The 55,323-nt window shown below is 72.4% G+C and carries 53 protein-coding genes and 1 tRNA gene (1 of these 54 running past the window's edge); 25 read left to right on the top strand and 29 right to left on the bottom strand.

Annotated features, from left to right (window positions below; genetic code table 11):
• Positions 1-79: 79 nt before the first annotated feature.
• Both ITJ64_RS17665 and ITJ64_RS17660 read right to left on the bottom strand, forming a co-directional pair.
• On the bottom strand, positions 80-772 hold the full coding sequence (locus ITJ64_RS17665) for a class F sortase (protein WP_194681976.1): 693 nt from the start codon (positions 770-772) through the stop codon (positions 80-82).
• Positions 773-795: 23 nt separating this feature from the next.
• Positions 796-1,641: a DUF4397 domain-containing protein gene (locus ITJ64_RS17660; protein ID WP_194681975.1), complete on the bottom strand. Its 846-nt coding sequence runs from the start codon at positions 1,639-1,641 to the stop codon at positions 796-798.
• Between the two features lie 155 nt (positions 1,642-1,796).
• Here ITJ64_RS17660 and ITJ64_RS17655 point away from each other — a divergent pair, with 155 nt between their 5' ends.
• Genes ITJ64_RS17655 through ITJ64_RS17645 form a run of 3 tightly spaced genes read left to right on the top strand, consistent with a single transcriptional unit; the run spans position 1,797 to position 8,732 of the window.
• Positions 1,797-3,353 carry a deoxyguanosinetriphosphate triphosphohydrolase family protein gene (locus tag ITJ64_RS17655; RefSeq protein WP_194681974.1) on the top strand — a complete coding sequence of 519 codons (1,557 nt, stop codon included), beginning with the start codon at positions 1,797-1,799 and terminating at the stop codon, positions 3,351-3,353.
• Between the two features lie 58 nt (positions 3,354-3,411).
• Positions 3,412-7,425, top strand: a complete 4,014-nt coding sequence (locus ITJ64_RS17650; protein ID WP_194681973.1) for a Pls/PosA family non-ribosomal peptide synthetase — start codon at positions 3,412-3,414, stop codon at positions 7,423-7,425.
• Positions 7,422-8,732: a M1 family metallopeptidase gene (locus ITJ64_RS17645; RefSeq protein WP_194681972.1), complete on the top strand. Its 1,311-nt coding sequence runs from the start codon at positions 7,422-7,424 to the stop codon at positions 8,730-8,732. Before ITJ64_RS17650 ends, ITJ64_RS17645 begins: the two co-directional genes overlap by 4 nt.
• Before the next feature lie 3 nt (positions 8,733-8,735).
• On the opposite strand, the gene ITJ64_RS17640 is transcribed toward ITJ64_RS17645, so the two are convergent.
• The 4 genes from ITJ64_RS17640 to ITJ64_RS17625 form a co-directional block, all read right to left on the bottom strand.
• Complete coding sequence (locus ITJ64_RS17640; RefSeq protein WP_194681971.1) at positions 8,736-9,512, bottom strand: 4'-phosphopantetheinyl transferase superfamily protein; 777 nt, start codon at positions 9,510-9,512, stop codon at positions 8,736-8,738.
• Positions 9,509-10,438 (bottom strand): polyphosphate kinase 2, encoded by a 930-nt coding sequence (gene ppk2 / locus ITJ64_RS17635; protein ID WP_228509227.1) that lies wholly within the window; start codon positions 10,436-10,438, stop codon positions 9,509-9,511. Before ppk2 ends, ITJ64_RS17640 begins: the two co-directional genes overlap by 4 nt.
• Before the next feature lie 62 nt (positions 10,439-10,500).
• Complete coding sequence (locus ITJ64_RS17630; protein ID WP_194681970.1) at positions 10,501-11,097, bottom strand: DUF1349 domain-containing protein; 597 nt, start codon at positions 11,095-11,097, stop codon at positions 10,501-10,503.
• A 32-nt stretch (positions 11,098-11,129) separates the two neighbouring features.
• Positions 11,130-11,567 (bottom strand): hypothetical protein, encoded by a 438-nt coding sequence (locus tag ITJ64_RS17625; RefSeq protein WP_194681969.1) that lies wholly within the window; start codon positions 11,565-11,567, stop codon positions 11,130-11,132.
• 91 nt (positions 11,568-11,658) lie between these two features.
• Between ITJ64_RS17625 and ITJ64_RS17620 the strand changes: the two genes are divergently transcribed.
• The 3 genes from ITJ64_RS17620 (at position 11,659) to ITJ64_RS17610 (ending at position 14,652) form a co-directional block, all read left to right on the top strand.
• Entirely contained in the window at positions 11,659-12,009 is a 351-nt protein-coding gene (locus ITJ64_RS17620) for an MmcQ/YjbR family DNA-binding protein (protein ID WP_194681968.1), read from the top strand.
• A gap of 235 nt (positions 12,010-12,244) precedes the next feature.
• Positions 12,245-13,618 (top strand): hemolysin family protein, encoded by a 1,374-nt coding sequence (locus ITJ64_RS17615; RefSeq protein ID WP_194681967.1) that lies wholly within the window; start codon positions 12,245-12,247, stop codon positions 13,616-13,618.
• Positions 13,615-14,652, top strand: coding sequence for a hemolysin family protein (locus ITJ64_RS17610; RefSeq protein WP_194681966.1), 1,038 nt, complete (start codon positions 13,615-13,617; stop codon positions 14,650-14,652). Before ITJ64_RS17615 ends, ITJ64_RS17610 begins: the two co-directional genes overlap by 4 nt.
• A gap of 62 nt (positions 14,653-14,714) precedes the next feature.
• On the opposite strand, the gene ITJ64_RS17605 is transcribed toward ITJ64_RS17610, so the two are convergent.
• The 12 genes from ITJ64_RS17605 to ITJ64_RS17550 form a co-directional block, all read right to left on the bottom strand.
• Positions 14,715-16,190: an MFS transporter gene (locus ITJ64_RS17605; RefSeq protein ID WP_194681965.1), complete on the bottom strand. Its 1,476-nt coding sequence runs from the start codon at positions 16,188-16,190 to the stop codon at positions 14,715-14,717.
• A 177-nt stretch (positions 16,191-16,367) separates the two neighbouring features.
• Positions 16,368-17,891 (bottom strand): amidohydrolase family protein, encoded by a 1,524-nt coding sequence (locus ITJ64_RS17600; RefSeq protein WP_194681964.1) that lies wholly within the window; start codon positions 17,889-17,891, stop codon positions 16,368-16,370.
• 23 nt (positions 17,892-17,914) lie between these two features.
• Positions 17,915-18,865, bottom strand: coding sequence for a nucleoside hydrolase (locus tag ITJ64_RS17595; RefSeq protein WP_370545251.1), 951 nt, complete (start codon positions 18,863-18,865; stop codon positions 17,915-17,917).
• A gap of 6 nt (positions 18,866-18,871) precedes the next feature.
• Positions 18,872-19,966 (bottom strand): BMP family protein, encoded by a 1,095-nt coding sequence (locus ITJ64_RS17590; RefSeq protein ID WP_194681963.1) that lies wholly within the window; start codon positions 19,964-19,966, stop codon positions 18,872-18,874.
• 55 nt (positions 19,967-20,021) lie between these two features.
• The gene (locus ITJ64_RS17585) at positions 20,022-20,723 is read right to left on the bottom strand and encodes a VOC family protein (RefSeq protein WP_194681962.1); all 702 of its coding nucleotides are present in this window, start codon (positions 20,721-20,723) and stop codon (positions 20,022-20,024) included.
• A 271-nt stretch (positions 20,724-20,994) separates the two neighbouring features.
• Positions 20,995-21,375: a hypothetical protein gene (locus tag ITJ64_RS17580; RefSeq protein WP_194681961.1), complete on the bottom strand. Its 381-nt coding sequence runs from the start codon at positions 21,373-21,375 to the stop codon at positions 20,995-20,997.
• A gap of 66 nt (positions 21,376-21,441) precedes the next feature.
• A complete protein-coding gene (locus tag ITJ64_RS17575) occupies positions 21,442-22,953 on the bottom strand; it encodes an alpha-N-arabinofuranosidase (protein ID WP_194681960.1) in 1,512 nt (503 codons plus the stop codon).
• A 48-nt stretch (positions 22,954-23,001) separates the two neighbouring features.
• Positions 23,002-23,898 carry a carbohydrate ABC transporter permease gene (locus ITJ64_RS17570; protein ID WP_194681959.1) on the bottom strand — a complete coding sequence of 299 codons (897 nt, stop codon included), beginning with the start codon at positions 23,896-23,898 and terminating at the stop codon, positions 23,002-23,004.
• Positions 23,895-24,812: a carbohydrate ABC transporter permease gene (locus tag ITJ64_RS17565; protein ID WP_173184174.1), complete on the bottom strand. Its 918-nt coding sequence runs from the start codon at positions 24,810-24,812 to the stop codon at positions 23,895-23,897. Before ITJ64_RS17565 ends, ITJ64_RS17570 begins: the two co-directional genes overlap by 4 nt.
• Positions 24,812-26,185: an ABC transporter substrate-binding protein gene (locus ITJ64_RS17560; protein WP_228508727.1), complete on the bottom strand. Its 1,374-nt coding sequence runs from the start codon at positions 26,183-26,185 to the stop codon at positions 24,812-24,814. Before ITJ64_RS17560 ends, ITJ64_RS17565 begins: the two co-directional genes overlap by 1 nt.
• A 127-nt stretch (positions 26,186-26,312) precedes the next feature.
• Entirely contained in the window at positions 26,313-27,329 is a 1,017-nt protein-coding gene (locus tag ITJ64_RS17555) for a LacI family DNA-binding transcriptional regulator (protein ID WP_194681958.1), read from the bottom strand.
• 29 nt (positions 27,330-27,358) lie between these two features.
• Positions 27,359-28,276, bottom strand: coding sequence for an oxygenase MpaB family protein (locus ITJ64_RS17550; RefSeq protein WP_194681957.1), 918 nt, complete (start codon positions 28,274-28,276; stop codon positions 27,359-27,361).
• Positions 28,277-28,372: 96 nt separating this feature from the next.
• Here ITJ64_RS17550 and ITJ64_RS17545 point away from each other — a divergent pair, with 96 nt between their 5' ends.
• Positions 28,373-29,140 (top strand): ABC transporter ATP-binding protein, encoded by a 768-nt coding sequence (locus tag ITJ64_RS17545; RefSeq protein ID WP_194681956.1) that lies wholly within the window; start codon positions 28,373-28,375, stop codon positions 29,138-29,140.
• Entirely contained in the window at positions 29,122-30,702 is a 1,581-nt protein-coding gene (locus tag ITJ64_RS17540) for a transporter (RefSeq protein ID WP_194681955.1), read from the top strand. Before ITJ64_RS17545 ends, ITJ64_RS17540 begins: the two co-directional genes overlap by 19 nt.
• Positions 30,703-30,975: 273 nt before the next feature.
• Here ITJ64_RS17540 and ITJ64_RS17535 read toward each other — a convergent pair whose 3' ends face one another.
• Positions 30,976-31,785: a DUF1206 domain-containing protein gene (locus ITJ64_RS17535; protein WP_194681954.1), complete on the bottom strand. Its 810-nt coding sequence runs from the start codon at positions 31,783-31,785 to the stop codon at positions 30,976-30,978.
• 55 nt (positions 31,786-31,840) lie between these two features.
• Positions 31,841-33,571, bottom strand: coding sequence for a LuxR C-terminal-related transcriptional regulator (locus ITJ64_RS17530; protein WP_194681953.1), 1,731 nt, complete (start codon positions 33,569-33,571; stop codon positions 31,841-31,843).
• Between the two features lie 114 nt (positions 33,572-33,685).
• Here ITJ64_RS17530 and gltX point away from each other — a divergent pair, with 114 nt between their 5' ends.
• From gltX to ITJ64_RS17510, 4 genes are all read left to right on the top strand, one after another.
• Positions 33,686-35,215, top strand: coding sequence for a glutamate--tRNA ligase (gene gltX / locus ITJ64_RS17525; RefSeq protein ID WP_194681952.1), 1,530 nt, complete (start codon positions 33,686-33,688; stop codon positions 35,213-35,215).
• Between the two features lie 89 nt (positions 35,216-35,304).
• Positions 35,305-36,240, top strand: a complete 936-nt coding sequence (locus ITJ64_RS17520) for an NAD(P)/FAD-dependent oxidoreductase (protein ID WP_194682228.1) — start codon at positions 35,305-35,307, stop codon at positions 36,238-36,240.
• Between the two features lie 208 nt (positions 36,241-36,448).
• Positions 36,449-37,204 carry a DedA family protein gene (locus ITJ64_RS17515; RefSeq protein WP_194681951.1) on the top strand — a complete coding sequence of 252 codons (756 nt, stop codon included), beginning with the start codon at positions 36,449-36,451 and terminating at the stop codon, positions 37,202-37,204.
• Between the two features lie 23 nt (positions 37,205-37,227).
• Positions 37,228-37,797, top strand: a complete 570-nt coding sequence (locus ITJ64_RS17510; protein ID WP_194681950.1) for a putative glycolipid-binding domain-containing protein — start codon at positions 37,228-37,230, stop codon at positions 37,795-37,797.
• On the opposite strand, the gene ITJ64_RS17505 is transcribed toward ITJ64_RS17510, so the two are convergent.
• The 4 genes from ITJ64_RS17505 to ITJ64_RS17490 form a co-directional block, all read right to left on the bottom strand.
• A complete protein-coding gene (locus ITJ64_RS17505; protein WP_194681949.1) occupies positions 37,778-38,458 on the bottom strand; it encodes a GrpB family protein in 681 nt (226 codons plus the stop codon). The two genes, ITJ64_RS17510 and ITJ64_RS17505, sit on opposite strands and share 20 nt — an antisense overlap.
• Positions 38,459-38,553: 95 nt before the next feature.
• The gene (locus tag ITJ64_RS17500; protein ID WP_194681948.1) at positions 38,554-39,390 is read right to left on the bottom strand and encodes an alpha/beta fold hydrolase; all 837 of its coding nucleotides are present in this window, start codon (positions 39,388-39,390) and stop codon (positions 38,554-38,556) included.
• 166 nt (positions 39,391-39,556) lie between these two features.
• Positions 39,557-39,937 carry a DUF1801 domain-containing protein gene (locus ITJ64_RS17495; protein ID WP_194681947.1) on the bottom strand — a complete coding sequence of 127 codons (381 nt, stop codon included), beginning with the start codon at positions 39,935-39,937 and terminating at the stop codon, positions 39,557-39,559.
• Positions 39,934-40,560: a phosphoribosylanthranilate isomerase gene (locus ITJ64_RS17490; protein WP_228508725.1), complete on the bottom strand. Its 627-nt coding sequence runs from the start codon at positions 40,558-40,560 to the stop codon at positions 39,934-39,936. The genes ITJ64_RS17495 and ITJ64_RS17490 overlap by 4 nt, the downstream gene beginning before the upstream one ends.
• Before the next feature lie 76 nt (positions 40,561-40,636).
• Here ITJ64_RS17490 and ITJ64_RS17485 point away from each other — a divergent pair, with 76 nt between their 5' ends.
• Positions 40,637-41,023, top strand: a complete 387-nt coding sequence (locus tag ITJ64_RS17485) for a sigma factor (RefSeq protein WP_194681946.1) — start codon at positions 40,637-40,639, stop codon at positions 41,021-41,023.
• 25 nt (positions 41,024-41,048) lie between these two features.
• On the opposite strand, the gene ITJ64_RS17480 is transcribed toward ITJ64_RS17485, so the two are convergent.
• Entirely contained in the window at positions 41,049-41,537 is a 489-nt protein-coding gene (locus tag ITJ64_RS17480; RefSeq protein WP_194681945.1) for a DUF2000 domain-containing protein, read from the bottom strand.
• Positions 41,538-41,663: 126 nt separating this feature from the next.
• Between ITJ64_RS17480 and ITJ64_RS17475 the strand changes: the two genes are divergently transcribed.
• Entirely contained in the window at positions 41,664-42,125 is a 462-nt protein-coding gene (locus tag ITJ64_RS17475) for an Lrp/AsnC family transcriptional regulator (protein ID WP_194681944.1), read from the top strand.
• A gap of 89 nt (positions 42,126-42,214) precedes the next feature.
• Positions 42,215-42,286, top strand: a tRNA-Gln gene (locus ITJ64_RS17470).
• A 35-nt stretch (positions 42,287-42,321) separates the two neighbouring features.
• On the opposite strand, the gene ITJ64_RS17465 is transcribed toward ITJ64_RS17470, so the two are convergent.
• Complete coding sequence (locus ITJ64_RS17465; protein WP_194681943.1) at positions 42,322-43,011, bottom strand: hypothetical protein; 690 nt, start codon at positions 43,009-43,011, stop codon at positions 42,322-42,324.
• Between the two features lie 286 nt (positions 43,012-43,297).
• Here ITJ64_RS17465 and ITJ64_RS17460 point away from each other — a divergent pair, with 286 nt between their 5' ends.
• A complete protein-coding gene (locus ITJ64_RS17460; RefSeq protein ID WP_194681942.1) occupies positions 43,298-44,611 on the top strand; it encodes an HNH endonuclease signature motif containing protein in 1,314 nt (437 codons plus the stop codon).
• 81 nt (positions 44,612-44,692) lie between these two features.
• On the opposite strand, the gene ITJ64_RS17455 is transcribed toward ITJ64_RS17460, so the two are convergent.
• Positions 44,693-44,989 carry a DUF2277 domain-containing protein gene (locus ITJ64_RS17455; protein WP_194681941.1) on the bottom strand — a complete coding sequence of 99 codons (297 nt, stop codon included), beginning with the start codon at positions 44,987-44,989 and terminating at the stop codon, positions 44,693-44,695.
• Between the two features lie 164 nt (positions 44,990-45,153).
• Between ITJ64_RS17455 and ITJ64_RS17450 the strand changes: the two genes are divergently transcribed.
• The 6 genes from ITJ64_RS17450 to ITJ64_RS17425 all read left to right on the top strand — a co-directional run bounded on the left by ITJ64_RS17450 (position 45,154) and on the right by ITJ64_RS17425 (position 49,218).
• Positions 45,154-45,774, top strand: a complete 621-nt coding sequence (locus ITJ64_RS17450) for an RNA polymerase sigma factor (protein WP_194681940.1) — start codon at positions 45,154-45,156, stop codon at positions 45,772-45,774.
• A gap of 310 nt (positions 45,775-46,084) precedes the next feature.
• Positions 46,085-47,242 carry a hypothetical protein gene (locus ITJ64_RS17445; protein ID WP_194681939.1) on the top strand — a complete coding sequence of 386 codons (1,158 nt, stop codon included), beginning with the start codon at positions 46,085-46,087 and terminating at the stop codon, positions 47,240-47,242.
• Positions 47,243-47,306: 64 nt separating this feature from the next.
• Positions 47,307-47,954, top strand: coding sequence for a M23 family metallopeptidase (locus tag ITJ64_RS17440; protein WP_194681938.1), 648 nt, complete (start codon positions 47,307-47,309; stop codon positions 47,952-47,954).
• Positions 47,955-48,025: 71 nt separating this feature from the next.
• A complete protein-coding gene (locus ITJ64_RS17435) occupies positions 48,026-48,466 on the top strand; it encodes a VOC family protein (protein WP_194681937.1) in 441 nt (146 codons plus the stop codon).
• 82 nt (positions 48,467-48,548) lie between these two features.
• On the top strand, positions 48,549-48,929 hold the full coding sequence (locus tag ITJ64_RS17430) for a bleomycin resistance protein (protein ID WP_194681936.1): 381 nt from the start codon (positions 48,549-48,551) through the stop codon (positions 48,927-48,929).
• A gap of 112 nt (positions 48,930-49,041) precedes the next feature.
• On the top strand, positions 49,042-49,218 hold the full coding sequence (locus ITJ64_RS17425; RefSeq protein WP_194681935.1) for a hypothetical protein: 177 nt from the start codon (positions 49,042-49,044) through the stop codon (positions 49,216-49,218).
• 104 nt (positions 49,219-49,322) lie between these two features.
• On the opposite strand, the gene ITJ64_RS17420 is transcribed toward ITJ64_RS17425, so the two are convergent.
• Positions 49,323-49,673 (bottom strand): VOC family protein, encoded by a 351-nt coding sequence (locus ITJ64_RS17420; protein ID WP_194681934.1) that lies wholly within the window; start codon positions 49,671-49,673, stop codon positions 49,323-49,325.
• A gap of 75 nt (positions 49,674-49,748) precedes the next feature.
• On the opposite strand from ITJ64_RS17420, the gene ITJ64_RS17415 reads away from it, so the two are divergent.
• From ITJ64_RS17415 to ITJ64_RS17405, 3 genes are all read left to right on the top strand, one after another.
• Positions 49,749-50,123, top strand: a complete 375-nt coding sequence (locus tag ITJ64_RS17415) for a hypothetical protein (RefSeq protein ID WP_194681933.1) — start codon at positions 49,749-49,751, stop codon at positions 50,121-50,123.
• Between the two features lie 225 nt (positions 50,124-50,348).
• Entirely contained in the window at positions 50,349-53,288 is a 2,940-nt protein-coding gene (locus ITJ64_RS17410) for a rhamnogalacturonan lyase (protein WP_370545250.1), read from the top strand.
• Positions 53,289-53,400: 112 nt separating this feature from the next.
• On the top strand, positions 53,401-55,176 hold the full coding sequence (locus tag ITJ64_RS17405) for an ABC transporter ATP-binding protein (protein WP_194681931.1): 1,776 nt from the start codon (positions 53,401-53,403) through the stop codon (positions 55,174-55,176).
• A gap of 103 nt (positions 55,177-55,279) precedes the next feature.
• Here the strand turns inward: ITJ64_RS17405 and ITJ64_RS17400 are convergent, their stop codons facing one another.
• Positions 55,280-55,323, bottom strand: the end of a protein-coding gene (locus tag ITJ64_RS17400; protein WP_194681930.1) for a LacI family DNA-binding transcriptional regulator. The gene runs 1,045 nt beyond the window's last position; the window shows 44 of its 1,089 coding nt (coding positions 1,046-1,089); its start codon lies beyond the right edge, outside the window; it ends in the stop codon at positions 55,280-55,282.

Raw genomic sequence — 55,323 nt, 5'->3', positions numbered from 1 at the left:
CGGCCGGGGGCCGCCCGTGCGGTGGAGGCACGGTGGGCGCGAGGGCCGTCGTGTGTCCGAGCATACTGTCGCCCCCGCCTCACGTGACCGGTGCCGCCGTGACGATGACGTTGCTGAGGTAGTGACCGGTGCTGTAGTCGAACTCGCCTCCGCAGGTGATCAGGGTCAGCCGGGGATCCCCGGTGCGGTCGAACACGGTGGCCCAGGGCACGCCGGTCTTGTCGGCGGTCTCGACCGAGACCACCGCGAACCGGGCGGTGGAGCCGTCGGCCGAGCTCACGACGACCTCGGTGCCGGGCGCGGCTCCGGCGAGCGACGCGAAGTCGCCGAGGCCGTACTGCAGCGAGTCGACGTGCGCCGCGATCACCGCCGAGCCGGCAGCCGCGAAGGGCGAAGGACCGAAGCGGTACCACGACGCCAGCCCCGGGTCCTCGGGCAGGGCCAGGGCTCCGGCGTCGTCGATGCCCTCGGGCAGCACCGACACGTCGATGCCGAGCGCCGGCACCTCGACCCGCGCCGGCTCGGGTACGGCAGGGGTCGAGGCGGGCAGTCCGGCGTCGGTCCGCGGCACCTCGGGCACGGCCGGAAGGGCAGTGGCAGAGGCAGCGCCAGCGGCGGGCGTGGGGGTCGGCGTCGGCGTGGGCGCCGCCGCCGAATCGAGGGAGGAGGTCGCCGGGGCGGTGACGGCTGTGGACGCCGGTGCAGAGCATCCGGTCACCACCCCGGCGACGAGGGCCGCGGCGAGGGCGAGGGGTGCACCCGCCCGCGCCACGGCCCGTCGGGTGCGCGACCGGGTCAGCGCGCGGCCTTCGCGACGCTGCGACGGCGCAGGGCCACTCCCGCGCCGGCGGCGAGCACCAGCAGGGCGGAGGCGCCGATCACCAGACCGGTCGGGTCGGCCGGGCGGTTGGTGGCCACGAGACCGGCCGATCCGGCGGGCACGCCGCTCGGGTTGGAGTGCAGTCCGTCGATGGTCTGCACCGCGAGGGCGAGGTTGCCGTCCTCCAGGCTGCCCCAGGCGTAGACGATCGTGTTGACGCCTTCGGCGGCGTTCACGTCGGCCGGGCCGATCACCGGGGTGGTGGTGCCGGTCGCCGCGACCGAGGCCGAGACGGTGCCGGCGGGGAGGTTCAGCACCTTCTCGTCGGGGTTCGACAGGTTGCTCACCACGGCGGCGCCGCCTGCGAGCACGTCGACCGCGGGGGCCGCGGCGTCGTGGCGCACGGTCAGCCGGCCCTCGCCCGCGGCGAGGGTGGAGGTGTCGTTGGTGTACAGCGTCGCCGTCGGCTCGCCGGCCGGGGTGAGGTGCGCGACGGCGGTGTAGTTGCCGCCGGCGGCCAGCTGCAGGTCGATCGGGCCGATGGCGGGGGCGGAGGCGTCGGCCGCATCCGCCGCCGCGATGGCCACCGAGTAGGTGCCGGCCGGCAGGTCGAGCGGGCCGGCGAGGCTGCCCGGGGTGAAGTCGTCGAGGGTCAGCGCGTTGTTGACGTAGACGTCGACGGTGAGGCCGGGAACCGCGTGCAGCACCGAGAGCTTCGCGTCTCCGTCGGCGGCCGAGGCCGGCAGCGCGCCGGCGACCGATCCGCCGAGGGCGATGAGAGCGCCGGCGGCGATGGCGGCGGGGATCTTCTTCTTGTGCATGAGTACCTCCTGGTCGAGCCCCGGGGAGGGGCCGAGAGAAAACTGCTTACGGAAGGCTCTTCCCGCGGTCGATGCGATTCGGATGCACCCGCCGACGATTTTTTTCGGGACGGCACGCGCGCGGTCCGCTCCGGGCCTCGCAATAGGCTGGGCGGATGGACGAGAACCGCCGCCGGCGACGCATCGCCGAACCCGTCGACCGCTTCGCCACGGGCGAGGAGTTCCCCGAGTACCGGGTCGATCTCGAGCGCATCCGCTTCTCGCCCTACTTCGCCCGGCTCTCGGCCGTGACCCAGGTGATCTCGCCGTCGGGCGTCGGCCAGGTCGTGCACAACCGGCTCACCCACTCGATCAAGGTCACCGCGGTCGCCCGCGCCATCGCGATGCAGCTGACGACGACGGATGCCGCCCAGCGGGAGCTCGTCGACCGGCTCGGCGGCTGCGACCCGGTCGTGGTGCAGGCCGCCGCCAGCGCCCACGACCTCGGCCACCCGCCGTTCGGGCACCTCGGCGAGCAGGTGCTCGACCGGCTCGCCCGCGACCGCCTGGGGCTCGCCGAGGGCTTCGAGGGCAACGCGCAGTCGTTCCGCATCCTCTCGGTGCTCGACGTCTGCGAGACCGTGGAGGAGGGCCTGAACCTCACCGCGGCCTCCCGCGCCGCCGTGCTGAAGTACCCGTGGGGCCGCACCCTCTGCCGCCCCGAGATCGACTCCGACGACCCCACCCGCCTGCCCCGCGGCTCCACCGCCAGCCGCTGGGAGACCGCCCCGCCGAAGTTCTCGGCCTACAGCCTCGACCTCGCCGACCTGCTCGACGCGCGCCGCGGCTTCGACGCGATCGCCCCCTGGCAGCAGACCGTCGAGTGCTCGGTGATGGACGTCGCCGACGACATCGCCTACTCCCTGCACGACCTCGACGACTTCTACCGCGCGGGCGTGCTGCAGCAGGCGGCCGTCGCGGTCGAGTTCCGCACCTTCCTGCGCGAGCAGACGGCGCTCGCCGCGCTCGACGCCGAGGAGCTGTGGAACCGGATGCCCGGGCACTCCCTCGAGCTGCTGCGCCGTCGGATCGTCTCCCGCGACCCGTGGATCGCCAGCGACGAGATCTTCCGCGCCTCGGTGCAGCGGGTCGCGACCGAGCTCGTGGAGGGCCTGCTCGCCGTGCCCTTCGACGGCTCGAGCCAGACCGAGCGGGCGATCGAGTCGTTCGTGTCGTCGTGGATCGGCCGCCTGCAGCGCTCGGTGCTCGTGCTCGCCGACCCGAACGTGCGCTCGGGCCACGTGTCGCTGCTGCCCGACGCCTGGCACGACGTGACCGTGCTGAAGTTCGTGCACACCCGCTTCGTGATCGACCGCCCCGACTTCGCCACCTACCAGCGCGGCCAGGCGCGGGTGCTCGACACCCTCGTCACCGAGCTCGACTCCTGGCTCGACGACCCGCGCGACGGCGCCCGGGCGCCGCAGAAGCTGCTCGACTTCGTCGAGCTCGCCACCGACGGGTACTTCCGGCTGCGGGCGGATGCGCCCGAGTGGCTGCCCGAGGACGCCGACGCCCCGGGCTCCGGCCGCCCGACCACCGACCCGGTCGCGCTGGCACGCTTCGGCCGGGCCCGCGGCATCCTGGACTACGTCGCCTCGCTCACCGACGAGCAGGCGACCGCCCTCGCCTCGCGCCTCCGCGGCGACCGCGAACCCTGGGCCTTCGGCAGCTGACGGTGGCCCGTTCACCGTTCGTCTCCTGCTGTTCACCTGAGATCGCCACCATGGGCGCATGACCACCGCGCAGCCCACGCTCGACCGGAGCGCGCTGGCCGCTCCGGCCCGCACGCTCGTCGACATCCTGCGGGAGACCGTCGCCGCGCATCCGGAGGCCTCGGCCCTCGACGATGGCGACGGCGCGCTGAGCTACCGCGAGCTGATGGCCCGGGTGATCGCCGTCGCGGCCGAGCTGCACGCCGCCGGTGTGCGCCGGGGCGACCGGGTGGGCGTGCGGATGGCCTCGGGTCACCGCGAGCTGTACGTCGGCATCCTCGCGGTGCTCGCGGCCGGGGCGGCCTACGTGCCGGTCGACGTCGACGACCCCGAGGAGCGCGCCGAGCTCGTCTTCGGCGAGGCCGACGTGGTGGGCGTGCTCACCGGCGCCCTGCGCTACCGCCCCCGAACGGCGCCGGCCGCCGAGGTGCTGCTGGTCGACGCGGATGCCCGGGACCCCCACCCGAGCACGGCGGGCCTGCCCGTGCTCTCGCCGCCCACGCCGGCCGACGACGCCTGGATCATCTTCACCTCGGGATCGACCGGCACCCCGAAGGGCGTCGCCGTCAGCCACCGCTCGGCCGCCGCCTTCGTCGACGCCGAGTCGCGCCTGTTCGTCGTCGACGAGCCGCTCGGCCCCGGCGACCGCGTGCTGGCCGGCCTGTCCGTGGCCTTCGACGCCTCGTGCGAGGAGATGTGGCTCGCCTGGGCGCACGGCGCCTGCCTCGTGCCCGCCCCGCGCTCGCTCGTGAGGAGCGGCATGGACCTCGGGCCCTGGCTCACCGCTCGCGGCATCTCGGTCGTCTCGACCGTGCCCACGCTCGCCGCGCTCTGGCCCGCCGAGTCGCTCGAGAACGTGCGCCTGCTGATCTTCGGCGGCGAGGCGGTGCCGGCCGAGCTCGGCCAGCGGCTCGCCACCCCGGGCCGCGAGGTCTGGAACACCTACGGCCCCACCGAGGCGACCGTCGTCGCCTGCGCCGCCCCGCTCGGCGGCGACGGCCCCGTGCGTATCGGGCTGCCGCTGGACGGCTGGGAGCTGGCGGTGGTCGACGAGAACGGCGAGCCGGTGGCGCCCGGAGCATCCGGAGAGCTGATCATCGGGGGAGTGGGGCTCGCCCGCTACCTCGACCCCGCGAAGGACGCCGAGAAGTACGCGCCGATGCCGTCACTCGGCTGGGAGCGCGCCTACCGCTCAGGCGACCTCGTGCGCTACGACCCCGAGGGGCTCGTCTTCCAGGGCCGGGCCGACGACCAGGTGAAGGTCGGCGGCCGGCGGATCGAGCTCGGCGAGATCGAGGCCGCGCTGCAGGCGCTGCCGGGCGTCGCGGGCGCCGCCGTCACCGTGCAGCAGACCGCGGCGGGCACCGCGATGCTGGTCGGCTACGTCGTGGCGCCCGGATTCGACCGCGAGGCCGCCGTCGCGCGCCTGCGCGAGGAGCTGCCCGCCGCGCTCGTGCCGCTGATCGCCGTGCTCGACGAGCTGCCCGTGCGGGTCTCGGGCAAGGTCGACAAGAAGGCGCTGCCGTGGCCGCTTCCGGGCGCGGCGCCGATCGGCGACGGCGACGCCCCCGCGATCGACGACCCCTTCACCGCGCGGCTCGCCGCCCTCTGGACGGGGGTGCTCGGCGCCTCCGTCACCGACGACCGCTCGAACTTCTTCGACCTCGGCGGCGGCTCGCTCGCGGCCGCCCAGCTCGTCGCGGGCGTGCGCGAGATCGACCCCGAGTTCACCGTCGCCGACGTCTACGCGCACCCGCGGCTCGGCGCGATGGCCGACGAGCTGCGCTCCCGCTCCGACGAAGCGGATGCCGCGGGCACCCCGGCCGGGCCGGGCCGGGAGCCGGTCGCGCCCACCCCGCGGCGCATGCAGGTGCTGCAGACGGTGCTCGGCATCCCGCTGTTCGTGCTCGCCGGGCTGCGCTGGCTGGTCTACCTGTTCACGGCCTCCGCGATCCTCGTGCCGTTCGGCGGCTTCGACTGGCTGCCGACCGTGCCGCTCTGGCTGCTGATCGTCGGGCTGCTGCTGTTCGCCACGCCGTTCGGCCGGATGGGCATCTCGGTGCTGGCGTCGCGGCTGCTGCTGCGCGGGCTGGAGCCGGGCGATCATCCCCGCGGCGGCTCGTGGCACCTGCGGCTCTGGCTCGCGGAGCAGATCGCGCACCAGGTGGGGGCCGTCAGCCTCGCGGGGGCGCCCTGGATCGCGCTCTACGCCCGCGCGCTCGGCGCCCGGATCGCCGACGACGTCGATCTGCACGCGCTGCCGCCCGTGACCGGCTTCCTGACGATCGGCCGGGGCGCCGCCGTGGAGCCCGAGGTCGACCTCTCGGGCTACTGGGTCGACGGCGACGTGCTGCGGGTCGGCGCGGTGCGCATCGGGGCGGGCTCCAGCATCGGCGCGCGCAGCACGCTGCTGCCCGGCACCCGGATCGGCAAGCGCGCCGAGATCGACCCGGGCTCCTCGGTGTTCGGGCGGGTGCCGTCGGGTCAGCGCTGGGCCGGCTCGCCCGCCGCCCGCGTCGGCAAGGCCCGCGGCTGGTGGCCCGAGGAGCGCCCGGCCCGCCGCCCCGCCTGGCTGATCGCCTACGGGCTGTCGTCGATCGTGCTCGCGCTGGTGCCCGTCGTCGCGCTCGCGGCCGGAGCGCTCGTGGTGCTGGCGGCCGCCCGCGGAGCCGCCGACCTCGGCGACGCGGCCGTGCGGAGCCTTGCTGCGGTGGTGCCCGGCACGCTCGTCGCCGGTGTCGTGCTGGCCGTGCTCGTCGTGGCGCTCACGCGCCTGCTCGGCCTCGGGGTCACCGAGGGCGTGCACGCGGTGCGGGGGCGGGTCGGCTGGCAGATCTGGTCGACCGAGCGGCTGCTCGACCAGGCCCGCACGCTGCTGTTCCCGCTCTACTCGGGGCTGTTCACGCCGGTCTGGCTGCGGCTGCTCGGTGCCCGCATCGGGCGCGACGTCGAGGCGTCGACGGTGCTGCTCATCCCGGCCATGACGACGGTGCGCGACGGGGCCTTCCTCGCCGACGACACCCTCGTGGCCTCCTACGAGCTCGGCGGGGGCTGGATGCACGTGGCCCGCGCCGAGATCGGCGAACGCGCCTTCCTCGGCAACTCCGGCATGGCGGCGCCGGGCCACCGGGTGCCGCGCGACGGCCTCGTCGCCGTGCTCTCGTCGGCGCCCCGGAAGGCCAAGAACGGCTCGTCGTGGCTCGGCTCGCCGCCGGTGCGGCTGCGCCGCACGGCCGCGGAGGGCGACCTCAGCCGCACTTTCTCGCCGCCCGCGCGGCTGCGGGTCGCGCGCATCCTGTGGGAGCTGCTGCGCGTGATCCCCGTGATCGTCACCTGCGCGATCGGCCTGGGGGTCGTGTTCGCGCTCGCGGCGCTCGCCTCCGTGGGGCTGTGGCTCGCGGTGGTGCTGAGCGGGGTCGTGCTGCTGGTCGCCGGAGCGGTGGCCGCGGGGGTCAGCACGGTGGCGAAGTGGGTGCTGATCGGGCGGATCCGGCGGGGCGAGCATCCGCTCTGGTCGAGCTTCGTCTGGCGGAGCGAAGTCGCCGACACCTTCACCGAGATGGTCGCCGCGCCCTGGTTCGCGCAGGCCGCGACCGGCACCCCGGCGCTCGTCTGGTGGCTGCGCAGCCTCGGCGCGAAGATCGGCACGGGCGTCTGGTGCGAGACGTACTGGCTGCCCGAGGCCGACCTCGTCACCCTCGCCGACGCGTCGACGGTGAACCGGGGATGTGTGGTTCAGACGCATCTGTTCCATGATCGGATCATGAGTCTCGACACCGTTGACCTCGACCGGGGGGCGACCCTCGGCCCGCACAGCGTCATCCTGCCCGCCGCGCGGATCGCCGCCGACGGCACGGTGGGCCCCGCCTCGCTCGTGATGCGGGGCGACACGGTGCCCGCGGGCAGCCGCTGGAGCGGCAACCCGATCGGGCCCTGGCGCGAGGTGCGCACGGCCGAGTACCGGTGGGCGGCGCTGGGGGGCCGGAACGCCGCGCCGGCGCCGGACGCCCTGGCCGCTCGGGACGGCTCGTGACCGGGCGCGGCGTCGCCTTCTCGGGCGACCCCTACACGCCGGGCGTCGGCACCTGGTCGTACCGGGTCGAGCACTACGACCTCGACCTCGACTACCGGGTCGAGACGAACCGGCTCGACGGGGTCGCCGTGATCACGGCGGTGGCGGTGGTCGACCTCGACCGCATCGACCTCGGGCTCTCCAAGCTCAAGGCCTCGAAGGTGAAGGTCGACGGCGCCCGGCCGGCGCGGGTCTCGCAGGGCTCGCACGTGCTGTCGGTGCGGCCGGCCTCGCCGATCCCGGCCGGGCAGCGCTTCACGGTGCGGGTCGAGTACGGCGGGCGGCCGGGCCCCCGGCGCAGCACCTGGGGGCCGCTGGGGTGGGAGGAGCTCACCGACGGCGTGCTCACGGCGTCGCAGCCGATCGGCTCGTCGACCTGGTTCCCGTGCAACGACCGGCCCGAGGACAAGGCGGCCTACCGCCTCCGCGTCACCGTCGAGGAGGGCTACACCGTGGCCGCGAGCGGGCGGCTCGTCGAGCGCACGGGCCGCAGCGGGCGCAGCAGCTGGCTCTACGAACAGGATGCTCCGACCTCGGCGTACCTCGCGACCGTGCAGATCGGGCGCTACACGGTGCGGTCGAGCCGGGGTGCCGTGCCCGTCGACCGCTACTACCCGGCCGAGCTGCAGGCGCGGGTCGACACGGACCTCGCGCAGCTGCCGGAGATGATCGGCTTCTTCTCCCGGGTCTTCGGGCCGTACCCGTTCTCCCGCTACGCCGTGGTCGTGACCGAGGACGAGCTCGAGATCCCGCTCGAGGCGCAGGCGATGGCCATCTTCGGGGCGAATCACGTCGACGGACGGCACGGCAGCGACCGGCTGATCGCGCACGAGCTCGCGCACCAGTGGTTCGGCAACAGCGTGGGCGTGAAGGCCTGGCGCGACATCTGGCTGAACGAGGGCTTCGCCTGCTACGCCGAGTGGTTGTGGTCGGAGGAGCGGGGCGGGCCACCGGCGGATGCGCTGGCGCGCGAGCACCATCGGATGCTGGCCGCCGCCCCGCAGGACCTCGTGGTCGCCGACCCCGGACCGGTGGCGATGTTCGACGACCGCGTGTACAAGCGCGGAGCGCTCACGCTGCACGCGCTGCGCCTGACGATCGGCGACGCGACGTTCTTCGAGCTGCTGCGCACCTGGACGGCGGAGCACCGCCATGGCAGCGCCGACACCCCGGCGTTCGTGGCGCTCGCGCACTCGGTCTCGGCCCGTCCCGTGGCGCCCCTGTTCGCGGCGTGGCTGCACGCCACGCCCCTCCCGCCCCTGCCCTGACGCCTAGACCGGGGAGGGGGCGACGAGGTCGAGCGGCCGCCAGGTGACCACGGGCACGGTCGGCTTGGCCGAGGGCTTCCGCGGCAGCACGGCGACGGATGCCCGTACCGCGTCGTCCAGGCGCAGGTCGGCCACGGCGTAGACCGGCTCCGCCTCGCCCTCGGGCCGCGGGGGATCGCCCGCGATCGTGGCGGTGAGGGCTCCCGCGTCGCGGCGGAGGAGCACGGCCGAGGGGTCGACGCGGAGGGCGCGGCCGTCGGCCTTCAGCACGGCCTCGATGCGCGTCCAGTGCTGCACCGGGTCCCAGGAGCGGCCGGACGGCCGGGCGGCCGGGGGCACGAGCGCGGCGATCGCGGCCATCGCCTCGACCGGGGTGTCGGCGAGCTCCACGTCGATGCCGACGGTGCCCGACCAGCTCGCCGCGACCACTACGCCGGCGGCGCAGTGCGCGATGCTGACGCTGAGCGGCCGGCCCTTGGGCTTCCGCACGTCGACGTGGGGGCGTCCGTGCGGTCCGCCGCAGTCGGGGCAGAGCGCCCAGACGGTGACCTCGTCCGGCGTCGGTGCCTCGGCGCCCGGGGCGGGGCGGGCGAGCTCGGCCGCGAGGTGCCGCACGGCGATGCGCCCGAGCACGAATCGCGCCGCGACGTGGGGGTCGGGGGTGGTGACGGCGCGCATCCGCTCTTCGTCGCTGAGCAGGGGGAGCAGGGCCTCGACGTCGGGCGCCCCGTCGCCTGATGCGGGCAGCGGCACCCAGCGCACGTGCACCTGCGGGGTCACCGGGGCACCCCGCCCGGCGCCTGGGCCTCGTTCTCGCCACGCTCGTACACGTCGGCGGCCGAGCCCACGATCAGCGGATCGGGCCGGCCGACGATCGAGTCGTCCTTGCCGTCGTAGTCGTAGAGGCTCAGCACGTGGCGCATCGCCTCGAGGCGGGCGCGCTTCTTGTCGTTGCTCTTGACCACGGTCCAGGGGGCGTCGGCGGTGTCGGTCGCCGCGAACATCGCCTCCTTCGCGTCGGTGTAGCGCTGCCACTTGTCGAGCGACTCGAGGTCCATCGGCGAGAGCTTCCACTGCCGCACCGGGTCGACCATGCGGATGGCGAAGCGGGTGCGCTGCTCGTCGGCCGAGACCGAGAACCAGAGCTTCACGAGGTCGATGCCGTCACCCGTGAGCATGCTCTCGAACAGCGGGGCCTGGCGCATGAACTCGTCGTACTGCTCGTCGGTGCAGAAGCCCATCACGCGCTCGACGCCCGCGCGGTTGTACCAGGAGCGGTCGAACAGCACCATCTCGCCCGCGGCCGGCAGGTGCGGCACGTAGCGCTGGAAGTACCACTGCCCCGACTCGCGCTCGGTCGGCTTCTCGAGCGCCACGACCCGGGCGCCCCGGGGGTTCAGGTGCTCGGTGAAGCGCTTGATCGTGCCGCCCTTGCCGGCGGCGTCGCGGCCCTCGAACACGATCACGAGGCGGCGGCCGTGCAGCTTGATCCAGTTCTGCAGCTTCAGCAGCTCGATCTGCAGCAGGCGCTTGCCCGCCTCGTAGTCGGCGCGGTCGAGGCGCTCGTCGTAGGGATAGCCCTCGCGCCAGGTGTCGACGGGCGCGCCGTCGGTGCCGAGCAGCACCGGGTCGTCGTCATCGTCGTCGAGCACCGAGTGCTTGAGCAGGTCGTCGAGGTCGGCGGGAACGGCCCAGCCGTTGAACAGCGTCACGTCGGCACCGTAGCGGGCGTCGGCGAACAGCGGATGAACGGCGGGGGTCGTGGCCGCTACGACCCGTCGCGCAGCTCGCCGAGCGTGCCGGGCACGAGCGCGATCTCGTCGAACACCGCCGTGCAGCTCTCGCCCAGCGGCGCCTGGGCCAGGAAGCCGACGTGTACCGGCCCCGCGCCCGCCAGCCGGAAGACCCGCACGAAGCGCCACTCGACACCGTCGGCCGAGGAGTGGAACGCCCACGCCGGCCCGACCCGCGACACCCGGAGGTACACGGCGTCGCCGTGGACGTCGGTGGAGTTCACGTCGTCGGAGAAGTCGTTCGTGACGACGCTGACGACCATCGCCGTGCCCTGCGGCGACCACTCGAAGCAGATCTTCGCCCAGTGCGTCTCGTCGACCCAGATCGCGAGCACGCCGGCGTCGAAGGTGCTGCGCGCGCCCTCGACGCGGACGCGGGCCGAGAGGCGGAAGTCGCCCTCGGGAACGAAACCGAGGCTCGTGGCGCGGTGCTGGGGCTCGGCGCCGCCGGCGTCGTTGGTCCAGTCGGTGCCGGCCGCGGCGGTCAGCGTGAGGGTGCCGCCGTCGACGGCCGCCTCACCCTCCCCGCGGCTCCACTCGAGATCGGTCAGGGCGGGCATCGTCGTCGACATGCCCCCATCCAACCGCATCGGCGGCGTCGGCCCTACTTCGGGCGGCTCCAGAGGCCGTCGACGACCTCGGTCCAGCCCTCGTCGTCGGGCATCCGGGGGGAGAGGGAGTACTCGTTCGGGCCGGGGCCCGAGACGGTGACGGGCAGGCGGCTGCCGCAGCCCGCCATCGGCTGCGACGAGACGAGCACGAGGCAGGCGCCGCTGCCGTCCATGGTGGGGTCGCCCGCGGCCGGCTTCGCGGCGTAGATCGTCGTGCCGTCGACCTCCGCGAGGAGGCGCGTCGACGACGGGTCGACCGCGTCGAGCACGGATCCGTCGACGTCGGCCGGCACGAGGTCGGCGTCGGTCTGCTCGCGCTGGTACGCCTCGAGGGCGTCGATCGAGTCGACCGCCGGTGTGCATCCGGTCAGCACCGCGGCCGCGGCGACGAGGGTGAGCCCGACGAGCAGGCGGCTGGGCGGACTCGGCACGGCGGCCTCCTTCGGTCGTGGGCCCATCCTTGCACAGCTGTCGAATTGCCGGGCGGATGCTCGTGTCGGGGGTTCGCGCTAGCGTGCCCTCATGGTCATCACCCGCCGCGCCGACGTGCTCGAGGCCTGCGCCGCCCTGCCCGCGACCACCGACGAGCGCCCGTTCGGGCCCGAGACCGCGGTGGCGAAGGTCGTGGGCAAGGTCTTCGCCCTCACCCCGCTCGACTCCGAGGTCGAGAGCGTCACCCTCAAGGTCGCCCCCGCGCACGGCGAGGCGCTCGTGCGCGACCACTCGTACATCCGGCCGGGCTACCACATGAACAAGCGCCACTGGGTGACGGTGACGCTCGGCCCCGACTCCGACGGCGAGCTCGTGTTCGACCTGATCGTCAACTCCTACGACCTCGTGGTCGCGAACCTCCCGCGCGCGCAGCGCCCCTGAGGGCGCCCGGGTCGCGCAGAAGTCCCTCCGGCGCGGAACGAAGGGGCCTTTGCGCGACCCCGAGGGGGTGGGGGCGGGGGGTGGGGGCGGGGTCCAGGGGGTTTTCCAGGAGGGTCCGGTACGATTGAGGGCATGGACGACCCCCCTCATCACAGGCCCGTGCCCCTTGCCGACCTGAACCACGGCGCTCACCACGACGGTGCAGCCCGCGTGCTCATCCGCAGGGGGCCCACCCTTGTATGAGCTGACCATGCTCGCGATCGGCCTCGTGCTGACCGTCGGCACCGGGTTCTTCGTGGCCAGCGAGTTCGCCCTCGTGAACCTCGACCGCCACGACCTCGAGCAGCGCCAGGCGCGCGGCGAGAAGCGGCTCGGCCCCACCATCTCCGCCCTGCGCATCACCTCGACCCACCTCTCGGGCGCGCAGCTCGGCATCACCCTCACCACCCTGCTCACGGGCTACACCTTCGAGCCCGCCATCTCGTCGCTCCTCCGCGAGCCGCTGATCGGCGTCGGCATCCCCGAGGGTGTCGTTCCCGGCATCGGGGCGGTGCTGGGCATCCTGATCGCCACGCTGTTCTCGATGGTCATCGGCGAGCTCGTGCCGAAGAACTTCGCGCTGGCGCTGCCCCGCCAGACCGCGAAGGTCGTCGTGCCGTTCCAGGTGGTCTTCACGACGATCTTCAAGCCGGTCATCCTGCTGTTCAACAACACGGCCAACGCCCTCATCCGCGCGATGGGCATCGAGCCGAAGGAGGAGCTCTCGGGCGCCCGCTCGGCCGAGGAGCTCGGCTCGCTCGTGCGCCGCTCCGCCCTCGAGGGCATGCTCGACACCGACCACGCGACGCTGCTCGGCCGCACCCTCACCTTCTCCGAGCGCGAGACGGCCGACGTCATGACACCGCGCGTGCGCATGGCGAGCGTCACCCCCGACGACACCGCGGCCGACGTCGTGGCGCTCGCGCAGCGCACCGGCTTCTCGCGCTTCCCGGTCACGGGCACCAGTGTCGACGACATCGTCGGCGTCGTGCACGTCAAGCAGGGCTTCGGCATCGATCCGGATGCCCGGCAGGCCGTCCCCGTCTCCGAGCTCATGGTCGACCCGCTCTTCGTGCCCGAGTCGATGGGCATCGACACGCTGCTCGGCCTTCTCCGCCGCAACGGCTTCCAGATCGCGATCGCGACCGACGAGCACGGCGGAACGGCCGGCATCGTCACCCTGGAGGACCTGGTGGAGGAGCTCGTCGGCGAGCTCGAGGACGAGCACGACCGCCTGCGCGCGGGCATCGTGCGCACCGGACGCTCCATCACGTTCGACGCGAGCCTTCGGCCCGACGAGCTGCAGGCCCGCACGGGCATCCGCGTGCCCGCCGAGGAGGATCACGAGACCGTCGCCGGCTACGTGATCGACGAGCTCGACCGGCTGCCCGAGCTCGGCGACGAGATCGGCATCGACGGCGGCGTGCTGCGGGTCGAGCGCGTCGACGGGCTGCGGCTCGACCGGCTGCGCTTCATCCCCGAGGAGCTGCCCGCCGACGCCGCGACCGCGAGCCCCACAGGCGGCACCCCCGCCACCCTCATCGACACCCGACTGGAGGAGCAGCGATGAGCGACATCGTTCCCGGAATCGTGTGGCTCGTCGTGTTGCTCGTCGTCAACGCGTTCTTCGTCGGCGCCGAGTTCGCCGTGATCTCGGCCCGCCGCTCGCAGATCGAGCCGCGCGCCGAGGCCGGCAGCAAGGCCGCCAAGACGACCCTCTGGGCCATGGAGCACGCCACGCTCATGCTGGCCACGAGTCAGCTCGGCATCACGGTGTGCTCGCTGGTCATCCTGAACGTCTCGGAGCCGGCCATCCACCACCTGCTCGAGTACCCGCTCGCGCTCACACCGCTCAGCCCCGAGCTGATCGGCGGGGTCGCGTTCGTGATCGCGCTGGTGCTGGTGACCTTCCTGCACGTCGTGTTCGGCGAGATGGTGCCGAAGAACCTCAGCTTCTCGGTGCCCGACCGCGCCGCGCTCATCCTCGCGCCGCCGCTGGTGTTCGTGTCGAAGGTCGTGCGCCCGGTGATCTGGACGCTTAACGGGCTGGCGAACCTCATCCTGCGCGCCTTCCGGGTGACGCCGAAAGACGAGGCGACGAGCTCGTACACGCTCGACGAGGTCGCGTCGATCGTCGAGCAGTCGACTCGCGAGGGGGTGCTGACGGATGCGTCGGGCACGCTCACCGCCGCGTTCGAGTTCACGACGAAGAAGGTGCGCGACGTCGAGGTGCCGATCGCCGAGATGGTGCTGCTGCCCGCCGGGGCGACCCCGCGGGACATCCAGGGGGCGGTCGCGTCGCACGGCTACTCCCGCTACATCCTCACGGATGCGGCGGGGGAGCCCGAGGGCTACCTGCACCTGAAGGACGTGATGGATCTGGCGGGCGACGCCTTCGACGCGCCCGTGCCCGGCAAGCGCATCCGTCGCCTCACCTCGGTGGCCCGCGACGCCGATCTCGAGGACGCCCTCGAGGGCATGCGCCGCCGCGGCTCGCACGTGGCGCGATCGCTGACCGCCGAGGGCGAGGTCACGGGCGTGCTCTTCCTCGAGGACATCATCGAGGAGCTCGTCGGCGAGGTCTCCGACGCGACGAGCGCGTAGCGCCGGCGCGTGACGCTTGCACGTCACGCCCGTCGATCGGATGCCCGTGCCGGCCCTCCGGGTCAGTGCACGGGCACCGCGGCCGACGAGGCGTCGGCGGCCTGGGGCAGCAGCTCGTCCTTCGAGCCGCGGATGAGCGTCGCCGCGATGACCGACGCCAGCACGAGACCCACCGCGGAGGCGAGGAACGCCGCCGAGTAGCCGCTCGTGAACGCCTGCAGCTGGGCGACCCCGGCCGCGGTGCCCGCGGCGGGGGAGAACCCGGCCACGGCCGAGGCGTAGATCGCGGTGAAGACCGACAGGCCGATCGAGCCGCCGATCTGCATCGCCGAGTTCGCGGTGGCCGAGGCGGCACCGGCGTCGTGCGGGGCGACGCCCGAGAGCGCGAGGTTCTGCAGCGGCACGAAGACCATCGCCATGCCGACGCCGATCACGATCAGCGCGGGCAGCACCTGCACGAGGTACGAGCCGTCGGCCGTGATGAAGCTGAGGTAGACGAGGCCGGCGGCGGCGATCAGCGGGCCGCCGATCATCAGCGGACGCGGGCCGATCGCGGGCAGCAGCTTCGTGGCGACGGGCGCGACGACCATGATCACCGCGGTCATCGGCAGGCTGGCGAGCCCGGCGGGCAGCGGGTCGAGCCCGAGCACGATCTGCAGGTGGAAGGCCAGGTACAGCATCGCGCCGATCATCACGCTGCCGACGAGCGCCTGCACGAGGAAGGCGCCGCCGCGCACGCGGTTGGTGACGATCCGGAGCGGCAGCAGGGGCTGCGCCACGCGGCGCTCGATCACGACGAAGAGCACGAGGAGGCCGACGCCGAGCGCGAGGAAGCCGATCGTGTCGAGTTCGCCCCAGCCGCCCTCGGCGAGGCTGAAGCCGTAGACCAGCGAACCGAGCCCGAGCGTGACGGTGATCGCGCCGAGCACGTCGTAGCGGTTGTCGCCCTCGGCCTTGGACTCCTTGACCAGCAGCATGCCGCCGATCAGGCCGACGATCACGAAGAAGACGTTGACGAGCAGGCACCAGCGCCAGTCGGCGAACTCGGTGAGTACGCCGCCGAGCACGAGGCCGACCGCGGCACCCGCACCGGCGACCGTGCCGAACACGGCGAAGGCGGTGTTGCGCTCGCGGCCGCCGGGGAAGGTCACGGTCAGCAGTGCCAGCGCGGCGGGGGCGAGCAGGGCGGCGAAGACGCCCTGCAGCCCGCGGGCGAGGATCAGCTCGGTGCCGTTCTGCGCCAGGCCGCCGAAGGCGGAGGCGACGCCGAAGCCGAGCATGCCGACGAGGTAGGTGCGCTTGCGGCCCCAGTAGTCGGCGATGCGGCCGCCGAGCAGCAGCAGAGCGCCGAAGGCGAGCGCGTAGGCGGTGACGACCCACTGGCGCTCGACGTCGCTGAGGCCGAGCTGCTCCTGCGCCTGCGGCAGGGCGATGTTGACGATGGTGCCGTCGAGCACGACCACGAGCTGGGTGAGCGCGAGCACGACGAGGGCCCACCACCGGTTCGGGGTGCGGGCGGCTGAGACGGTTCGGGACATAGAGGTGACCTCCGGGCTTCGATGCGGATGCGGGGATGCCGGAGGTTTTCAGCCTCGGATCGGGCCCACCCTGCCGCGCTCCGGGCGCGGGGCCCGCGGGCGCGGTGCTGTCGCACAGCCCGGGGGCACGAGGGAAGGGGACCGACCACACCAACGGGGGTTGGTCAGACCGACAGCCTACCCCGCCGACGCCCAGGCTCGTAAGTAGGCCTCCCGGATCGCGGGCTCGAGCGACTCCTGCAGCCGCCGCCACTCCGGCAGCTGCGCCCCGAGGTACGCGGCCGCCTCCGCGCGGAACTCCGCCAGCAGCGCCTCCTCGTCGACCAGCGTGCTGCGCCCGTCCCGCAGCACGCACCGCCCGTCGACCCAGACCTCGGCGATCGATGCCCCGTTCTCGGCGAAGACGAGCTGCTGAGCGGCGTCATTCAGCGGCGTGAAGGCGGTGGTCGCGGCGAGGTCGTAGACCACGAGGTCGGCGGCGAGTCCCGGGGTGAGCGATCCGGTGCGGTCGCCCCAGCCGGCGGCGCGGGCGCCGGCGACCGTCCCGGCGTGCAGCACCTCGGAGACGAGCGGCCACCGCCGGTAGTCGGGGTCGCCCAGGGTGTGGGCGAGCGCGGTCTGCTTCAGCACGTCGAGCATCCGCATCGTGTCGTTGCTCGAGGCCCCGTCCGAGCCGAGCGCCACCCGCGCCCCCGCGTCGTGCATCGCCCGCCAGGGCAGCGTGCCCGAGCCGAGCTTGAGGTTCGAGACCGGGTTGTGGGCGACGGTCGCGCCCGAGGCCGCCAGCAGCTCGAGGTCGTGCGGGGTGAGCCAGATGCCGTGCGCGACGGTGAGGTTCGGGCCGAGCACGCCGAGGGCGTCCAGGTGCTCGACGATGGTGCGGCCGGGATAGCGGCTCAGCGCGAGGGTCTGCTGCAGCTTCGTCTCGAGCAGGTGCGTGTGCAGCACCTCGCCGTGCTCGCGGGCCTGGTCCGCCGCCCGCACCAGGAACTCGTCGGTGACGCGCTGTGGGGCGCTCGGTGACAGGGCGTAGCGGATGCGGGGGTACGGCCGGGCGAGCATCCGCGCCTCGGCCGAGAACGCGAAGAACGCCTCCTGCACCACGGCGCTCGGCGGCATCGAGTCGCGGCTGGCGGCCAGCACCTCGGCCGGCAGCACCTCGTCGGCGAAGGGCAGGCGGTCGACGACGGGCACGTCGATGCCGGTTCCGGTGCAGGTGGCGCGGATGCCCGTGGCGTCGTACGCCCGGAAGACCTCCGCGATGCCGGCCGGCGTCTGGCCGGGCAGCTCGCCGGTGTCGTCGAGCAGCGTGGTGGCGCCGCCGCGCAGCGACTCGAGGGCGGCGACGACCGTGCGGAGGTGGATCAGCCGTGACGGCACCGGCGCGACGCCGGTCGGCGGGTAGCTGAGCAGCGTCCACACCTCGAGCGGCAGCGGCGCGCTCGTGCCCCGCAGCAGGATCTCCCACGAGTGCGTGTGCGCGTTCACCAGCCCGGGCGTCAGCAGCAGCCCGCTCGCGTCGATCACGGTGGTGCCCGGGGAGGGCACCGGGCGACCGGGCAGCGACACGTCGGCGACCGCCCGGATGTCGGTGCCCTCGACGAGCACGTCGGCGCGGAAGGGGGTCGCGCCGTGCGCCTCGTCGAGGGCGATGACCAGGGCGTTCCGCCACAGTGTCGGCGAGGGCGGGGGCGTGCGCATGGGTTCGACCGTAGCCCGCGCCACTACGGCAGCCTCGCGATCCGCGCCGTGAGCTCGGCGTAGAACGGCGCGGCGTCGACGTCGCGGGCGTAGAACACGTTCGCCGGGAGGTCGGTGACGCCCCACCAGTCGGCGACGAGCATCCCCATCGTCAGCTCGCTGCCCGTCTCGACCCGCGCGTTGATCGAACGCCCGTGGAAGAGCTCGGGCCGCAGCAGGTACAGCGGCACGACGGGGCCGTGCAGCGGGGCGCCGTCCCAGCCGTACTTCTCGAGGTCGAAGTCCTGCGAGAAGGTCAGCAGCTCGTCGACCGCACGCCCGCAGCGGGTGCCGAGGGCCGAGAACGCCTCGAGCCGCTCGGGGGTGTTCCTGAGCTGGTGGGTGACGTCGAGCGGCAGCATGACGAGGCGGATGCCCGACGCGAGCACGATGGCCGCGGCGTGCGGGTCGACGAAGACGTTGAACTCCGCCGCGGGCGTGATGTTGCCCACCTCGAAGTAGGCGCCCGCCATCATCACGACCTGGTCGATGTGCTCCGCGATGTCGGGCGCCTCCGTCAGGGCGACGGCGAGGGTGGTCATGCTGCAGAACTGCGCGATGGTGATGCCGCCCGGGGGAGCCGCGCGGCAGAGGCGGATGATCGCGGCGACCCCCGGCTCCTCCGACGCCCGGCCCTCGACGGGCGGGAAGGCGTAGCCGTCCAGTCCGGTCTCGCCGTGCACGTGCGCGGCCGTGACGAGGGGGCGGAGGAGGGGCCGGGCGACGCCGCGGTGCACGGGGATCTGCGGAGCATCCGTCTCGGGCCCCGCCAGCTCGAGCACCTTGAACACGTTCTCGACGGTGTTCTCGAGGGTCGTGTTGCCCGCGCCGGCGACGATCGCCTGCACGTGGAAGTCCTCGGGCGAGGCGAGGATCGCGAGCAGCGCCACGGCCTGCTCCTGCCCCGGGTCGGTGATGCAGATCAGCTCGTGCACGATCGCCTACGGGGCCGAGGGGGTGTCGATGGTGATGTCGCCCGCGACGATGCCCGCCTCGATGGTGTCGAGCTCGCCCTGCAGGGTCGGCGCCACCTTCGACTCGAAGTCGTGGAACGGGCTCATCAGCACGCCGCCGTTCTCGAGCGTGCCCACGTAGGGCTCGTTCGAGAAGTCGCCGGTCGCCGACGCCTGGATGACCTCGGAGATCGACTTCGGCATGTCCCGCGCGATCGACGAGAACCAGAGGTCGTCGTACTCGGGGTCGCTGACGTACATGTCGGTGTCGACGCCCACGAGCGCCACCGGCGTCGTCGACTCGCGGATGGCCTGCGCCGCCCCCTGGTAGATCGGACCGCCGACCGGCACGATCACGTCGACGCCCTGCTCGAGGATGCCCTGCGAGAGCACCTTCGCCGCGTTGATGTCGCTGAAGTTGCCGGTGAACTGGCCCTCCTGGGTGTCGGGGTTCCAGCCGACGACCTGCACGTCGGTGCCCTTCTCGGCGTTGTGGTATTCGACGCCGCGGGCGAAGCCGTCCATGTAGAGCGTGACGGGCGGGATCTGCGCCCCGCCGTAGGTGCCGACCTTGCCGGTCGTCGTGTAGTCGGCTGCGGCGTAGCCGACGAGGAAGCCGGCCTGCGAGGTGTCCCAGACCACGGGCTTGACGTTGTCGGCGGCGATCGTGTTGTCGTCGACCATGATGAAGTGCACGTCGGGGTTGGCCGTCGCGGCCTCTTCGGTGGCCGCCGCGAGCAGGTAGCCCATGGTGACGATGGTGGTGCAGCCCTGGTCGACGAGGCTCGCGATGTTCGGCGCGTAGTCGCTCTCGGTCTCGCTCTGGACGTCGATGTGCTCGGTGCCGAGCGCCTCGGCCGCCATGGTGACGCCCTCGAGGCCCAGCTGGTTGAACGACTGGTCGTCGAAGCCGCCCTGGTCGCTGACGATGCAGGGCAGGGCCTCGGTCTCGCCCGACGAGGCGGTTCCGGATGCGCTGCTCGCGTCACTCGGGGCGGAGGCGCAGCCCGCCAGGACGAGGGCGGCGGTGGCGGAGAGGGCGCCGAGGGCGCCGAGCCGGCTGAAAGGGGTGGAACGGATCATGGAAGTGCTCCTTGGGTGTGGTGGTGCAAGAAGGACGTGCGGTGGTGCGGGGAGATCAGCGGGGCGTCTCGACCCAGGCGTAGATCTCCCAGATGTACCCGTCGGGGTCGACGAAGTACGTCGACCGGGCGCCCCACTCGTAGACGGCGGGGGGCCCGGAGGCGGCGAGGCCGCGCGCGGTGAGCGATTCGTGGAGGGCGTCGACCTGCTCGCCGGTGTCCAGCTCGACGGCGAGCATCACGTGCCCGCCGTTCTGCGAGAACTCCGCGAGCCGGGGCGACCCGGGCAGCAAGGCGGCCGCGACGAGGGCGATGACGGTGCCGTCGCCTCCGTCGTAGCGCAGCGGGTCACCGCATGCCCGCGAGAACCCGAGGGTCTCGAGGAACCCGCCCGTCGCCTCCGGGTCGGACACGGCGAGCTCGACCTCCGCGAGGCGGCTGGTGCCGCCCCCGGTGCCGCCCGCGACCGAGGGCGCGAGCGTCAGCACGAACCCGTCGGGGTCGGCGACCGGGCCGGGCCGCGCATCCGGAACCTCGAGCACCACGCGGAACGGCAGGCCGGCCCGCGACGGATAGGCGGGGCCCACCGTCTCGGCGATGCTCGGCCGCAGCCACATGGCCAGCCGCGGCCCGCCGTCGAACACGAAGTCGGCGAAGCGCACGTTGCGCATCCGCCGCTTCAGGCCGAGCGTGTCGCGGTAGAAGTCGTCGGAGGCGGTCACATCGCTGTTCACGATGCAGACGTCGTCGAGTCGCATGGGGGTACCCCGTCCGGAGGAATCGTTCACTGGTCGCGCGAATGCCCGCGACGGGTCAGCCGCCCGATGGGCGGACCGGTGCCTCGACGCGGGGCGCGGTCAGGAGTTGAACGAGTAGACGGCGGTGTTGTGGTGACCGCTCTGCCGGCGCAGGCAGAACCACTGGCAGAACCCCAGTGACTCGTGCGACGACCTCATGGCTCGAATCTAGGGCGCGTGTGTGACGGCCGTGTTTCGGCGCCCGAACGAGTGCGTTACGGGCGCGGAGGTGCTAGTTGTACCAGACCCGCACGCGGCCGACGACGGCGTACAGCGCCGAGAACAGGGCCAGCAGCGGCACCAGGATGCGCAGCATGTAGCTGATCACGAGGATCTCGCCGAGGTCGCCCAGCGCGAACAGCGCGATGGCGGCGACGCCCGCGATGATCGTGTTGCGGAGCGGCGTGGAGTACGTCAGCGTCGGAGCGGCGAAGCCGACCGAGGCCAGCACGATGCCGATGTCGATGAGGAACGCGCCCCAACGCGGGTCGGTCATGTTCGGTGCGATGACCCAGAGGGCGATGGCGATGACCCAGAGCACCACGGCGACGATGCCCTTGACGGGCGCGGCCAGCATCGTTCTCGGCTTCGGCGGCAGGACCACGGTCGTCACGTCTGATCTCCTCATTCCGATCGCGGCGTCCGACGGCCGCGGTTCCCCTCGACTCTACCGGGTCGCTCAGCCCAACGAGATCGCCGTCCACGACACGGGGGGCAGGGTGAGCGTCAGACCGCCGTCCCGCACCTCGATGCCCTCGGTCGCCGACAGGCCGACGCGCTCCGGGTCGCCCAGCACGTTCTTCGCCGAGGTGTCGGCGTCGGCGAGCGTCTGCGCCTCGCGCACGGTCACCGCGCCGAGTGCGGCGGTGTCGATCGTCACGGTCGCCGGCTCGCTCTGGCTGCGGTTCACCAGGAACACCGAGGTCGCGCCCGTGGCGGTGTCGTGGGTGGCGACGGCGTCGACGAGCGGCACCGTGCCGTACACCGCGGTCTCGTAGCTGTCGGCCTCGAGCTTCACGTCGAGCGCGTCGCCCGTGGCGAGCCGCGAGGTGAGGGCGAACGGGAAGTAGGTGGTCTGCTTCCAGGCCGGGCCGCCCGGCTCGGTCATGATCGGCGCGATCACGTTCACGAGCTGCGCGAGCGAGGCGCTCGTGACGCGGTCGGCGTGGCGCAGCAGCGAGATCAGCAGGTTGCCGAACACGACCGCGTCGGCCACCGAGTAGGCGTCCTCCAGGAGGCGGGGCGCGACCGGCCAGTTGTCGATGCCCTCGATCTTGTCGACGTTCTCGTAGCGGTCGAGGTACCAGACGTTCCACTCGTCGAAGGAGATGTTCACGGTCTTGGACGAGCCGAGCACGGCCTTCACGTGGTCGGCGGTGGCCACGACCGAGTCGATGAAGTGGTCCATGTCGACCGCCGAGGCCAGGAAGCTGCCGAGGTCGCCGTTCTTCTCCTGGTAGTAGGCGTGGCAGGAGATGTAGTCGACGTCGTCGTAGGTGTGGCTGAGCACGACCCGCTCCCACTCGCCGAAGGTCGGCATGTGCGCGCTGGAGGAGCCGCAGGCCACGAGCTCGACCGAGGGGTCGAGCTGCCGCATGGCCTTCGCGGTCTGCGAGGCGAGCGTGCCGTAGTCCTCCGCCGAGCGGTGGCCGAGCTGCCAGGGGCCGTCCATCTCGTTGCCGAGGCACCACATCTTCACGCCGAACGCGTCGGTGCGCCCGTTGTCGATGCGCTGCTGGCTGAGGGCGGTGCCGCCCGGCAGGTTGGAGTACTCGAGCAGGTCGAGCGCCTCGAGCGTGCCGCGGGTGCCGAGGTTCACGGCGAGCATCAGCTCGCTGCCGACCTTCTCGAGCCAGCTCGAGAACTCGTGCAGGCCGACCTCGTTGGTCTCGGTCGAGTGCCAGGCGAGGTCGAGGCGGCGGGGCCGTTCCCCGACCGGCCCGACGCTGTCCTCCCAGCGGAAGCCCGAGACGAAGTTGCCGCCGGGGTAGCGGATGGTCGAGACGCCGAGCTCCTTGACGAGGTCGATCACGTCCTGCCGGAAGCCCTCCGCGTCGGCGGTGGGGTGACCGGGCTCGTACAGCCCGTCGTAGACGCAGCGGCCGAGGTGCTCGACGAACGAGCCGAACAGGCGGCGGTTGATGGGGCCGACGGTGAAGTGGGGGTCGATGGTGAGGCGTGCGGTGACCATGGCTGTCCTTCGGAAGACGGGGTGGAGAGGTGGAGAAGAGGGTGGGTGCTACTTCAGTGCGCCGAGCGAGAGCCCGCCCTGCCAGTACTTCTGCAGTGACAGGAACGCGATGATCAGCGGGATGATCGACACCAGCGAGCCCACCACGATCAGCGTGTAGAGCGACGTGCCGCCACCGTTGTTCGATGCGGCGAGGGCCTGCCAGCCGCCGAGCCCGACGGTGACGGGGTAGAGGTTCTGGTCGCTCAGGACCGCGAGGGGCAGGAAGTAGTTGTTCCAGGTGCCGACCACCGAGAGCAGCAGCACGGTCACGACCGCCGGTCGCATCAGCGGCAGCGCCACCCGGAGGAAGGTGCGGAACTCGCCCGAGCCGTCGACGCGCGCGGCGTCGAGCAGCTCGTCGGGGATCGCGTCGGCCGCGTAGACCCGCATCAGGTAGACCCCGAACGGGCTGAGCAGCGAAGGCAGGATGACCGCCCAGATCGTGTTCGTCAGGTGCAGCTGCGACATCAGCATGAAGGTCGGGATGACGAGCGCCGTCAGCGGCACCATCACCGAGCCGAGCAGGATGGCGAACGAGAGGTCGCGCCCCTTGAAGCGGTACTTCGCGAAGCCGTAGCCGGCGAGCACGGCCAGCACCGTGGCGCCGACCCCGCCGACGAGCGAGTAGAGCGCCGAGTTGCCGAGCCACTTCAGATAGATGCCGCCCTTGTAGGTGAACAGCTCCTGCAGGTTGGCGATCAGGTTGAAGTTCTTGTCGAACCAGAGCGCGCCGCCGGTGCCGGTGAACAGCCCCTGCGGGTCCTTGGTGCTCGCCACCACCAGCCACCAGAGCGGCAGCAGGAAGTACACGATGAGCGCCACGAGGAAGATGTGCGCGGTGATGTTGCGACGGGCCTTCGGCCGGCGCATCGTGCCGGCCGGGATCGATGTTGCGGTGGTCATGACGAGAACCCTCCCCGGCGCTTGCGGGTGCTGAACAGGAAGATGTACACCGCGATGAAGACGACGATGCCGAGCGCGAACGAGATGGTCGACGCGTAGTTGAACTGCGAGAACTGGAACGCCAGGTTGTACGCGTAGATGTTCGGCGTGAAGCTCGCGGTGATGGCGCCGTTGGCGATCGGTTTCAGCACCTGCGGCTCGGTGAAGAACTGCAGCGTGCCGATCAGGGCGAACACCAGGATGAGCACCATGGCGCTCGAGATCATCGGGATCTTCACGCGGAACGCGATCTGCCGCGGGGTGGCGCCGTCGATGCGGGCCGCCTCGTAGATGCTCGGATCGATGCCCTGCAGGGCCGCGTAGATGATGATCATGTAGTACCCGGCCCACTGCCACACCACGACGTTCAGGAGCCCGCCGAAGATGTTGTCGGCGCTCAGGATGTCGGGCGCCGACTGGTTGATGGCCCCGAAGATGCCGGTCAGCGGCCCGAACACGGGGCTGTAGAGGAAGCCCCACATCAGGGTGCCGATGACCGCGGGGATGGCGTACGGCACGAAGATCGCGAGCCGGGAGAACCGGGAGAGCCTCGTGGTGAGCGAGTCGAGCACCAGCGCTGCCGCGAGTGACACCGCCATCTGCAGGGGGATGAGCACCACGGCGAAGCGCAGCACGAACCAGAGACCGCTGAGGAACTCCGGATCGGTGAACGCCTTGACGTAGTTGCCCGCCCCGCTGAAGACCGTGCCGGTGGCGAGTCCCTTCGAGAAGAGGCTGAGGTAGAACGCGTAGGCCAGGGGCGCGACGAGGAACACCAGGAAGACGATGCCGAAGGGGGCGACGAACAGCCACCCGATCCAGCCTCTCCTGATCGATCGCCGGCGACGGGGCCTCGCGGCAGCGGAGACGCTCATCACTCGACCGTGAAGCCCTGCGCCTTGGCGTAGTCGGTCATGGTGCCCTGCAGGTCGTCCAGGGCCTGCTCGCCGGTCTTGCTGCCGTCGATCATGGTCACCATCGCCTTGGTCAGTTCGGAGTAGTAGTACGTGGTGAACGGGCTGTAGGTGTACCCGGGGTACTCGTTCTCGGCCGGGATGTAGACCTCTCCGTTGGCCTTCTGGCCGTTGAAGAACTCGATCGGGGCGTCGGCGAAGGCCTGGGAGGCGAGCACCTGCTGGTTCAGCGGGAAGATCGTCTGCGTGTCGATGCCGTCCTGCAGCTCCTCGGGCGAGGCGTAGAGCTCCTTGGCCACGGTGGCCGCGAGGTCCTTGTCGGAGGCCTGGGTGGTGACCGCGAAGGTCGAGCCGCCCCAGTTCACCGAGACGGGGTTCGAGGCGTCCCACTGGGGGAGCGGGGCGACCTGCCACTCGGCGCCGTCACCGGTCGCGGCGCCGCCGGCGCCGGTCAGGTAGCCGGGAGCCCAGGCGGCCGAGACGTAGGTGGCGTAGGAGCCGTTCGCGAGGCCGGCCACGTAGTCGGTCGTGAACTGGTCCTGCGTGTCGACGAGGCCCTTGGAGACGAGCTCCTGCCAGTAGGTGGCGACCTGCTTGCTGCCGTCGTCGTTCAGGTCGATGCCGATCGACTGCGGGCTGGCCGAGTCGTAGTCCCAGGCGGTCTGGCCGTTCTGGGTCATCAGCGCGGTGAACCAGGCCGGCACGTTGCTGCCGAAGTCGCCCATGAACGGGCCGCCCGCATCCTTCAGCTTCTGGGCGGCGGCGGCGTACTCGTCCCAGGTGGTGGGGATCGCGATGCCGTACTTCTCGAAGATGTCGGAGCGGTAGATCATGGCCATCGGGCCGCCGTCGACCGGGATGGCGTAGACGGAGGACCCGCTCGAGACGTCCTTCCAGGCGCCCTCGCTGAAGTTCGCCTTGACGTCGTCGGCGCCGTGCTCGGAGAGGTCGACGAGTGCGTCCTGGATGATGAAGCCGGGCAGCACCTCGGCCTCCAGCATGATGACGTCGGGGGCGCCGGTGCCGGCCGCGATCGCGGTGGAGAACTTGGCGTACTCGTCGCCGCCCTGTCCGGCGTTCGACCAGCACACCTGCACGTCGTCGTGGGTCTTGTTGAACATGTCGACGACGGTGTTGATGTTCGGGTACCAGGCCCAGACCGAGACCTGAGGTGCATCGGGGTTCACGATCTCGTTGCTGCAGGAGCCGGCGTCGCCGCCCGCCGAATCGGTGCTGCCGGCGCCGCCGCCGACGTCGGGGGTGCAGGCTGCCAGGCCGAGCAGCAGGACCCCGGCACTCGTCGCGGCCAGCAGGTGTGACATTCTCGGAGCCATCCGAATCCTCCTTGATTCATGGTCTTTACAACGTTGTACGGTAAACGTTGTAGAGACATGATGCGGGAGCCCCTCGACCGAAGTCAAGACCCGTTATCGAAGCGTCATCGCTCCGGCGCTCTGCGGCCTAGGCGAGCGTGGTCGACTCGCGCGGCACCAGCCGGATCGCGGTCTCGTGCTCCCGGGGCGCGATGCTCCCGCGGGGTGCCCCGATGCGCTCGAGCAGCCAGCCGACCGCGATCTCGGCGATCTCCTCGCGGCTCGGATCGATGGTCGACAGCGTCGGCAGCGAGTACCGTGTCTCGTCGATGTCGTCGAAGCCGATGAAGGCGACGTCGTCGGGCACCCGCAGCCCGGCCTCCTGCACGACCCGCATCGCACCGAGCGCCAACGAGTCGTTGAAGGCCACCACGCCGTCGAAGTGGATGCCCGACGCGATCACCGTGCGCATGGCCTCCGCTCCGTCGAACCGGTGCCAGTTCTGCACGTTGACGACGAGCTCGGGGTCGAACGGGATGCCGGTCGCCTCCAGGGCGTCCTGGTAGCCGCGGAGCCGCAGCCCCGCCGAGCCGATGATCTCGTCCTCGTGCGCACCGAGCGCGAGCAGGCGGCGCCGGCCGAGGCCGATCAGGTGCTCGGTCGCGACCCGCGAGCCCTCGACGTTCGGCATGGTCACGTGGTCGGTGGGCCCGTTGTAGATGCGGTCGCCGAGCAGCACCAGCGGGGTCGGGATGTCGAGCAGCGCGGCGTCCTCCTGCCCGAGCGTGAGCACGCTGTACAGGATGCCGTCGACCATCTGCATCCGCGGCCCGCGCAGGATGGCGAGCTCGGACTCCTTGTCGTAGCCGCCCATCTGCTCGATCAGCACGTACAGCCCGCGCTTGTGCGCCGCGGTCATCACGGCGTCCGCCAGCTCGGCGAAGTAGGCGTTGCGGAGGTCGGGGATGATCAGGCCGATGGCCCCCGTGCGCCCCGAGCGCAGCCCCCGGGCCGACAGGTTCGGCCGGTAGTCGAGCTCCTCGATCGCCGCGAGCACCCGCGAGCGCGTGTCGGGGCGGATGTGGGGGTAGTCGTTGATCACGTTCGACACCGTCTTGATCGACACCCCGGCGAGGCGGGCGACGTCGTGCAGCGTGATCGACATCGTCGAAGACTACAACCCCGGTGCGCGGTTTATAACGTTGCAGACCGCGCCAGGCGACGGATGCGCGACAGCGCGGCCTCCTCCGACGACGATTCGCTGCCCATCACGCGCCGCACCACGGCGAGCACGCGGCCGGTGGCCCAGATCACCGGCAGGGGCGAGCGGCGGAGGCCGAGCATCCGCCGGTACTCCTTCGGCAGCGACGCCACGGCACCCGCGAACATGATGCGGTAGGCGGGCAGGAAGCCCTTCGCGAGCGGCGGACGGCGGATGAACCGCACCGCCTCGCGCACGCGCTCGTCGCTCTTGAGCACCCCGGAGGCCCGGAACGCCTCGAGCTGCCCGCGGAGCTCGGCCTCGCTCCGCGGTGCGTCCTGCACCCCGATCAGCTCGCCGGCCTTCGCCCATTCGCGGACGTACGTGTCGGCGCCGCCCGGGATCGGCGCGTCCCACAGCGTGTGGCTCGCGAGGAAGGCGTCGGTGAAGACGACGTGCACCCACGACAGCAGCTCGGGGTCGCCGGCCGTGTAGGGCACGGTCTCGCCGTGGTTGTCGACGTACTCGCCGCGCACGCGCTCGTGGAAGTGGGCGACTCGGCCCGATTCGCGATCGGCGACGACCGTGTCGGCGAAGGTCACCGTGACCAGCCAGCGGATGGTGCCGGTCAGGCGGCCGAGCGGGTCCTCCTTGTAGCGCGACCAGTCGTGCACGCCCGCCATCGCGCCCGGGTGCAGCGTCTGCATCAGCAGCGCGCGGATGCCGGCGACCATCGTCGCCATGCCGCCGTGCACCGCCCACGAGGCGGAGCCGGGGCCGAAGTAGCCGACGTCGTCGCCCTCGGCGATGGCCTGCACCCAGGCCGGGCGGCCGTCGCTCTGGCCCGAGAGGGTGGAGAGCAGGTGCGAGCGCCAGCGGTCCCGGCGGTCGGAGCGGCGCGGGGATGACATAGTCCGAGCGTATGCCGCTCCTGGGCGTGGGCGTTTGTCTCCGCCTGCGAGTTCGGCCAGAGTTGAGGGGACCGACACGACTCTCTGGGGGATGCCTTGTCCGATCCATCAGCACCGGCGCTGCAGCTGAACCGACTCAGCAAGCGCTTCGGCGACAAGATCGCCGTGAACGACCTGAGCCTCACGGTTCCGACCGGCTCGTTCTACGGCCTCGTCGGCCCGAACGGCGCCGGCAAGACCACGACGCTCTCGATGGCCACGGGCCTCCTCCGGCCGGATGCGGGGCAGTCGCTCGTGCACGGCATCGACCTGTGGCGCGAACCACTGAAGGCCAAGGCGCTGATCGGCAACCTCAGCGACGGCGTGAAGCTGTTCGACCGGCTCACCGGCGAGCAGCTGGTCACCTACAACGGTCTGCTGTTCGGCCTCGAGCGGGCCGAGGTGGCGGAGCGCGTCGCCGACCTGCTGAGGCTGCTCGACCTCGAGCAGGCGGCCGGCACCCTCGTGGTCGACTACTCGGCCGGCATGACGAAGAAGATCGCGCTCGCCTGCGCGCTCGTGCACGCCCCGCGGCTGCTGGTGCTCGACGAGCCGTTCGAGTCGGTCGACCCGGTGTCGGCGGCGAACATCCGCGACATCCTGGCCGGCTACGTGCAGAACGGCGGCACGGTGATCGTGTCGAGCCACGTCATGGACCTGGTGCAGCGCATGTGCGACCACGTCGCCGTCGTCGCGAACGGTCAGGTGCTCGTCGCGGGCACCGTCGACGAGGTGCGCGGCGACTCGACCCTGGAGGACCGGTTCGTCGAGCTCGTCGGCGGCCGCACGCACGCGGAGGGGCCGGAATGGTTGCGACGCTCGTAAGGCTGCGGCTGCTCGTCCTCCGCAACTCGCTGAAGCGCAGCCCCTGGCAGCTCGTCGCCGTGATCATCGGCGGCCTCTACGGGCTGGGGCTGCTCGTCGGGGTGCTGGCCGGGCTGATCGCGCTCGCCTTCGCGCCGGTCGAGCTCACCTCGACCGTCCTCGTGCTCGTCGGCGCCGTCGTGGTGCTCGGCTGGATCGTGGTGCCGCTGTTCGCCTTCGGCATCGACCAGACCCTCGATCCGGCGCGGCTCTCGGTCTTCCCCGTGCCGCTGAACACCCTGCTCGCGGGGCTCACGCTCTCGGGGGTGCTCGGCGTTCCCGGCATCGTGACCGCCATCGCCGCGGTCGCGACGGCCGCGAGCTGGATCCGTTCGCCGCTCGCCGCGGTCGCCGCCGTGATCGGCGGCCTGATCGCGCTGCTGATCTGCGTGGTCGGCTCGCGGGCCGTGTCCGCGCTGTCCACGACGCTGCAGTCGAAGCGGCGGTTCCGTGAGCTCGGCGGCGTGCTCGTGTTCATCCCGATCATCCTGCTCGGGCCCATCGTCATCGGCCTCGGCCGCACCCTCGCCGTCTCGGCCGAGCAGCTGCCCGAGATCGCGCGCATCGTCGGCTGGACGCCGTTCGGTGCCCCCTGGGCGGTGGCGGCCGACGTCGCGATCGGCGACTGGGTGCCCGCGCTGGTGAAGCTCGTGATCGCGCTCGCGACGCTGGCCCTGCTGCTTGTCGTCTGGCGGGCCGCGCTCGCCGCGGCCCTGGTGACCCCGCCGGCCTCAGGGGCCAAGCGCGTCGCCAAGGGGAAGACGGGGATGTTCGGCCTGCTCCCCGCGACGCCGGCCGGCGCCGTGGCGGCCCGCGCCCTGACCTACTGGCGCCGTGACCCGCGCTACGCCCGGCAGCTCATCACCGTTCCGCTCGTGCCGGTGCTGCTCTGGTTCTACTCGGCGAACGGCTCGGGGGAGTGGATCTTCACCCTCACCGGCCCGATCATCGCGTTCTTCCTCGGCATCGCGCTCTACGCGGACATCTCCTTCGACGGCACCGCCTTCGCGACCCACGTCGCCGACGGGGTGCGCGGCATCGACGACCGGCTCGGCAGGATCGGTGCACTGGCGGTCATCTCGGTGCCGCTGGTGCTGCTCGGCACGATCGTGCCCGTCGCCGTGATCGACGCCTGGGACCGGCTGCCGATGCTGCTCGGGCTGTCGGCGGCGGCGCTGCTGAGCGGCTTCGCCGTGGTCAGCGTGTCGTCGGCGCGGATCGTCATCCCGGTGCCGCAGGCGGGGGACAACCCGTTCAAGTCGGCGCCCGGTGCGGGCTTCACGACGGCGCTCTCGGGCTTCGCGACCTGGGGCATCGTGATGCTGCTGACGATCCCGGCGGTCGTGCTCGCGGTGCTCAGCCTCGCGCTGGACTCGGCCCTGTTCGGCTGGCTCACGCTCGCGGTGGGCCTCGGTCTCGGCGGCGGGCTGCTCGTGCTGGGACTGCGCCTCGGCGGGGCGCTGCTCGACCGCTCGGCGCCCGAGGTGCTCTCGCGCCTGAAGTCGCTGCGCTCGGCCGCCTAGGCGGCGGGTCGGGGGCCCGGCCCTTCACGGAAGCGCGGCCCTGCCCGGAAGCGGACATGTCCGCAAGCGGCTCTTGCAGACCGTCCGGCGGTTCCGGACACTGGAGCCACCCGGAGTGCAGCCCGCCGTGCCCGTGCAGAAGGACGGACCCGACGGCGGCGCGGCACCCCGCTGCCGGTGGGCGTCGCCCACGGCGTCGGTCAGGGTGCGGTGGCCCGATCGGCTCGGTCGACGGGCCGCCGAGGCCGCGCATCCGTCACAGCCCCGCACAGGTCACAGCGTCGCGAGCCTCGCCCGGGCGATCAGGAACAGGCCGTACGCGAGGAAGCCGACGCCGACCGCCACGAGCAGCACGATGCCGAACGGCAGCCCGGCCAGCACCTTCAGGGCGCCGTCCAGGCCCGAGGCGGCCGCCGAGTCGGAGCTGACGGCGGCGACCACGAAGAGCACCCCGACCACGACGAGCGCCAGCCCCTGGGAGGCGTAGCCCACGGTGCCGAGCCTGACGACCACGCGGCCGAGCCGCCCGGCCGGCACCACGATCAGCTTGCGGAAGCCGCGGCGCACCGCGATCGCCACGAAGCCGATGCCGAAGCCGCCCACCGTGAGGCCGACGGCGACGAGCAGGAAGACCCCGCCAGGCGTCGCGATCAGGCCGGCGCTGAACGTCTGACTGGTGTCGGAGCCGCTGGTCGAGCCGCCCAGGGCGAAGATCAGCGCCGTGGCGCCGAGCACCAGGTAGACGACCGCCTTGGCGGCCTCGGCGACGCGACGGCCCCAGGTCTTCGCGGTGCCGGCGGCGCTGAGCAGCGGCAGTGTGATCAGCTGGAACAGCCCGAGCGCGACGAGGGCGAGAACCGACGCCCAGAGCACGAACAGCCCGCCCGGCGTGGTGGCCAGCTGGCGGAGGGCGCCCGACTGGTCGGCCTCGCCGCCCTCCGTGCCGGGCAGGGCGATGCCGATCGCGATCAGCCCGATCAGGATGTGCAGCATCCCGTTCACCGCGAAGCCCGAGCGCGCGATCATGCGGAAGACCGGGTTGCGGCTCACGTCGCGCACGGCGCTCTTCGCGGAGGGGGACATCCCTCCAGCCTGCCACCCGCACGGCGCGGCTCCGTCCATCGCGGGGCAGCGCCGCTCAGCGCGGCGTGATGTCGAGCGCGATGCCGTGCTCGCTCGCGGCTGCGAACGCCGACTCGCGGTCGTTCGCGCCGAGCTTGCGGTAGATGTTCCGCACGTGCGTCTTGACCGTGTTCGGCGACAGGAAGAGCTCGCGCGCCAGCACCTGCACCGACGACCCGCGTCGGAGCCCGGCCAGCACCTGGATCTCGCGCTCGCTCAGCTGCACCGCCTCGTCGGTCGAGGGGCGCAGTTCGTCGAGCAGCAGCCGCACCTGCTCCGGGTGCGGGCGAGCGGATGCGCGGCGCACCAGCACCGTCAGGTCCGACCTCGACGGGTGCCGGAACGGCCGCCGGGTGCCGCTGCGGGCCGCCACCGCGAGCGCCTCGTCGAAGCTGTGGGCGGCACCCTCGTCGTCGCCCTGCCGGAGCGCGGCGACCGCGTCGACCAGCAGCGCGTCGGCGAGGCCCGGAGCGGCGTGGCGCGGGCCGGCGGCGAGGCAGGCGGCGACGGCCTGACGGGCCCGGGCGGCGTGCGCGGCGACTTCGGCGGCGTCGGCGCCCTCGCCGACCTCACGGGCCCCGCCGCCGCGGTGCCCGCCGCCGTCGTGCCCGCCGCCCGACAGCAGCGACCACCCCACGAGCTGAGCCCGGCACAGCACGTGCCGGTCGTCGTCCATCCGGCGCCCGTCCTCGAACCCCGGCCCGAGCGGCCGGCCCTGCTCCACGTCGAGGCGCGCCCGGATGCCGGCCGCCAGCACCGCGGCCAGCAGCCCGCCCGACCAGTCCCGCATCTGCTCGTCCGCGTCGGCCAGGGCGGCCGAGGCGGCGGCGTGCCGCGAGCCGAGCAGCAGCAGCATCGCCTCGGCGAGCGAGGCGTAGGCGCGCCACTCCGAGCCGTGCGCGATCGCGGCCAGCCGGGCCGCGGTGGCGGCGGCGTCGCCGAGCTCGGCGCGGTCGTGCGCGATCAGGAACGCGGTGAACACGGCGGGGGCCAGCGCCGGAGACTCCTCGAGCGGGATCTCGGCGGCGTCCCGCGGGGTCGCCTCGGCCGTGGCGGCGCGCTCGGCGGCGTCGATCCAGACCTCGGCGGCCGCGGCGTCGTCGCGCACGAACGCCGACAGGGCCATCAGCCCGGCGGCGGTGACCCGGTCGGCGGGGTGCATCGAGGTCTCGGTGAGGGTCGACACCGGAGCGGTCGAGCGGTCGGCGCCCATGCCGTCGCGGTGCACCGCGACGAGGGCCCGCTCCAGACGCAGGCGGGCGCGCAGCAGCGTCAGCACCCCCGCGTCGACCCCTCGCAGGCCCTCGAGCCAGGCGTCGGCGCGATCCAGCTCGGCCTGCGCCTCGGTGAAGCAGCCCCGCCGGCGGTGCAGCCCGGCCAGGGCGGCCCGCGCGATCACGAGCTCGTCGAGCTCGGGCGACTCGGCATCGGGTGCGCCCGCCCGGGCCGCCCGGTCGGCACCGCGGCGGAGCAGGCGGTCGGCCTGTGTCTCCAGCAGCGGGGCGGATGCGCGTCCCGCCCCCTCCGGAGCCGCGTCGAGAGCGAGCGCCAGCGCCGTCACGAGACCCGCACGCCCGTCGCGCTCGGCGGCGGGCAGCGCCTGCACGGTCGCGGCGACGAGCGTCGGATCGGTCTGCAGGAAGCGCGGCCAGCCCGCGGCGGCGGAATCGGCGGCTCCCCGCGGGTCACCCGCGTCGAGCGCGGCGCGCACCGAACGGCTCCACAGCCGTGCCGGCCGCTCGGCCATGGTCGTATCCCGTCGCTTCGCACTCGCTTCTCCGGGCGCCTGGACGAATCGTACGTCCGTTCGCGCCCGCTGCCCACCTCCGGTGTCGGGCAGCCCCGATAGAATCGGCGGGTCATGAGCGCAACGTCACCAGCACAGTCGTCCGAGCATCCGTTCTCCACTGCCACGGGCGCCGACGTGCGCGTGCGGTTCTGCCCGAGCCCCACCGGCACGCCCCACGTGGGGCTCGTGCGCACCGCTCTGTTCAACTGGGCCTACGCGCGCCACACGGGTGGAAAGATGATCTTCCGCATCGAGGACACCGACGCGAACCGCGACTCGGAGGAGAGCTACGAGCAGCTCGTCGACGCGCTCACCTGGCTCGGCCTGAACTGGGACGAGGGGCCCGGCATCGGCGGCCCGCACGCGCCCTACCGGCAGTCGGAGCGCTACGACCTCTACCGCGGCGTCATCGCGCGGCTGCTCGAGTCGGGCCACGTCTACGAGAGCTACTCCAACGCCGAGGAGATCGACGCCCGCAACGAGGCGGCCGGCCGCGCCAAGCAGCTGGGCTACGACAACTTCGACCGCACGCTCACCGACGACCAGCGGGCAGCGTTCCGCGCCGAGGGCCGCGAGCCGGCGCTGCGCCTGCGGGTGCCCGACACCGACCTGTCGTTCGACGACCTCGTGCGCGGCGAGATCACGTTCCCGGCGGGATCGTTCACCGACTTCGTGATCGTGCGGCCCAACGGGCATCCGCTCTACACGCTCGTGAACCCGCTCGACGACGCCCTGATGGGCGTCACCCACGTGCTGCGCGGAGAGGACCTGCTCTCGTCGACCCCGCGCCAGATCGCGCTGTACCACGCGCTGATCGACATCGGGGTGACCACCTTCGTGCCGCGCTTCGGCCACCTGCCCTACGTCATGGGCGACGGCAACAAGAAGCTCTCGAAGCGCGACCCCGAGTCGAACCTGTTCCTGCACCGCGAGCGCGGATTCATCCCCGAGGGGCTCGTGAACTACCTGGCACTGCTCGGCTGGTCGCTCGCGCCCGACCGCGACGTGTTCTCGCTCGAGGAGATGGTTGCCGCGTTCGACGTGGTCGACGTGCTGCCGAACCCGGCCCGCTTCGACCTGAAGAAGGCCGAGTCGATCGACGGCGACCACATCCGGCTGCTGGCCGCCGACGACTTCGCGGCGCGTCTCGTGCCCTACCTCGAGGCGGCGGGCATCGTGTCGGTTCCGGTGACGGATGCGCAGCAGCACGTCCTCGACCAGGTCGCCCCGCTCGTGCAGACGCGCATGCAGCTGCTCGGCGAGGCGCCCGCGCTGCTGGGGTCGTTCTTCGTGCCGGCGGCGTCGCTCGGCTACGACGACGACGCGCGCACGTCGCTGCCCGAGAACGCCGGGCTCGTGCTCAACGCGGCCATCGCCGGGCTGCTCGACGTGCCCGAGTCGGAGTGGGAGCACGAGGCCATCCAGTCGGCGCTCGCCGCGGCGCTGATCGACGGGCTGGGGCTGAAGCCGCGCGTGGCCTACGGGCCGCTGCGGGTCGCCCTCTCGGGGCGGCGCATCTCGCCGCCGCTGTTCGAGTCGATGCAGATCCTCGGCAAGGCCGAGACGATCGCGCGGCTCGAGGCGCTGGTGGCGGCGCTGTGACGAGCGGGGGCGCGGGCGTCTCGGCCGCGACGGCTGGGGGCGCGGGGGTCTCGGCTGCGGCCGCGGCGGCTGCGGGCCCCGCCGAGGCCGTGCGCGGTTTCGACGGCGACCGGTACGAGGTCATCGTGATCGGCGGCGGCCCCGCCGGCCTGTCCGTCGGCCTCAACCTCGTGCGCGCCCGGCGCCGCGTGCTGATCCTCGACAGCAACCGGCCGCGCCATTCGGCCACCCTCATCTCGCACGGCTTCATCACGCGCGACGGCGTCTCGCCGCTCGAGCTGCGGGCGCTCGGGCGCGAGGAGTTCGCGGCATACCCCACCGCCGAGTTCCACCAGGGGCTCGTCGGCACCATCACGCCGGGGGAGGGCGGGTTCACCGTCTCGTCCCGCGGGGTGCGCGGATCGGCCGACCGGGTCGTGACGGCGCCGGTCGTGGTGCTGACGCACGGGCTGGCCGAGACGCTGCCGGCGCTGCCGAGCATCCGGGCCTACTACGGCACCGCCCTGCACAGCTGCCTGGCCTGCGACCTGTTCGAGAAGAGCGACCAGCCGCTGGCGCTGATCGGCACCGCGTCCGACCTCGCCGAGCGGGCGCTGATCGTCTCGCAGGTCACCGACGACCTGATCGTCTTCACGAACGACGCCGCCGACGCGGTCACCGAGGCCGAGGAGACGGCGCTCGCGACCCGCGGCATCGCGGTCGAGCGCCGGCCGATCGACGACCTCGAGGGCGACCGCTCGGGCCTCACGGGAGTGCGCCTCGCCGACGGCACGGTCATCCCGCGCACGGGCGGCTTCGTGCGCCCCACCTGGACCGTCCCCGACGCCCACCTCGCCGAGCTCACCGGTCTCGAGCGCGACGCCGACGGGCACCTCGTGGTCGACGCCGTCGGCGCCACCTCGGTGCCGGGCCTCTACGCGGCCGGCGACCTCACGCCCCCGGGGCCGCAGCAGCTCATCGTCGCCGCCGGAGCCGGCGCCCGCACGGCCGCGGCCGTCGCCCGCCACCTCCTCGGCCCGCTCTAGCGCGCCCCGCCGCTCCTCCCCGCCCCTCCTCCCCGTCGGTACGGGAGGAGAATCGGCCCCATAACCCCCTATACGGCCCATCGGCCGTATTCTCCTCCCGTACCGACCGCGCCCCAGGTGCCCGGGGTGCCGCCGCGCGCGTGACACCGGCCCGCGACGGGTGGCGCGGGCGGACAGGGCGACCGGGCGGAGCGGCTAGGGTCGAGCCATGGTGGTCAGAGACATCTTCGGGTTCCAGGACGCCATCCAGGGCGCCGGCCTGTGGGGCCTGCTGCTGGTGTGCGTGATCGTGTTCGCCGAGACGGGCCTCCTGATCGGGTTCTTCCTGCCGGGCGACACCCTGCTGTTCTTCGCCGGACTGCTGACGTTCACGGGCGCGATCCCGCTGCCGCTGCCCGTCGTGATCCTCGCGGTGTTCGCGGCCGCGTTCCTGGGTGACCAGCTCGGCTACACGATCGGCAAGCGCGCCGGCCCGGCGATCTTCGAGCGGCGCGACTCCGGCTTCTTCAGCCGCAAGAATGTCGACCGCACCCAGGCCTTCTTCGACCGCTTCGGCGGCTGGGCCGTCACGATCGCCCGCTTCATCGGCGTCGTGCGCACCTTCGCGCCGGTCGCCGCAGGCGTCGGGCGGATGAAGCGCTCGCACTTCTCGGCCTACAACGCCCTCGGCGCCCTGCTCTGGTCGGCCGCGATCATCGGGCTCGGCTTCGCGCTCGGCGGCATCCCCGAGGTGGCCGCGATCGTGCAGCAGTACATGGAGTGGGTGCTGATCGGCATCGCCGTGCTGACCGTGGGCTCGGCCCTGATCGCGTACCTCCGGCAGCGGCGGGCGGCGCGCGCCTCGTCCGGCGAGGCGCCGGGTGCGGCGGGCAGCGCGGCGGGCGCGGCCGGCGAGGCACCGGGCGCGGCGGGCGGCGCGGCGGGCTCGGGCGGGGCCCCGGCGGGGGAGCGGACGGGGGAGTAGGTTCGTCCGCGAGGAGGTCAGTCGTGCAGATCGTCACCCGCTCGCTGGCGTGGGTCCCGGCATCCCGCACCGGTTTCGAGGGCCTCACCCTCACTCTCACCCCCTCGGGTGCGACGGCGGTCGGCCACATCACCGCCGACCCGGCCGACGGCGACGCGACCGGCTTCGACGTCTTCTACCGCATCGAGTGCGACGAGGCCTGGCGCACCCGCTACGTCAGCGTCGCCGAGACCTCCACGAGCCGCTCGCTCGAACTGTGGTCGACCGGCGACGGCCACTGGGAGGGCGATGACGGGCGGATGCTCGTCGCCCTCACCGAGGCGATCGACGTCGATCTGAGCGCCACCCCCTTCAGCAACACCCTGCCGATCCGCCGCATCGGCCTGGCCCTCGGTCAGAGCGCCGAGATCACGACGGCCTACGTGGACGTCCCCTCGCTGCACGTCTCGGCCGACCGCCAGCGCTACACGCGCATCGCTCCCTCGACCTACCGCTACGAGTCGCTCGACGGCAGCTTCGTGCGCGACGTCGAGGTCGACGACGAGGGTTTCGTCACCGACTACCCCGGCCTCTTCACGCGGGTCGGTCGCTGAGCCCGGCACCGATGCCGGTGCCGGCGCCGCCCGCGCGCCGCGCTCGCTCCTTGATCGCGAGGATGACCTCGGTCTTCGCCTCGGAGTAGGCGTTCATGTCGGCCCAGCTCTCGGCCATCAGGGCGCGCTTGGTGCTCTCGTAGAGGGCGCGGTCGCCGGCGTCGGCCCGGAGGTGGTCGCGCAGCAGCAGGTACTCCGTGACGGCGCGGTCGCCGCGCTGGTAGACGTGCACGTGCACGTCGCGCTCGGGGGTGCGCACGAGACGGTGGCCGGGCTCCCGCACGCGGAGCTCGTAGCCGGCGGCCAGCAGCGCGTCGAGGTAGTCCTCCTCGGCGGTGATGTCGTCGACCGTCACGACGACGTCGACGATCGGCTTGGCCGCGAGGCCCGGCACCGCGGTCGAGCCGATGTGCCAGATGCCGATGGGCCCGATGCCGACGGGCTCGATGCCGACGGGCTCGCTCACGAGGGGCTCGCTCACGAGGGGGTCGCTCCCGACGCGGGCTCCGGCGAGAGCATCCTGAATCAGGCGCCGGTGCGTCTCGAAGACCGTCGCCCAGGCGGGGTCGTAGTCGTGCAGACCCACCGTCAGCCGCTCGGGCCCGCCCACGATCTCGACGGTCGTCACCTCGGGCCGTCGCGGCCCCTTGCTCTGCTGCACCCGCCCATCCTCGCAGGCCCCGACGAGCGGCCTGGACGCAGAAGAGGTGCACCCCGGGCGAGCCGGTGGTGCACCTCTTCGAACGGGGTGAGCCGCTACGACTTGATGAAGGCGAGCAGGTCGGGGTTGATCACGTCGGCGTGGGTCGTCAGCATGCCGTGCGGGTAGCCCTCGTAGATCTTCAGCGTCGAGTTCTGCAGGAGCTCGTGCTGCTTCAGCGAGGCGTCCTTGTAGGGCACGACCTGGTCGTCGTCGCCCTGGGTGACGAGCACGGGCACCGTGATGGCCTTGAGGTCCTCGGTCTGGTCGGTCTCCGAGAAGGCCGCGATGCCGATGTAGTGCGCGAGCGCGCTGCCGGTCATTCCCTGGCGCCACCAGTTGGCGACGACGGGCTCGGACAGGGTGACGCCCGGCCGGTTGAAGCCGTAGAAGGGGCCGGAGGCGACGGCCTGGTAGAACTCGGAGCGGTTCGCGGCCAGCGCGCTGCGGAAGCCGTCGAAGACCGAGATCGGGGTGCCCTCGGGGTTGGCGTCGGTCTGCACCATCAGCGGCGGCACCGAGGAGACGAGCACGGCCTTGGCCACGCGGCCCTGCGGCTCGCCGTACTTCGCGACGTAGCGGGCGACCTGGCCGCCACCGGTCGAATGGCCGATGTGGATCGCGTTCTGCAGGTCGAGGTGCTCGACGACGGCCGAGGCGTCGCTGGCGTAGTGGTCCATGTCGTGGCCGGTGCCGATCTGGCTGCTGCGGCCGTGGCCGCGGCGGTCGCTGGCGATCACCCGGTAGCCCTGGTCGAGGAAGTAGAGCATCTGCGCGTCCCAGTCGTCGGACGACAGCGGCCATCCGTGGTGGAACATGATGGGCTGGGCATCGGGGCTGCCCCAGTCCTTGTAGTAGATTTCTGCGCCATCGTCCGTGGTCACAAACGGCATGATCGACCTCCGCGTTCAGTCTTCCCGCTCTTCGGGGGGTGAAGAGTGGCTCCACCATAACGCCGCGAAATGGCTCGTGAGAGCGCGATTCCGGATGTTCCGACAGCTGTTCAGTTCTGCACCGCCCCGCTTCCGACCAGCGTCGGAACGAAACCCGACGAACAGGTCAGCGGATGCGCAGCCACCCGGTCAGCGCCGCCGTGAGTCGAGGCTCCAGCTCGCTCACCGCGGTGCCCGGCGGCACGGTGATCACCCCGCGGATGTCGGACAGCCAGCGCACCAGCCCGGTCTCGTCGACCATCACCGGAGGGGCGTTCTTGACCTCGGGCCGCGCGGTGTCGAGGTGCAGGACGAGCTGCACGGCGCGCTCCTTGTTGCGCACGTTCATCGTGAGGCGGTCGAGGCCGTCGTGCACGTAGCTGGGGGAGTTCCACTTGACGTGCTCGGTCAGGTCGACCGGGAGCGCCAGGACGATGCGGCGCAGCTCGACCACCTGCTCGCGCTGCGCCGGGTCGAGGGCGGCGATGAACTCCTCGACGCTTTTCACGGTCTCGCCCGGGTCGCCCGGGCCGCTCTCGCCTCTTCGACGAAGCGCTCGATCAGCCGGTGATCCTTCACCCCGGGAGCCGACTCCACCCCGCTCGAGACGTCGACGCCGCTCGGCGCGGCCTCCGCGACCGCCTGCCCGACGTTCGAGGGATCGAGCCCGCCCGCGAGCAGCCACGCCTCCGCGGGCCGACGCTCCTGCAGCGCCCCGAGGTCCCACCGCTCGCCCGATCCGGGTCGCGGCGAGTCGATCAGCAGCAGCTCCTCGCCCCACGAGTGCAGCTCCGCCGCGTCGGCCGACGTCGCCCGCCACACCCGCGGGAACAGAGCGGATGCCCGGCCCACCTCCGAGCGATCGAACCCGTGCACCTGCAGCACGTCGACCCCCGCCGCGCGGGCCGCCGCGGCGGCGTCCTCCGGCGTCAGCCCCTTCGTCACCAGCACGGTGGTGACCCGGCCGGCGGTGTGCTCGACGAGCCGCCGGGCGGTGCCGGCGTCGACGTACCGCGGGCTCCCGGCCGCGACGACGAAGCCCACGGCATCGGCCCCGGCCGCCACGGCGGTGTCGATCGCGGCCTCGGTGCGGAGCCCGCACACCTTCACGAGCAGCGGCGCGGCATCCATGCGGCGAGCCTACCGGCCCGACCGCCTCGGGCGTCCGGTGCCGCTGAGCGACGATCGGCTGGGTGCCGGTCGATCCGTGAGCATCGACCTGGGGGTCATGTCACAGTGGAGCGTGACCCCGCACGACGGAAGCCTCCCGAGCATCGCGCCGCTCGACGCGCTGCTGGCGCGGACGGCCGAGGGCGACGCCGAGGCGTTCGCCGAGCTCTACGATCGCGTGGCTCCGCGGGTGCTGGGCTTCATCCGCCAGTTCGTGGCCGATCCGCAGCAGGGCGAGGGCGTCTGCTTCGACGTCTTCGTGGACGTCTGGCGTCGCGCGTCGCGCTTCGACCCCCGCCACGGCTCGGCGCTCGCCTGGATCCTGCAGAGCGCCCACGGCCGTGCGGTGGCCGCGGCGAGCGGCTCGGGCAGCGGCTCCGGCTCCGGCTCCGGCTCCGAGGACGAGATCGCGATCAGCGCCTAGCTCGCGAGCAGCACCACCCGCCGGGTCAGAGGAGCTTGAGCTTCTTCACGATCCGATCGACCGTCGCCCGCGGCCCCACGATGCTCAGCGCGAGCGACTGCAGCTGCTCGGGCTCGGTGCGCGCGAGCTCGGCGAGGAACTCGTCGTAGACCCGGGTCGTCTGCGCCGCGAGCGGCATGTCGGCGATCCACACGGCGTCGTCGTCCGTCTCCGCCGAGGCGGTCGCGGCCACGGCTTTGGCCCGCACGTTCGCGAGCTGCTCGGCACCCGCACCCAGCACCGTGCACCCGGCCCAGGCGAGTCCCGGATGCTCGGTCCCGCCCGCATCCGGGCCGCCCGGCCCCTGCAGCCCCCGCACCGCATCACCGGTGGCGGCCGCGACGCAGGCCACGGCGTTGGCGAGGCGTCCGGGCTCGAGGGCGGTGTCGACGACCACCACCCACTTCAGTCGCGCCGAACGGGTCGACTCGTGGGTGAGGATCTCCTCGGGGCGGTAGGCGGGGGTCGCGGGCATCCGTCGTTCTCTCCAGGCTCTCAGTGCTCGATGGGCGGCCGACCCACACGGCCGGATGCGGCGATAGTATTCACCCGCACGACACTGGCGCAATCAAGCCGTACATCGTACGGAGAAGGAGCCTGAATGGCATCGCTCGACGCACTCGACACGGCCATCCTGCGCGAATTGCAGACGGATGCACGGCGCACCAATCGCGACCTCGCCGCCTCGGTCGGGGTGGCGCCCACCACCGCACTCGACCGCGTGCGGGCCCTGCGCGACCGCGGTGTGCTCACCGGATCCACCGTCACGGTCGACCTCGCCGCCCTCGGGCGCGGGGTGCAGGCGATGATCGCGGTGCGCATCCGGCCGCCGTCGCGGAAGAACATCGAGGGGTTCCGCTCGTGGGTGAGCGAGCTGCCCGAGACGATCGGGGTGTTCGTGACGTCGGGCACCGAGGACTTCCTGGTTCACGTCGCGGTGCCCGACAACGAGGCGCTGTACGGCTTCGTGATCGACCGGCTGACGGAGCGGCCGGAGGTGGCCGACGTGCGTACCTCGGTCGTGTACGAGCATGTGCGGAGTGCCGTGATCGCGCCGCTCTGAGCGCCGCGCACGCGTGACCGGCGGCGCTTTTGGCAGGGGGCGGGAGATAGGCTAGGGTAGACGACGGCCCGAGCTCCGGTAGAGGCCATTGGGGTATGGTGTAATTGGCAACACGGCTGATTCTGGTTCAGTTGTTCTTGGTTCGAGTCCAGGTACCCCAGCAAGCTAGGCCCGGTCATCCGGGCCTTTCGTGTATCTACCGCTGATTCGTACGGCGTCGGCCGATCGAGGCCTTGCGCGCTGACAGGCCCGCCGCGACGAGCATCGCGACGGCGGCGAGGGCGGTCCAGGCGGCGACGATGGTCTCCGTCCATGGAGTCGTGTCGAACGACTGGTAGCCGACCACGGCGGGGGCGATGACGAAGGCTGCCACGAGCAGCCCTGGCATCGTGCTGCCGACGAGGAGGAGGCAGGCGATCGCGGCCGGCCAGGTCGTCGAGGTGAAGCGTTCGGCAGCCAGGTAGACGAGGCCGATGGCGCTCACTCCCGTGAGCAGGAGCTGCACCGGCAGGTACTGGAGCGGCGACGGGAACCCCAGCAGCCCTGACGCGAGCACGTGGATGCCGTCGAACCCTGCCAGGGCGGCGATGACGATCACGGCCACGCCGTCGAGGCCGGGGTTGCGGCCGGCAGCCGCTCGCGGGAGCAGCAGCAGGCCGATCGCGAGCAGCAGCAGCCCGGCACCGTGCAGCTGAGCCGCGGCGCCCACGTTCTCCCATGGATCGGCGGGCCAGGAGTAGTCGAAGCGGTGATCCTTGATCGACACCTGGTCTCGCGTCCAGGAGCCGGCCGCGACCACCCACCGCTCGAGCGACGCGGCCACCTGCAGCCCCGCCGAGGCCAGCCACAATCCGGCGACGACCAATGACCACCGTGCCGACGTCATGCCTGAACGCTAGCCAGTCGGCGTCGGTGCCACGCGCGTGGCCGGGCGAACAGCAGGCGAACGGTGACCGTCGTGGCTCTCGAGAACGCGAGCAGTGACCGTCGTCGGCAAGCGCGGAGCGCGCGGCAGCCCTGTCGGCTTTGGGCGCCTGGGGGCGGTAGCGGGCGGCTGCCGCGCGCTCCGCGCTTGCCCTCGATGGATGTGGTCGGGTCGGGAGGAATTGTCGCTGTGATCTGCCGGTTTGCTTGAGGTCGGAGGCGGGCCGCGGTAGGATTGAGGCAAGCTCATGAACAGTTCACTCGCCTTCGCTCCCGCACCCCTCGAGGGGCGCTCGGTTGATGCGACGCGCGAGCGGTTGCTGTGGGGCATCGGGGCCGACGTCGACGAGGTGGCGCTGATCCGGCGGGAGCAGGCGGTGCTCGAGGCGAGGGCGGTCGGGCTGCTGGCCGAGGCCGCTCGCAAGGCGAACTGGCTGGCCGCGCTGCCCGGCGGGTCTCTCGAGCACTCGCGGCGGTCGCTCGTGGCCGAGGTCGCCACCGCGTTGCACGTTCCGGAGTCGACCGCCTCGCAGCGCATCGACGACGCCGAGACGCTCACCGATTTCCTGCCCGTCACCCTCGCCTCGCTGGCCCGCGGTGACATCGGCTATGCGCACGCCCAGTCCGTGGTGCGGCAGGCGCGAACGCTGCCCGAGGGGGCGCGCGGCGAGTTCGAGGCGGTCGCGACCGCGAAGGCCGAGTCGCAGACCCCGTCGCAGCTGGCGGCGCACGCGCGGGCGGTCCGAGAGCGGATGCACCCCGAATCGATCGACGTCCGCCACCGTGAGGCGCGCGACGAGCGGGCGGTGTGGCTCGAGAAGGAGCGTGACGGCATGGCGACGCTCGTCTGTCACCTGTCCGCCGTCGACGCGTTCGCCATCGACGACACCCTCGACCAGCTCGGGCGGGCGCTGCGCTCTCCCGAGGAGTCGCGCACCCACGCCCAGCTGAGGGCCGACGGGCTGGTCGAGCTGCTGCTGCACCGCGACGGCGACACCGCGGCGCGGGCTCGCGGAATCACGGCGAACGTCGTCGTCACCGTGCCGGTGCTGACGCTGCTCGGGCGGTCGATGCGGGCCGGCGAGCTGCAGGGCTACGGGCCGATCCCGGTCGAGGCGGCCCGCCGGCTGGCGGCGGGGGCGCCGTCGTTCCTGCGCATCCTGACCGACCCGATCACGGGTCAGCGGCTCTCCGTGGGGCGCGATCGCTACAAGGTGCCCGCCGATCTGCGGGCGGCGGTGGTGCTCGACGACGAGACCTGCCGCTTCCCGGGCTGCGTGCGCCGCGCCGACCGCTGCGACCTCGACCACACCACCGACTGGGCGCGTGGCGGCGAGACCGGCCTCGACAACCTCGCGGCGCTCTGCCGCCGTCACCACACCCTGAAGCACCAGACGGGCTGGCAGGTCGAGGCGGGGGAGGGTCGGGCGCTGCACTGGAGGTCGCCGTCCGGCGCCCGCCACACCACGCGGCCGCCCGAGCGCGGCGGCCCACCGCCCCCGGCGCAGCCGCCCTCCCCGCCGGCTGCGACTCGGCATCTTCCCGACCATCCGCCGTTCTAGCCGCCCGCGTGACTGCCGTCGACCCTGCTCGACCGACAGAGCGCCCGAGCGCGCAGCGCCCGCGGGCGGTCGCGCGACTCGCTAGACCGTGGCGGTGCGGATGCGCACCTCGCGCTCCATCCGCTTCTCGTGGCGTTCGCGGCCCTTGACCGCCTGATCCTCGCGGTTCTTCGGCGGCGCGGCCGTGACGAGCTCGTCGAGCATGCGACGGGTGGCGGCGGCGATCTCGTCGATGGCCCGGTCGAAGGCCGCCGTGTTCGCCCGCGAGGGATGCGTCGAGCCGCTCACCTTGCGCACGAACTGCAGTGCCGCCTCCCGCACCTCATCATCGGTCGTCGGCGGTTCGAAGTTGTGGAGCACCCGAATGTTCCTGCACATGCGGAGAGGCTACTCCCGACCTCCCGCCGAGTCCACGGCTTGACGGGCCCTCGATCGGCCGGATCTCGATCGGCCTCACCCTAACTGGGGGCACGGGCGGGGCAAGCGGGGAGGGGGCTCGTGACGAATCATGCACACGTATTGATCAAATGTCCGGAGTTCGCATGTCACCCAGAACCAGTGCCCTGAGCGTCACCCGCCGTCCGTCGGACGCGCCGCCGAGTCCGCTCGACGACCTCTCGTGGGACTCCGATCGGGTGCTCGTCGTGCGGGCCGCCTCGGGCGACGACCGGGCCTTCGCGCAGATCGTCGATCGCTACGCCGGACTGCTCCGCAGCGTCGCGTACCGCACCCTCGGCAGCACTGATGACATCGATGACGTGGTGCAGGAGACCTTCCTCGCCGCCTGGACCCACGCCGACAGCGTCATCGACGGCGAGTCCATCGCGGGCTGGCTCGTCACCACCGCCCGGCGCCGCAGCTACGACCGCCTCCGCTCGGCGGCGGTGCGCACCCGGGGCGGCGATCTCCTCGACCAGCGGATGCTCGCCGCCGACCAGCCCGACCCCGACGACGGTGCGCGCCGCTCCTGCCTCGCGGCCGACGCCCAACGGGTGCTCGACACCATGCCGGACGCGCAGCAGCGCTGCTGGCGCCTCCGCCAGCTCGACGACCTCAGCTACGACGAGATCGCCCGCCGCCTCGCGCTCCCGGTCTCGACCGTCCGCGGCATGATCGCCCGCGCCCGCGCGCTCCTGGCGACCGAACTCGCCCACTGGCGCTGACCCTGCCCCCGCGCTGACGCGCCGCGCCCGCACCGCACCGCGCCCGCCCCGCTCGGCGCCGCGCCGCGCTGTGCGCCTCGGAAGGAGATTCGGGGGTACCGCCACCACTATGGTCGCGCTCCCCCCGAATCTCCTTCCGACGTGGACGCGCCGAGCCGGCCGGCCCTGCCACAGACCGAGTTCGACCACCGCGCGGCGGGCGCTGCGGGAGGCCGTCGCTCCGCGGTGACCGCTGGCGGGCCGACTCCGGCCGGGCCACTATCGTCTAGGGGCGCGGCACCGGTCGCGCGGCAGGAGGTGCCGGCAGCCGGTGGAGACAGTGCAGGCGCTGCCCACTCCGATCGACACGACCGCCCTCACCGAGCCGGTGCACCGTCGTGACTTGCGGCGCTCCTGGCGAGACCTCGTCGCCGCGCATCCTGAGGCCCGTGATCTCGCCGGGGCCGTGCGCCGGTTCGTGCTCGGGTTCGCCACGGTCACGACCCCGATCGGGCTGCTGGCCTTCGTGCTGATCGTCGTCGCGACGATCGGCGAGGGCGGCCCCGATGTGGTGCAGGCGGTGCTGGTGCAGAGCGTCATCGGCGGGCTGATGCTCTTCGCGGGGGTGATCTGCGGATGGGCGTGGGTTCGCCTGCGGCGTCGTCGCCCCCGGCCGCGCGTGCACCACAGGCTGATGGGCTTCGCCGCCGCGAACGGCCTGAGCTACAGCCCGGGGCCGACGAAGGCCGCTCTCGGGTCGCCGTTCCGGCGGCGCGGTGCCCTGAACCTCTACCGCGTGCTGCGCACGCCCGGGGAGCGCGGGGTCGAGTTCGCGAACTACGAGCTGGTGAACGCGACCATGGACAACACGGCGCCGCAGTTCGGCGGGTACTGCGCGTTGCGGCTGCCGGTGGCGCTGCCGAACATCCTGCTGCGGAGCGAGGAGGGGCCGCGGCGGCCTCTGCACACCTCGGCGGCGCTGCGGGAGACGCAAATGCTCGAGCTCGAGGGCGACTTCGACCGGTTCTTCCGGCTGTACTGCCCCGAGGGCTACGAGCGCGACGCGCTGTACCTGTTCACGCCCGACGTGATGGCCCGGCTGGTCGACCACCTGCGCGGGCTCGACGTCGAGATCGTCGACGACTGGATGTTCCTGATCAGCGCCCGCGACCTGATCACCGATCGCGCCGAGCGGTGGGAGGCGCTCGCCGCCGCCGTGGATGCGCTGGACGACCGCATCGAGCGCTGGGGGCGGTGGCGCGACGAGCGGGTCGCGCGGGGGGAGGACGTGGGGCCGGGCGGCGGCGCGGGTGCGGGGTCGCAGTCGTCGTCGTCGCGGTCGTCGTCGCGGTCGTCGCCGTCGCGGTCCCGTGCCGTCGCCCGCCCGGGTCGCCGGTTGCGCACCTCGTGGAGTCTCGGCACGATCCTCGTCGTCGGCTTCGTCACCCTCTGCTTCGTGGGCCTGATCGTGGCGATCAACCTGGGCTGACGGGCTCGACCGGATGCGCTCCGGCTCCTAGGCTCGTGCCGACGGCGAGAGCGGGGCGGCTTCCATGACCACAGACGACGCCGTCGTGCTGGGCTATCCGCTGCGGGGCACCTTCCGGGCGCGAAACAGTCCGGCGCGACGCGTGCCGAGCCACGGCACGCACCTCATGGGAACGACGTATGCGATCGATCTGATCCCGGTCGACCCCCGTGGGCGGTCGGCACCCCCGAGCTGGCGCGCCCTGGTGACGTCGGAGTCACCGGAGCGCTTCGTCGGCTTCGGTGCCCCCGTGCTGGCGCCCGTCACCGGCAGGGTGGTGATCGCGCACGACGGCGAGCCCGATCATGCCGCACGGAGGTCGCAGCCCGCGCTCGCCGCCTACCTGGCCGGGCAGGCCCGGCGCCTCCGCGAGGGGCCGGCGGCGATCGCCGGCAACCATGTGGTGATCGCGGCCGATGAGGGCGGGCCGTTCATCCTCGTCGCCCACCTGCGACGGGGGTCGGTCGCGGTCGTCGTCGGCGAGCGGATGCGCGCCGGGCAGTTCATCGGTCGGTGCGGCAACTCGGGCAACAGCACGCAGCCCCACGTGCATCTGCAGGCGACCGACAGCACCGACTGGCCGACCGCTCGGGGACTGCCGATCGTGTTCGACGTCGGCGGCCGGCGGGAGCTCACGGCCGAGTCGCAGCTCGTGTCCGTCGACGAGTTCTGACGCAGCACCGGCGCAGTTCCGGCGCCGTTTCGAGGCTGGTGCCCGGGCGGCGCGGCTCGTAACGTGGGGATATGGCCATCTCGCTCGTGAACGTCGGCATCGCTGTCCGGGACATCGAGGAGACGATCGCGTTCTTCACCGACCTCGGCCTGACGGTGGCCGGGCGCGACACGGTCAGCGGCGAGTGGTCCGACACCGCGGTGGGCCTCGACGGCAACCACGCGAAGATCGCGATCCTCACCACGCCCGACGGCGCAGGGCAGCTCGAGCTCTTCGAGTACCTGCACCCCGACGCCATCGAGACCACGCCGACCCTGCCCAACGAGATCGGGATGCACCGGGTCGCGTTCTCCGTCGACGACATCGACGAGGCGCTCGCCGTCGCCGCCCGGCACGGCTGCCATCCGCTGAGGGGCGTCGCCACGTACCTCGACCAGTACCGGCTGACCTACCTCCGCGGACCGAGCGGAATCATCGTGATGCTCGCCCAGGCGCTGCAGCCGGCGGAGTGACCGCCCTCGTGACCGGTGACTCCGCGACACCGCTCGGCCGGCTCGCCGGATCGACCCGGGTCGCCGGATTGGCTCGGGTCGAATGAATTCCGGTGCCGATCGGGCGGTGCCGAATCTGCCGTCGCGAGATCTCGGGCGCACCGAGGCGTTCTACGGGGCCTTCGGGTTCGGGCGGGTGTTCCGCGACGAGGGATGGCTGATCCTGGCCCGCGGCTCGGTGCAGCTCGAGTTCTTCCCCGAGCCGGGTCTCGATTCGTACTCGAGCGGGGTCATGTGCACCGTTCGGGTGGGCGACGTCGACGAGCTCTATGCGGCGATCCGGGCATCCGGTGTGCCCGAGGCGACGGTCGGGATGCCGCGGCTGCACCCCGTGCGCCGGCAGGACTGGGGGCTGCGAGCCGGGTTCCTGATCGACCCCGACGGCACGCAGCTGACGCTGATCGAGCAGCCGCCGGAGGGGTGAATCCGTCGCGCGGGGGATGCGCGGGCCGCACGCTTCTTCGTAGCGTGGAGGCATAAGCGGATCGTCGGACAGCACCTCGCAGCAGCACGTCGCCACCGGGGTCGTCTTCTTCGTGCTCGCGGCCGCGCTGTGGCTCACGATGGACAACTGGCTCGTCGGGGTGCCGTTCGCGACGCTGGCCGTGGCGATGATCTTCTGGGGCACGCGGCACGCCTGGCGGCAGACGCCCGACCGCGACCCGGGGGATGACGACCCGGTGGGGCCGCCCGCCCGGCCCGACCGGCCCTAGGCGCCCGGCGCGACCCGGCGCACGATCTCGTCGCCGAGGTGGCGGAGGAAGGTGCCGTCCTCCCCGGCGGCCCACCGCTTCGCGACCAGGTTCGCGGGATGCGGTCAGGCGAGCTCGGTGACGAAGCCGATCGTGTTGCCGTCGAGGTCGGTCAGGCTGAAGAACTCGACCACGCCCTCGAAGCGCTCCAGCGCGGAGACCGCGAGCCCCTTGCCGGCCAGCTCCCCTCGCAGGCCGCCGGCATCCGCCACGCTGATGTTCACCGTCAGGCCCGCGTGCCCCGCCCGCTCGGGCGCGGTGGCCAGCTGCAGCCAGAACGCTCCGAGGTCGAACTCGACGAGCCCCTCCATCGGCACCAGATCGGGCTCGCCCAGCCCGAACGCCGCCCGATACCACTCGACGGCCCTCCCGAGGTCTCGCACGGGCACGCCGACGGTCACCGCTCTCGCTTCCATGCGCCCACGCTAGTGGCCGCCGGTTCTCGTCGCATCGGCTGGTGACGGATGCTCGGGCGGCGCTAGGCTCGCGCCATGTCCGGTGCCGCCGCCCTGCTGTTCGTCGTTCCGGTCGTGCTGCTGGGGGTGGGCGCGGCGACGGTGTGGCTGGGCGTGCGCGGGGCGCGGCGGCCGGCGGCGGGGGCGACGGCGCGACCGCTCAGGGGCGCGGGCGTCCGGCCGGCGGGGGTCGTCGCGGTGGCGGCGCGGGTGGTCGCGGGGATCGGGACGATCGGGTTCGCCGTGCTCGCGCTGTCGGTGCTGTGGAGCGAGCAGCAGTACGGGATCGTCATCCTGCCGATCGCCGCCCTCGTGGGAGCGGCGCTGTGGAACGGGGTGCTGCTGTCGGTCGCCGCGATCGCGACCGCGGTCGCGCGCCGTCCTGGGCCGCAGCCCGCCCGGGACCGGTGACGGCCTGGCCCGGTGAGCGAAGGCGGTCCCACGCCGTCCTCGGCAGCAGCCCGCGCGGGACCGCTGACAGCCTGGCCCGGTGACAGCCCGGCCCGGTGACGGCCTGGCCCGGCGACGGCCTGGCCCGGTAAGCGAACGCGGACAGGCTCGGCCGTTGACCTCCCCCGAACGGGGGTGGTAGTTTGGCCCGCAATCGGGAAAGGGCTTTCCGGTGATTGGGGTTCAATGATGAATCGATTCAAACGAGCGGGACGGGCGGGACTGGTCGGGGTGACCGCCGCCGCACTCGCTCTGACCGCCGCGCCGGCCGCGTTCGCCGCGGCACCGGCCGAAACGGCAACGGGAACGGCGTCGGCGACGGCGACCACGACGGGGGCAGCACCCACCGCAGCCGCCCCCGGCACCCCCCGCCTGGAGGCACTCGACCGCGGCCTCGTCGCCGCCGCCACGAGCGACGGCGTCTTCCTCAGCTGGCGCCTGCTGAAGAGCGAGGCCTACGGCGCGAACGACACCGGCCTCACCGGCGCCGACTTCGCCGTCTACCGCGACGGCGCGAAGATCGCCGACGTCACCGACAGCACGAACTTCCGCGACCCAGACGGCACGGCGGCGAGCAGCTACACCGTCGCCCCCGTGCTCGGCGGCCAGGTGGGCGCCCAGAGCGCCACGGCGACAGCGCTGACGGGCAGCACCAGCGGCACGAGCGACGCCGTCGCGAGCATCCCGCTCACGAAGCCCGCCGACGGCGTCACCCCCGCCGGCGAGGCCTACACCTACTCCGCGAGCGACACCTCGGTGGCCGACGTCGACGGCGACGGCGCCTACGAGTTCATCGTCAAGTGGGACCCGTCCAACGCCAAGGACGTCTCCCAGGTCGGCTACACCGGCACCGTCTTCCTCGACACCTACGAGCTCGACGGCACGCTGCTGAACCGCATCGACCTCGGCGTGAACATCCGCGCCGGCGCCCACTACACCGAGTTCATGGTCTACGACTTCGACGGCGACGGCCGCGCCGAGCTCATGACGAAGACCGCTCCCGGCACGAAGTCGACGGGCTACGCCGACGGTGCCGTCACGAACGACGCCTTCGTCACCCTCCCCGAGTCCGACGTCGCGGCCGGCTACGGCAACGACGACGACTACCGCCTGAGCGCCGCCGACTACGCCGACCACCTGGTCGAGGTCTTCCAGGGCTGGTCGACCCGCCCCGAGGTCGTCGACGGCACCTGGCCGGCCACGCTCGAAGAGGCCTTCGGCATCCCCGTCACCCACGACTACCCCCTCAGCGAAGCGGATGCGCGCGAGCTCGTCGACCATTTCATCGACGTCTACGCGCCCTCCCGCAGCGCCCGCAACGCCCTACGGAACTTCGAGGGCTTCATCCTCGACGGCCCCGAGTACCTCACGGTCTTCGACGGAGCCACCGGTGCCGAGCTGCAGACCGTGCCGTACACCCCCGGACGCACCGACGACGGGCTGCTCTGGGGCGACTACTCCATGTCGCGGATCGAGCCCGGCAACCGGGTGGACCGCTTCCTGGCGGGTGTCGCGTATCTCGACGGCGAGCATCCGTCTGCCGTGTTCGCCCGGGGCTACTACACCCGCGCGACCGTCGCGGCCTGGGACTGGGACGGCGAGAACCTCGCCCAGCGCTTCCTCGTCGACAGCGGCTTCGTGCCGATGTCGAACCCGTTCAACGACTCGCCGCACGGCCGCGAGGGCACGAGCCCGGAGTGGGGCCGGCTGACGACGCAGGGCTTCCACTCGCTGAGCGCGGCCGATGTCGACGGCGACGGCAAGCAGGAGATCGTGTACGGCTCGGCGACGCTCGACGACGACGGCAGCCTGCTCTACAGCTCCTACGACACGCTGCCCGAGGGCAGTGCGGCACCCGGCACCGAGGCGAAGCTCGGCCACGGCGACGCCATGCACGTGGCCGACATCGACCCGGCGCGACCGGGCCTGGAGATCTTCACCGTGCACGAGGGAGCCGCCTACGCGCCCTACGGCTACGCGCTGCGCGACGCCGCCACGGGTGAGCTGATCTACGGCGAGTACAGCGGGAAAGACACCGGTCGCGGCATGGTCGGCGACGTCGATCCCACCGTTCCCGGGCTCGAGACCTGGGCCACGCGCCTCCGCTCGGCGTCGGGTGAGAGCCTCGGCACGGCGATCCCGGGCACGAACCAGTCCATCCGCTGGGCGGGCGACCTGACGACGCAGCTGCTGAACGGCAGCGGTGACGCCACCCCGACGATCGACGACTGGACCCGCGGTCGCCTGCTCACCGCCACCGGTGAGCGCACGAACAACGGCACCAAAGGCACGGCGAACCTCGTCGCCGACGTGTTCGGCGACTGGCGTGAGGAGCTGATCCTGCGCTCGGCCGACTCGAGCGCGCTGAACATCCACGTCAGCACCGAGGTCACCGCGCACAAGCTGTACACGCTGATGCACGACCCGCAGTACCGGGTCGAGGTCGCGCGGCAGAACACCACCTACAACCAGCCGAGCTACACCTCGTTCTACCTCGCGTCCGACATGGCGTTCGCGAACGTGCCGCTCGCGGCGCCGCCGATGCCGGTCGCGGCACCGGGCATCGGCGTCGACGGTGCCGGCGTGAACGTGACCTGGAAGGCGCCGGCCTCGCCCGGCACCTCCCCGCTCACGGGCTACCGGGTGACGTTGATGAGCGCTGACGGTTCCGGTTCGCCCCTCGAGACCACGGTGGGGGCGGATGCTCTGCGAGCCTCCTTCGCCGCCGCCTCGGTGCCGGCCGGCTCCTACACGGCCACCGTCGTGGCGCTGAGCGACCTCGGCCCGTCGGCGGCCTCGGCGCCCTCGGCGACCGCGGTCGTGACCGGATCCCAGCCGGTGCGCCTCGGGGTCAACGCGAAGTCGCAGTGCGTCAACGGCACGGCCCACGTCGCCGTGTACGCGTACAACGACTCGGGCCGGCCCGCCGACGTGCGGCTGTCGGTGCTCGGCACCGACAAGAAGGTGACCGCGGTGGCGGCCGGCAAGGCGGCGTACTCCCTGGTCGGCTCGGGCGCGGTGACGGTCGCGGCCGGAACGGCGAGTGTCACGGCGTACTCGTTCGTCGACGGAGTGGGGTACCACTCGAGCTACTCGGTGCCGTACGCGGCGCTGAGCTGCAAGTAGCGGCAGCCTTCACGCACGGATTCCCGCCGCCGACGCCTCCTCGGGCTCGGCGGCGGGAATCCGTGCGTCTACCGGGGGTGCGCCGGTCGGGCGGCTGATGGGATGATGGGGTATGGCCAAGAAAGCGCTTACCGGGCAGGGGATCGACGGGATCGTCGACGGCGCGCATCCGGGCCGCACGGTGCTGCACCTGCTCGGGATGCACCGCCGCCGCGTGACCGTCGCCGTGCTGTTCTTCGTGCTGAAGGACATCCCGCTCTGGCTCCTGCCCGTCATCACGGGCGCCGTGATCGACATCGTGGTCGACGGCGGGCCGATGAGCTCGCTCGCCATCTGGACGGCCGTCGCCCTCGTGGCGCTGCTGCAGAACTACCCGAACCACGTGATGTACACGCGGCTGTTCATGACCGCGGTGCGCCAGATCGGCGCCGACCTGCGCAACGGACTCGCGTCCCGGCTGCAGAACCTGTCGATCGGGTTCCACTCGCGGGCCAGCTCGTCGGTGGTGCAGACCAAGGTGGTGCGGGACGTCGAGAACGTCGAGCTGATGCTGCAGCAGACCGCGCATCCGCTGCTCTCGTCGACGATGGTGCTCGCCGGTGCCGTCACGATGACGGCGATCAACGTGCCGGCGTTCCTGCCGGTGTACGCGCTGACCATCCCGATCGCGGTGATGCTGCGCTACGTCCTCGGCAAGCGCTCGGCGCGGCGCAACGAGACGTTCCGGCGCGAGATGGAGACCTTCTCGTCGCGGGTCGGCGAGATGGCGACGCTGATGCCGATCACGCGGGCGCACGGGGTCGAGGGCACGGCGGTGCGGCGGGTCGCGCAGGGGGCCGAGGGCGTGCGCACCGCGGGGTTCAGCCTCGACCTGCTGAACGGGCGGTTCGCGTCGCTGTCCTGGGTGAGCCTGCAGCTGCTCGGGGTGGGCTGCCTCGTGCTCGCCGCGTGGGTGTCGATCAGCGGCTGGCTGCCGATCACGGCGGGACAGGTCGTGCTGCTGAGCTCGTACTTCGCGCTGCTGACCAGCAGCATGACGAGCCTGCTGATGCTGCTGCCGATCGTGGCGCGCGGCACGGAGTCGATCCGGTCGATGGCGGAGGTGCTGCAGGATCCGGATCTCGAGCACAACGAGGGCAAGGTCGCAGTCGAGCGGGTGGCGGGCGAGCTGGAGCTCGACGACGTGTCGTTCCGGTACCCCGGTGCCGAGACGGACTCGCTGAGCGGGATCCGGCTGCACGTGCATCCGGGGGAGACCATCGCCTTCGTCGGGTCGAGCGGGTCGGGCAAGTCGACGATGCTGAACCTGGTGCTGGGGTTCCTCCGGCCGGCGTCGGGGCGGGTGCTGCTCGACGGGGTCGACATGGAGACGCTCGACCTGAGGTCGTTCCGGCGGTTCGTGTCGGTGGTGCCGCAGGAGTCGGTGCTGTTCGAGGGGTCGATCCGGGAGAACGTGGCCTACGGGCTCGGGCCGGTGTCCGACGAGACGGTGCGGGCGGCGCTCCGCGACGCGAACGCGCTGGAGATCGTGGCGTCGCAGCCCGAGGGCTGGGACACCGTCGTCGGCGAGCGCGGCGCCCGGCTCTCGGGTGGTCAGCGGCAGCGCATCGCCATCGCGCGGGCGCTCGTGCGCGACCCGCGGGTGCTGCTGCTGGACGAGGCCACGAGCGCGCTCGACCCCGAGTCGGAGGCCGCCGTGAAGGAGGCGCTGGCGCGGCTGATGCGGGGGCGCACCACGCTGGTGGTGGCACACCGGCTGTCGACCATCCGCTCGGCCGATCGCATCGTGGTGCTCGAGCGGGGGCGGATCGTGGAGGTCGGCTCGCACGACGAGCTGCTCACGGCGGGGGGCCGCTACGCGGAGCTGCACCGGGTGCAGTCGGCGTAGGGGCGCGTCAGGGGCCGGCGGCGCCGGTGAGCGGATGCGCGGCCGAGCTGTCGCGGAGCCGGCGGGTCAGGCGCCCTGTGGTGAGCTGTGCGGAGCCGGCGCGTCAGGCGCGGCGTGGTGTGCTGTCGCGCACCACGACCGAGGTCG

The sequence above is a fragment of the Herbiconiux sp. VKM Ac-1786 genome, assembly GCF_015350805.1.
Lineage (GTDB): Bacteria > Actinomycetota > Actinomycetes > Actinomycetales > Microbacteriaceae > Herbiconiux.
This window is presented reverse-complemented; position numbering and strand designations above follow the sequence as displayed.

What these genes read in the sequence shown, in the direction of transcription:
- ITJ64_RS17610 (WP_194681966.1), top strand. Translation starts at nt 13,615, where the DNA reads ATGAGCGACATCGTTCCCGGAATCGTGTGGCTCGTCGTGTTGCTCGTC.
- ITJ64_RS17515 (WP_194681951.1), top strand. Translation starts at nt 36,449, where the DNA reads ATGGTGGTCAGAGACATCTTCGGGTTCCAGGACGCCATCCAGGGCGCC.
- ITJ64_RS17415 (WP_194681933.1), top strand. Translation starts at nt 49,749, where the DNA reads ATGTCCGGTGCCGCCGCCCTGCTGTTCGTCGTTCCGGTCGTGCTGCTG.
- ITJ64_RS17550 (WP_194681957.1), bottom strand. Translation starts at nt 28,276, where the DNA reads ATGTCATCCCCGCGCCGCTCCGACCGCCGGGACCGCTGGCGCTCGCAC.
- ITJ64_RS17535 (WP_194681954.1), bottom strand. Translation starts at nt 31,785, where the DNA reads ATGTCCCCCTCCGCGAAGAGCGCCGTGCGCGACGTGAGCCGCAACCCG.
- ITJ64_RS17575 (WP_194681960.1), bottom strand. Translation starts at nt 22,953, where the DNA reads ATGGTCACCGCACGCCTCACCATCGACCCCCACTTCACCGTCGGCCCC.
- ITJ64_RS17420 (WP_194681934.1), bottom strand. Translation starts at nt 49,673, where the DNA reads ATGGAAGCGAGAGCGGTGACCGTCGGCGTGCCCGTGCGAGACCTCGGG.
- ITJ64_RS17555 (WP_194681958.1), bottom strand. Translation starts at nt 27,329, where the DNA reads ATGTCGATCACGCTGCACGACGTCGCCCGCCTCGCCGGGGTGTCGATC.
- ITJ64_RS17590 (WP_194681963.1), bottom strand. Translation starts at nt 19,966, where the DNA reads ATGATCCGTTCCACCCCTTTCAGCCGGCTCGGCGCCCTCGGCGCCCTC.
- ITJ64_RS17450 (WP_194681940.1), top strand. Translation starts at nt 45,154, where the DNA reads ATGTCACCCAGAACCAGTGCCCTGAGCGTCACCCGCCGTCCGTCGGAC.
- ITJ64_RS17455 (WP_194681941.1), bottom strand. Translation starts at nt 44,989, where the DNA reads ATGTGCAGGAACATTCGGGTGCTCCACAACTTCGAACCGCCGACGACC.
- ITJ64_RS17565 (WP_173184174.1), bottom strand. Translation starts at nt 24,812, where the DNA reads ATGAGCGTCTCCGCTGCCGCGAGGCCCCGTCGCCGGCGATCGATCAGG.
- ITJ64_RS17605 (WP_194681965.1), bottom strand. Translation starts at nt 16,190, where the DNA reads ATGTCCCGAACCGTCTCAGCCGCCCGCACCCCGAACCGGTGGTGGGCC.
- ITJ64_RS17570 (WP_194681959.1), bottom strand. Translation starts at nt 23,898, where the DNA reads ATGACCACCGCAACATCGATCCCGGCCGGCACGATGCGCCGGCCGAAG.
- ITJ64_RS17405 (WP_194681931.1), top strand. Translation starts at nt 53,401, where the DNA reads ATGGCCAAGAAAGCGCTTACCGGGCAGGGGATCGACGGGATCGTCGAC.
- ITJ64_RS17585 (WP_194681962.1), bottom strand. Translation starts at nt 20,723, where the DNA reads ATGCGACTCGACGACGTCTGCATCGTGAACAGCGATGTGACCGCCTCC.
- ITJ64_RS17620 (WP_194681968.1), top strand. Translation starts at nt 11,659, where the DNA reads ATGGTCATCACCCGCCGCGCCGACGTGCTCGAGGCCTGCGCCGCCCTG.
- ITJ64_RS17600 (WP_194681964.1), bottom strand. Translation starts at nt 17,891, where the DNA reads ATGCGCACGCCCCCGCCCTCGCCGACACTGTGGCGGAACGCCCTGGTC.
- ITJ64_RS17460 (WP_194681942.1), top strand. Translation starts at nt 43,298, where the DNA reads ATGAACAGTTCACTCGCCTTCGCTCCCGCACCCCTCGAGGGGCGCTCG.
- ITJ64_RS17410 (WP_370545250.1), top strand. Translation starts at nt 50,349, where the DNA reads ATGATGAATCGATTCAAACGAGCGGGACGGGCGGGACTGGTCGGGGTG.
- ITJ64_RS17465 (WP_194681943.1), bottom strand. Translation starts at nt 43,011, where the DNA reads ATGACGTCGGCACGGTGGTCATTGGTCGTCGCCGGATTGTGGCTGGCC.
- ITJ64_RS17440 (WP_194681938.1), top strand. Translation starts at nt 47,307, where the DNA reads ATGACCACAGACGACGCCGTCGTGCTGGGCTATCCGCTGCGGGGCACC.
- ITJ64_RS17655 (WP_194681974.1), top strand. Translation starts at nt 1,797, where the DNA reads ATGGACGAGAACCGCCGCCGGCGACGCATCGCCGAACCCGTCGACCGC.
- ITJ64_RS17500 (WP_194681948.1), bottom strand. Translation starts at nt 39,390, where the DNA reads ATGCCGTTTGTGACCACGGACGATGGCGCAGAAATCTACTACAAGGAC.
- ITJ64_RS17560 (WP_228508727.1), bottom strand. Translation starts at nt 26,185, where the DNA reads ATGGCTCCGAGAATGTCACACCTGCTGGCCGCGACGAGTGCCGGGGTC.
- ITJ64_RS17475 (WP_194681944.1), top strand. Translation starts at nt 41,664, where the DNA reads ATGGCATCGCTCGACGCACTCGACACGGCCATCCTGCGCGAATTGCAG.
- ITJ64_RS17630 (WP_194681970.1), bottom strand. Translation starts at nt 11,097, where the DNA reads ATGTCGACGACGATGCCCGCCCTGACCGATCTCGAGTGGAGCCGCGGG.
- gltX (WP_194681952.1), top strand. Translation starts at nt 33,686, where the DNA reads ATGAGCGCAACGTCACCAGCACAGTCGTCCGAGCATCCGTTCTCCACT.
- ITJ64_RS17480 (WP_194681945.1), bottom strand. Translation starts at nt 41,537, where the DNA reads ATGCCCGCGACCCCCGCCTACCGCCCCGAGGAGATCCTCACCCACGAG.
- ITJ64_RS17530 (WP_194681953.1), bottom strand. Translation starts at nt 33,571, where the DNA reads ATGGCCGAGCGGCCGGCACGGCTGTGGAGCCGTTCGGTGCGCGCCGCG.
- ITJ64_RS17650 (WP_194681973.1), top strand. Translation starts at nt 3,412, where the DNA reads ATGACCACCGCGCAGCCCACGCTCGACCGGAGCGCGCTGGCCGCTCCG.
- ITJ64_RS17540 (WP_194681955.1), top strand. Translation starts at nt 29,122, where the DNA reads ATGGTTGCGACGCTCGTAAGGCTGCGGCTGCTCGTCCTCCGCAACTCG.
- ITJ64_RS17430 (WP_194681936.1), top strand. Translation starts at nt 48,549, where the DNA reads ATGAATTCCGGTGCCGATCGGGCGGTGCCGAATCTGCCGTCGCGAGAT.
- ITJ64_RS17490 (WP_228508725.1), bottom strand. Translation starts at nt 40,560, where the DNA reads ATGGATGCCGCGCCGCTGCTCGTGAAGGTGTGCGGGCTCCGCACCGAG.
- ITJ64_RS17660 (WP_194681975.1), bottom strand. Translation starts at nt 1,641, where the DNA reads ATGCACAAGAAGAAGATCCCCGCCGCCATCGCCGCCGGCGCTCTCATC.
- ITJ64_RS17435 (WP_194681937.1), top strand. Translation starts at nt 48,026, where the DNA reads ATGGCCATCTCGCTCGTGAACGTCGGCATCGCTGTCCGGGACATCGAG.